Annotated in this window: 50 protein-coding genes and 2 riboswitches (1 of these 52 running past the window's edge); of the genes, 24 read left to right on the forward strand and 26 right to left on the reverse strand. The window is 72.1% G+C overall.

Annotation, left to right across the window (positions count from 1 at the left end; all coding sequences use genetic code 11):
* Positions 1–487 precede the first annotated feature (487 nt).
* The gene (locus NE234_RS07705) at positions 488–919 is read left to right on the forward strand and encodes a nuclear transport factor 2 family protein (protein WP_252778181.1); all 432 of its coding nucleotides are present in this window, start codon (positions 488–490) and stop codon (positions 917–919) included.
* 17 nt (positions 920–936) lie between these two features.
* Here NE234_RS07705 and NE234_RS07710 read toward each other — a convergent pair whose 3' ends face one another.
* Both NE234_RS07710 and NE234_RS07715 read right to left on the reverse strand, forming a co-directional pair.
* Positions 937–1512: a Uma2 family endonuclease gene (locus tag NE234_RS07710; protein WP_252778182.1), complete on the reverse strand. Its 576-nt coding sequence runs from the start codon at positions 1510–1512 to the stop codon at positions 937–939.
* A gap of 130 nt (positions 1513–1642) precedes the next feature.
* Positions 1643–2269 (reverse strand): TetR/AcrR family transcriptional regulator, encoded by a 627-nt coding sequence (locus tag NE234_RS07715; RefSeq protein WP_252778183.1) that lies wholly within the window; start codon positions 2267–2269, stop codon positions 1643–1645.
* Positions 2270–2366: 97 nt separating this feature from the next.
* Here NE234_RS07715 and NE234_RS07720 point away from each other — a divergent pair, with 97 nt between their 5' ends.
* Positions 2367–3818: a flavin-containing monooxygenase gene (locus NE234_RS07720; protein WP_308206860.1), complete on the forward strand. Its 1452-nt coding sequence runs from the start codon at positions 2367–2369 to the stop codon at positions 3816–3818.
* A 64-nt stretch (positions 3819–3882) separates the two neighbouring features.
* Here NE234_RS07720 and NE234_RS07725 read toward each other — a convergent pair whose 3' ends face one another.
* Complete coding sequence (locus NE234_RS07725) at positions 3883–5169, reverse strand: alkaline phosphatase family protein (protein WP_252778184.1); 1287 nt, start codon at positions 5167–5169, stop codon at positions 3883–3885.
* Between the two features lie 304 nt (positions 5170–5473).
* Between NE234_RS07725 and NE234_RS07730 the strand changes: the two genes are divergently transcribed.
* Positions 5474–7165, forward strand: a complete 1692-nt coding sequence (locus tag NE234_RS07730; RefSeq protein WP_252778185.1) for a cholesterol oxidase substrate-binding domain-containing protein — start codon at positions 5474–5476, stop codon at positions 7163–7165.
* A 53-nt stretch (positions 7166–7218) separates the two neighbouring features.
* Here NE234_RS07730 and NE234_RS07735 read toward each other — a convergent pair whose 3' ends face one another.
* The 5 genes from NE234_RS07735 to NE234_RS07755 all read right to left on the reverse strand — a co-directional run bounded on the left by NE234_RS07735 (position 7219) and on the right by NE234_RS07755 (position 12019).
* Positions 7219–7878, reverse strand: coding sequence for an HAD family hydrolase (locus tag NE234_RS07735; protein WP_252778186.1), 660 nt, complete (start codon positions 7876–7878; stop codon positions 7219–7221).
* A 21-nt stretch (positions 7879–7899) separates the two neighbouring features.
* Positions 7900–8988, reverse strand: coding sequence for a baeRF2 domain-containing protein (locus tag NE234_RS07740; RefSeq protein ID WP_252778187.1), 1089 nt, complete (start codon positions 8986–8988; stop codon positions 7900–7902).
* Between the two features lie 182 nt (positions 8989–9170).
* A complete protein-coding gene (locus tag NE234_RS07745) occupies positions 9171–9680 on the reverse strand; it encodes a DUF1360 domain-containing protein (protein ID WP_252778188.1) in 510 nt (169 codons plus the stop codon).
* A 98-nt stretch (positions 9681–9778) separates the two neighbouring features.
* Positions 9779–11137 carry a vWA domain-containing protein gene (locus NE234_RS07750; RefSeq protein WP_406566976.1) on the reverse strand — a complete coding sequence of 453 codons (1359 nt, stop codon included), beginning with the start codon at positions 11135–11137 and terminating at the stop codon, positions 9779–9781.
* A 12-nt stretch (positions 11138–11149) separates the two neighbouring features.
* On the reverse strand, positions 11150–12019 hold the full coding sequence (locus NE234_RS07755; protein ID WP_252778190.1) for an AAA family ATPase: 870 nt from the start codon (positions 12017–12019) through the stop codon (positions 11150–11152).
* Positions 12020–12157: 138 nt separating this feature from the next.
* Between NE234_RS07755 and NE234_RS07760 the strand changes: the two genes are divergently transcribed.
* On the forward strand, positions 12158–13030 hold the full coding sequence (locus NE234_RS07760; RefSeq protein ID WP_252778191.1) for a patatin-like phospholipase family protein: 873 nt from the start codon (positions 12158–12160) through the stop codon (positions 13028–13030).
* A 117-nt stretch (positions 13031–13147) separates the two neighbouring features.
* Here NE234_RS07760 and NE234_RS07765 read toward each other — a convergent pair whose 3' ends face one another.
* From NE234_RS07765 to NE234_RS07780, 4 genes are all read right to left on the reverse strand, one after another.
* A complete protein-coding gene (locus tag NE234_RS07765; RefSeq protein WP_252778192.1) occupies positions 13148–13801 on the reverse strand; it encodes a hypothetical protein in 654 nt (217 codons plus the stop codon).
* Between the two features lie 109 nt (positions 13802–13910).
* Entirely contained in the window at positions 13911–14891 is a 981-nt protein-coding gene (locus NE234_RS07770; RefSeq protein WP_252778193.1) for an NAD(P)-dependent alcohol dehydrogenase, read from the reverse strand.
* Between the two features lie 194 nt (positions 14892–15085).
* Positions 15086–15802 (reverse strand): TetR/AcrR family transcriptional regulator, encoded by a 717-nt coding sequence (locus NE234_RS07775; protein ID WP_252778194.1) that lies wholly within the window; start codon positions 15800–15802, stop codon positions 15086–15088.
* A gap of 135 nt (positions 15803–15937) precedes the next feature.
* Positions 15938–17062 (reverse strand): FAD-dependent oxidoreductase, encoded by a 1125-nt coding sequence (locus NE234_RS07780; RefSeq protein WP_252778195.1) that lies wholly within the window; start codon positions 17060–17062, stop codon positions 15938–15940.
* A gap of 141 nt (positions 17063–17203) precedes the next feature.
* On the opposite strand from NE234_RS07780, the gene NE234_RS07785 reads away from it, so the two are divergent.
* A complete protein-coding gene (locus NE234_RS07785) occupies positions 17204–17914 on the forward strand; it encodes a TetR/AcrR family transcriptional regulator (protein ID WP_252778196.1) in 711 nt (236 codons plus the stop codon).
* A 65-nt stretch (positions 17915–17979) separates the two neighbouring features.
* On the opposite strand, the gene NE234_RS07790 is transcribed toward NE234_RS07785, so the two are convergent.
* Positions 17980–18594 (reverse strand): TetR/AcrR family transcriptional regulator, encoded by a 615-nt coding sequence (locus NE234_RS07790; protein ID WP_252778197.1) that lies wholly within the window; start codon positions 18592–18594, stop codon positions 17980–17982.
* A gap of 86 nt (positions 18595–18680) precedes the next feature.
* Between NE234_RS07790 and NE234_RS07795 the strand changes: the two genes are divergently transcribed.
* On the forward strand, positions 18681–20207 hold the full coding sequence (locus NE234_RS07795) for an FAD-dependent oxidoreductase (protein WP_252778198.1): 1527 nt from the start codon (positions 18681–18683) through the stop codon (positions 20205–20207).
* A gap of 66 nt (positions 20208–20273) precedes the next feature.
* On the opposite strand, the gene NE234_RS07800 is transcribed toward NE234_RS07795, so the two are convergent.
* Positions 20274–20780: a DinB family protein gene (locus NE234_RS07800; RefSeq protein WP_252778199.1), complete on the reverse strand. Its 507-nt coding sequence runs from the start codon at positions 20778–20780 to the stop codon at positions 20274–20276.
* Between the two features lie 43 nt (positions 20781–20823).
* Here NE234_RS07800 and NE234_RS07805 point away from each other — a divergent pair, with 43 nt between their 5' ends.
* Positions 20824–21402, forward strand: coding sequence for a GNAT family N-acetyltransferase (locus NE234_RS07805; protein ID WP_252778200.1), 579 nt, complete (start codon positions 20824–20826; stop codon positions 21400–21402).
* Positions 21403–21417: 15 nt separating this feature from the next.
* Here NE234_RS07805 and NE234_RS07810 read toward each other — a convergent pair whose 3' ends face one another.
* On the reverse strand, positions 21418–22344 hold the full coding sequence (locus NE234_RS07810; RefSeq protein ID WP_252778201.1) for a LysR family transcriptional regulator: 927 nt from the start codon (positions 22342–22344) through the stop codon (positions 21418–21420).
* A gap of 217 nt (positions 22345–22561) precedes the next feature.
* On the opposite strand from NE234_RS07810, the gene NE234_RS07815 reads away from it, so the two are divergent.
* Together NE234_RS07815 and NE234_RS07820 are read left to right on the forward strand one after the other, a co-directional pair.
* Positions 22562–23422, forward strand: a complete 861-nt coding sequence (locus NE234_RS07815; RefSeq protein ID WP_252778202.1) for an aldo/keto reductase — start codon at positions 22562–22564, stop codon at positions 23420–23422.
* A 106-nt stretch (positions 23423–23528) separates the two neighbouring features.
* A complete protein-coding gene (locus tag NE234_RS07820; protein WP_252778203.1) occupies positions 23529–24050 on the forward strand; it encodes a GNAT family N-acetyltransferase in 522 nt (173 codons plus the stop codon).
* A 70-nt stretch (positions 24051–24120) separates the two neighbouring features.
* On the opposite strand, the gene NE234_RS07825 is transcribed toward NE234_RS07820, so the two are convergent.
* From NE234_RS07825 to NE234_RS07860, 8 genes are all read right to left on the reverse strand, one after another.
* The gene (locus tag NE234_RS07825; protein WP_252778204.1) at positions 24121–24708 is read right to left on the reverse strand and encodes a gamma carbonic anhydrase family protein; all 588 of its coding nucleotides are present in this window, start codon (positions 24706–24708) and stop codon (positions 24121–24123) included.
* Between the two features lie 172 nt (positions 24709–24880).
* On the reverse strand, positions 24881–26311 hold the full coding sequence (locus NE234_RS07830; protein ID WP_252778205.1) for a gamma-aminobutyraldehyde dehydrogenase: 1431 nt from the start codon (positions 26309–26311) through the stop codon (positions 24881–24883).
* A 49-nt stretch (positions 26312–26360) separates the two neighbouring features.
* Positions 26361–27167, reverse strand: a complete 807-nt coding sequence (locus NE234_RS07835; protein ID WP_252778206.1) for an ABC transporter permease — start codon at positions 27165–27167, stop codon at positions 26361–26363.
* A gap of 19 nt (positions 27168–27186) precedes the next feature.
* A complete protein-coding gene (locus tag NE234_RS07840) occupies positions 27187–28077 on the reverse strand; it encodes an ABC transporter permease (protein WP_252778207.1) in 891 nt (296 codons plus the stop codon).
* Positions 28077–29282, reverse strand: coding sequence for an ABC transporter substrate-binding protein (locus NE234_RS07845; RefSeq protein ID WP_252778208.1), 1206 nt, complete (start codon positions 29280–29282; stop codon positions 28077–28079). Before NE234_RS07845 ends, NE234_RS07840 begins: the two co-directional genes overlap by 1 nt.
* Positions 29283–29370: 88 nt before the next feature.
* The gene (locus NE234_RS07850) at positions 29371–30426 is read right to left on the reverse strand and encodes an ABC transporter ATP-binding protein (RefSeq protein ID WP_252778209.1); all 1056 of its coding nucleotides are present in this window, start codon (positions 30424–30426) and stop codon (positions 29371–29373) included.
* A 9-nt stretch (positions 30427–30435) separates the two neighbouring features.
* A complete protein-coding gene (locus tag NE234_RS07855; protein WP_252778210.1) occupies positions 30436–31671 on the reverse strand; it encodes an ABC transporter substrate-binding protein in 1236 nt (411 codons plus the stop codon).
* Positions 31668–32480, reverse strand: coding sequence for a sirohydrochlorin chelatase (locus tag NE234_RS07860; RefSeq protein WP_252778211.1), 813 nt, complete (start codon positions 32478–32480; stop codon positions 31668–31670). Before NE234_RS07860 ends, NE234_RS07855 begins: the two co-directional genes overlap by 4 nt.
* 395 nt (positions 32481–32875) lie before the next feature.
* On the opposite strand from NE234_RS07860, the gene NE234_RS07865 reads away from it, so the two are divergent.
* The 12 genes from NE234_RS07865 to NE234_RS07920 all read left to right on the forward strand — a co-directional run bounded on the left by NE234_RS07865 (position 32876) and on the right by NE234_RS07920 (position 49348).
* A complete protein-coding gene (locus NE234_RS07865; RefSeq protein ID WP_252778212.1) occupies positions 32876–35731 on the forward strand; it encodes a nitrate- and nitrite sensing domain-containing protein in 2856 nt (951 codons plus the stop codon).
* Positions 35731–36135, forward strand: a complete 405-nt coding sequence (locus NE234_RS07870; RefSeq protein WP_252778213.1) for a roadblock/LC7 domain-containing protein — start codon at positions 35731–35733, stop codon at positions 36133–36135. Before NE234_RS07865 ends, NE234_RS07870 begins: the two co-directional genes overlap by 1 nt.
* A gap of 84 nt (positions 36136–36219) precedes the next feature.
* On the forward strand, positions 36220–36582 hold the full coding sequence (locus tag NE234_RS07875) for a DUF742 domain-containing protein (RefSeq protein WP_252778214.1): 363 nt from the start codon (positions 36220–36222) through the stop codon (positions 36580–36582).
* Positions 36563–37180: a GTP-binding protein gene (locus NE234_RS07880; RefSeq protein WP_252778215.1), complete on the forward strand. Its 618-nt coding sequence runs from the start codon at positions 36563–36565 to the stop codon at positions 37178–37180. The genes NE234_RS07875 and NE234_RS07880 overlap by 20 nt, the downstream gene beginning before the upstream one ends.
* Before the next feature lie 230 nt (positions 37181–37410).
* A complete protein-coding gene (locus tag NE234_RS07885) occupies positions 37411–38166 on the forward strand; it encodes a nucleotide exchange factor GrpE (RefSeq protein WP_252778216.1) in 756 nt (251 codons plus the stop codon).
* A gap of 1 nt (position 38167) precedes the next feature.
* Complete coding sequence (locus tag NE234_RS07890; protein ID WP_252778217.1) at positions 38168–39787, forward strand: Hsp70 family protein; 1620 nt, start codon at positions 38168–38170, stop codon at positions 39785–39787.
* The gene (locus NE234_RS07895; protein WP_252778218.1) at positions 39787–42321 is read left to right on the forward strand and encodes a hypothetical protein; all 2535 of its coding nucleotides are present in this window, start codon (positions 39787–39789) and stop codon (positions 42319–42321) included. The genes NE234_RS07890 and NE234_RS07895 overlap by 1 nt, the downstream gene beginning before the upstream one ends.
* Positions 42321–43478: a TRAFAC clade GTPase domain-containing protein gene (locus NE234_RS07900; RefSeq protein WP_252778219.1), complete on the forward strand. Its 1158-nt coding sequence runs from the start codon at positions 42321–42323 to the stop codon at positions 43476–43478. The genes NE234_RS07895 and NE234_RS07900 overlap by 1 nt, the downstream gene beginning before the upstream one ends.
* Complete coding sequence (locus NE234_RS07905; RefSeq protein ID WP_252778220.1) at positions 43475–45814, forward strand: GAP1-N2 domain-containing protein; 2340 nt, start codon at positions 43475–43477, stop codon at positions 45812–45814. Before NE234_RS07900 ends, NE234_RS07905 begins: the two co-directional genes overlap by 4 nt.
* 4 nt (positions 45815–45818) lie before the next feature.
* Positions 45819–47642, forward strand: a complete 1824-nt coding sequence (locus NE234_RS45035; protein ID WP_308206861.1) for a TRAFAC clade GTPase domain-containing protein — start codon at positions 45819–45821, stop codon at positions 47640–47642.
* Between the two features lie 68 nt (positions 47643–47710).
* Positions 47711–48637 (forward strand): NADP-dependent oxidoreductase, encoded by a 927-nt coding sequence (locus NE234_RS07915; protein ID WP_252778221.1) that lies wholly within the window; start codon positions 47711–47713, stop codon positions 48635–48637.
* A 51-nt stretch (positions 48638–48688) separates the two neighbouring features.
* On the forward strand, positions 48689–49348 hold the full coding sequence (locus tag NE234_RS07920; RefSeq protein ID WP_252778222.1) for an SDR family oxidoreductase: 660 nt from the start codon (positions 48689–48691) through the stop codon (positions 49346–49348).
* Between the two features lie 184 nt (positions 49349–49532).
* Here NE234_RS07920 and NE234_RS07925 read toward each other — a convergent pair whose 3' ends face one another.
* The gene (locus tag NE234_RS07925) at positions 49533–50210 is read right to left on the reverse strand and encodes a FadR/GntR family transcriptional regulator (RefSeq protein ID WP_252778223.1); all 678 of its coding nucleotides are present in this window, start codon (positions 50208–50210) and stop codon (positions 49533–49535) included.
* A 483-nt stretch (positions 50211–50693) separates the two neighbouring features.
* Positions 50694–51881: a beta-1,3-glucanase family protein gene (locus tag NE234_RS07930; RefSeq protein WP_252778819.1), complete on the reverse strand. Its 1188-nt coding sequence runs from the start codon at positions 51879–51881 to the stop codon at positions 50694–50696.
* 560 nt (positions 51882–52441) lie between these two features.
* A riboswitch (cyclic di-AMP (ydaO/yuaA leader) is annotated at positions 52442–52589 on the forward strand.
* On the opposite strand from NE234_RS07930, the gene NE234_RS07935 reads away from it, so the two are divergent.
* A complete protein-coding gene (locus NE234_RS07935) occupies positions 52590–53603 on the forward strand; it encodes a CHAP domain-containing protein (protein ID WP_252778224.1) in 1014 nt (337 codons plus the stop codon). It abuts the riboswitch before it with no gap.
* A gap of 291 nt (positions 53604–53894) precedes the next feature.
* A riboswitch (cyclic di-AMP (ydaO/yuaA leader) is annotated at positions 53895–54077 on the forward strand.
* A gap of 5 nt (positions 54078–54082) precedes the next feature.
* Entirely contained in the window at positions 54083–55099 is a 1017-nt protein-coding gene (locus NE234_RS07940; protein WP_252778225.1) for an NlpC/P60 family protein, read from the forward strand.
* A 165-nt stretch (positions 55100–55264) separates the two neighbouring features.
* Here NE234_RS07940 and NE234_RS07945 read toward each other — a convergent pair whose 3' ends face one another.
* Positions 55265–56596, reverse strand: coding sequence for a class II 3-deoxy-7-phosphoheptulonate synthase (locus tag NE234_RS07945; RefSeq protein ID WP_454923395.1), 1332 nt, complete (start codon positions 56594–56596; stop codon positions 55265–55267).
* 188 nt (positions 56597–56784) lie between these two features.
* Between NE234_RS07945 and NE234_RS07950 the strand changes: the two genes are divergently transcribed.
* Positions 56785–57419, forward strand: partial view of a tetratricopeptide repeat protein gene (locus NE234_RS07950; RefSeq protein ID WP_252778227.1) — the 5' end (the start) only. Its footprint extends 694 nt past the window's final position; 635 of the gene's 1329 nt are visible here — the first part of the coding sequence; it begins with the start codon at positions 56785–56787; its stop codon lies beyond the right edge, outside the window.

A 57419-nucleotide genomic window follows, 5' to 3' on the forward strand; every position in this document is an offset into this window, starting at 1 on the left:
TGGTTCCGCCGCCTGCGCATCCGCTGGGAGATCCGCGACGACATCCACGAGGCGTTCATGACCCTGGCCGCAGCCATCATCTGCTGGCGACGCCTCGTCCGCTGATCATTCTGTTAGAAGCTCTAAGTGCGCCTGCCAGGGCAGCGCCGCCATCTCCCCGACGACGGCGCCCTCCCCCGCGCCCGCCGGCCGCGCCTCGTCCCCAACCTGCCGCGCCCGTTCGTCTCCGACCCGTGCGTCTCCGGCGTGCCCGTCGCCGACACCCCCGTCGCGGGGCCGCTCGTTCCCGCCCCGCTCCGCACCTGCCCGGTCGTCCCCGTCCCGTTCGCTCCCCGCCCGTCCGTTCCCGGTCCGCGTGGTCGAACCGCGTCGCATCGCGCCTCCCCCAGTGGCAGCCGACCGCAGTGTCCCTCCGTTCGCGAGTGATCACCGCTCGTAGCACCGTTCGGGTATTGATCGTCCGTTTGGCGAGACGGATGATCCGGAGATGGACGTTCAGGAGATCTCCGACCGGCTCGCGCTCGGTGAGCTGCTCGCCCGCTATGTCCGGGCCGTCGACGGCGGCGACTGGGCGCTCCTCGACTCCGTCTTCACCGCCGACGCGATCATCGACTTCTCGGCGTCCGGTGGCGTGCGGGGCGACCGTGAGGCGGTCAAGCGCTGGCTCGCCGAGGTGCTGGCGGCCTGGCCGGGCCGGCAGCATCTGATCGGGGCGGTGACGATGACGGTCGATGGCGAGGAGGCGCAGCTCAGCGCGTCGTTCGCCGACACGCTCGCCCCGTCACGGTCGACGGTCGCCGCGACGGAGCCCGGATTCGTCCGCGGCGGCGGCTGGTATCACCACCGGCTCGTCCGTACGCCCGACGGCTGGCGCAGCCGCGAACTCGTCCAGGAGCAGTGCTGGCGCACGATCGGCTGATCGCTCGCCGGAGCCGGTCACTCCGCGAGCGCGGCGGTGTCGATGGTGAGCTTCCAAGGCTCCGGCAGATCGAGCGGGCGACCGAGAGCGACGTCCGTCTCCTGCTCGTAGCCGTCGGGCCCCGGCTGGGACAGGAGCCGGACCTTCCGCGTGAAGACGTCGACCACCAGGCAGAGCGGCACACCACCTGCCGCGTACTGACGCGGTTTCACGTCATGGTCGTCGGTCACGCTGCTCGCCGAGACCACCTCGACAACGAGGAGCACCTGGTCGCCGTGGACATGATCCTTCGCCCACATCTTCGGCTCGGCCGGTACCACGGTCAGATCCGGCCGGTAGCGATCCCGCTGCGGCCCGAGGAAGAGCGTGATGTCATTCCAGATTTGCCATCCTTGGCCCTGTACTACGGCGAGAAGCTGCAGGAGCAGCTGATAAACGATGCGGTTGTGTTCTCCGGTCGGCACCGGATTCACCACGATCCGGCCGTTGACGAGCTCGACCCGATGCCGCGGCAGGGCGCCGCACATCTCGCGGAACACACTCTGAATGTCGTCGTTGCGAGCCACGGGCACCTCAAGGGCTTGAACGGCCATAGGTGCATCATTCCCTCCGAGGGGCGAGGACACAAGGTGACGGAGACGGGACCCACCGTAGTCGAAAATCCTGTCGAGTCAACTCAGCGTCATCAATCGACCACTCTCGGTTCAGAGGCGCGTCGAGGCTTCAGGCGACACCGCCTGACGAGTTGAGGGTCGCCAGGCCGGTCCAGGTGAGGTCCATGAGGTGGTCGGCGGCCTCCTCGGGGGTGACCTCCGGGTTGCGCGCCCGCCACAGGGCCATCCGCTCGCAGGCGCCGATGACACTCTCGGCGTAGGCCTCCAGGGCGCGGCGCGGCCGGTCCGGCAGGTGCGCGGCGAGCAGCCCGACCATCATCTCGCTCTGCTGACGGCGGATCCCCTCGATCTCCTCGGCCGCGCTGCGCACCAGCACCGGCTCCTGGAGGAGGACGAGCCAGGCGCGGTGGTGGGCCTCGCCGAACCGGAAGTAGGCGATGTAGCCGCGACGCAGCATCTCCTCGGGGGTTCCGCCCGCCTCGACCGCGCGCTCGGTGACCTCGCGCAGCTCTCCCCGCGCCCGCCGGATAACGCCGAGCAGGAGGCCCTCCTTCGACCCGAAGTACTCGTACAGCATCGGCTTGGACAGCCCGACGAGCTCGGCGATCTCCTCCATGGAGACGGCGCCGTAGCCGCGCTCGGCGAACACCTCCTCGGCGACGTCGAGCATCTGCCGCTCACGGTCGGCGCGGGACATCCGGGTGCGGCGCGGCTTCACGGAGTCGTTGCGGATCACCTGTGAACTCTATCTCACCACCTACCGGCGGTAACCTACCGCTGGTAAGTTACTAGTGGTAACTCCGCACGAAAGCGACGGCCGCCCGGGAGGCGCAGTGAAGATCGCGATCATCGGCTCCGGATTCGGCGGCCTCGGCATGGCCATCCAGCTGAAGCGGACGGGCTTCCACGACTTCGTCATCCTGGAGAAGTCCGACGACCTCGGCGGCACCTGGCGCGACAACCGGTACCCCGGGTGCGCGTGCGACGTGCCGTCGCACATGTACTCCTTCTCCTTCGAGCTGAACCCGGACTGGTCGCGGATGTTCGCCCCGCAGCCGGAGATCTGGGACTACCTGCGCCACTGCGTGGACAAGTACGACCTGGGCCCGCACCTGCGCTTCGGCTGCACCGTCGAGGCGATGGAGTGGGAGGAGACGGCCCGCCACTGGCGGGTCACCCTGGCGTCCGGCGAGGTGCTCACGCCCAAGGCCGTCGTCTCCGCGATCGGCGCCCTGCACGTGCCGTCCATTCCCGACATCCCCGGCGCCGAGCGGTTCCAGGGAACGGCCTTCCACTCGGCCCAGTGGGACTCCTCGGCCGACCTGTCCGGGAAGAGGGCCGCCGTCATCGGCACCGGAGCGTCGGCGATCCAGTTCATTCCGCGGGTCGCCGACGAGGCGGGCCGGCTGCACGTCTTCCAGCGCACGCCGCCGTGGGTCCAGGGGAAGCCGGACTTCCTGCTGTCCGAGCGGGTGCGGCGCGTCTTCCGGCACGTTCCGGGGGCGCAGCGCGCCTTCCGTGACGCGATCTACTGGGGTCTGGAGGCCCGCGCGGTCGGCTTCGCCCTGGACCCGCGGCTCATGGCGCCGATGGAACGGCGGGCCCGCCGCCACATCGAGCGGCAGATCGACGATCCGGAGCTGCGTGCGAAGGTCACCCCCGACTACACGATCGGGTGCAAGCGCATCCTGCTGTCCTCGGACTACTACCCGGCGCTGACCCGCCCGCACGTCGGCGTGGTCACGGAGCCGATCAAGGAGATCACCGAGACCGGACTGGTGACCGCGGACGACACCGCGTACGACGTGGACGTCATCATCTACGGCACCGGGTTCAAGGTCACCGAGGCGCTGTCCGAGCAGCACATCGTCGGACGGGACGGGCTGAAGATCCAGGAGGCCTGGGCCGACGGGATCGAGGCCCACCACGGCGTGACGGTGGCGGGCTTCCCGAACCTCTTCCTGCTCCTGGGGCCCAACACCGGGCTCGCCCACACCTCGGTGGTGTTCATGATCGAGTCGCAGGTGCAGCACGTGCTGAGCTGCCTGCGCATGCTCTCGCAGGAGAACGCCGAGACGATCGAGGTACGGCCCGAGGCCCAGCGGCGGTACAACGACCGTCTGCAGAAGAGGCTGCGCCGGGCGGTCTGGAACGAAGGCGGCTGCAAGAGCTGGTACCTCGACGAGCACGGCGTCAACCGCACGCTGTGGCCCGGTTTCACCTTCGAGTACTGGGCCCGTACGCGGCGCGCCCACCGGGAGGACTACGTCCTGACCCCCGCCTGAACGCCCCCGCCCTCGGTCCGGGCCGTCGGGGCGTCACACGCCGGCCCCGGCCGGGAACGGCCCGTCAGGGCGTGGCGAAGCGGCGGTGCCGGGCGAGTTCGGCGAGGTCCGGCCAGTCCTCGCCGGAATGGGCGTGATCGGGAAGGATGCAGCCGAAGGTCAGCGGACGCGGCACGTCGTACCTCGGAACCTTGAGCCGGGGCCGCTGCGTGAAGTCGAGGACCTCGGCCAGGTTGCGCGCCGCCGCGTCGCGTACGGTCAGCGGAGCCAGGCCGAACCGCCACTCGATCATCTTCAGGATCGACGTGTGGTCGTAGAGGTGGTGCGCCACGTGGCCGGGCCGGGCCCACGGTGAGATGACCACGCAGGGCACCCGGAAGCCGCGCAGGCCCGCGCCGAGGTCGGGGTTGGGGTCCGGGCCGGCGGGCGGCGCGACGTGGTCGAAGAACCCGCCCCACTCGTCGTACGTGACGACCAGCACCGTCCTGGACCAGTTCGGCCCGGAGACGACCGCGTCGTGCACCTTGCCCAGGAAGTGCTGGCCGAGACGGATGTCGGCGAGGGGGTGCTCGTCCTCGGACAGGCCGGGCACCGCCTCGCCGAGGAAGCCCGGCTCGACGAACGAGACTGCGGGGAGCGTCCCGGTCGCGGCCGCGGCGTAGAACTCCGCGATCGGGTGGCTGATCCCGAGGTAGCGCGTGCCCCAGAGCGCGGTGTACGGCACGTCGCTGTAGTAGTAGCGGCCCTTGACGCCCTTCGCGGCCAGGCTGTCCCAGATCGTCGGCATGGTGGCGAGCTTGTCCACCGACGTCGTGCGCCGGTCGGTCTGCGCCGCGTGCAGGAAGAACCGGTTGGGGAACGTCGGGGCCATCATGGCGGCGAAGTAGCGGTCGCAGACCGTCCAGTCCCGCGCCGCCCGGCCGTAGAACCCCAGGTCGGCGGCCTCGAAGTAGCCGATGGAGAGCAGGTCGTTGTCGCCCGCGCGCAGCCAGCCGTCGCAGGCGCCCGCGTTGAACTCGACCCGGCCGCCCTCGTAGGAGTGGTCGGGGTCGTTGAACCCGCAGCCGTGCGGCACGGTCAGGTGGTGCGTCTCGCGCGGGACGCCGTCGCGGTCGGTGTACGTCAGCCCGGCCTGCCGGCCGTCCGCGCCCGGGAGCCAGCCGAGATAGTGGTCGAAGGAGCGGTTCTCCATCATCACGACGACGATGTGGTCGATGCCCGATCGCTGCGGCGCGGGCAGGCGTGCGGCCGCCTCCGCCCGGCCCTCCGTGAGGGCCTCGCCCGCGACGACGCCCGCCGCCACCGCCCCGGCCGTCCCGGCGATGAACCCGCGTCGGCTGACCTCGCCCACCGTCGCCTCCCAGGGTGATGATCGGATGCCGAGCCGAGTATGACGGCTGCGCCCGGCGAGGAGCGGCCGATCCCAAGGCCGGTTCCGGACATGGCACGCCGGGACACGCGCTACCAAGCAAGTGCTTGACCAAATGCTCGGGCCGCCGTATAACCGGCGCAAGCGTCGACGCTCACGCGCTCTGACGGCTCGGTCCCCTCCACGGCCGAGCCACCCGGCGGGACGCTCAGGCCGGCACCCGCCGTCTTCTCGCTGCATTCCGGCGGTCCGCCGTCCCGGACCGCCGCTCCCCCCGGGAGCGCCCATGGACTCCTCCTTCCACCTGTCCCGCCGTGGCCTGCTCGCGGCCGCGGGCGCGGCCGCCCTCACCGCCTGGATCCCCGCCTTCCGCGTGCCCGCCCGGGCCGACGCGCCCGGCTTCCCCCTGCCGCTGTACCGGCAGGCCTACCAGAACTGGTCCGAAGAGATCACCATCGAGAACGCCCTGACCTGCGCGCCGACCACCCCGGCCGACGTCGTGGCCGCCGCGAACTGGGCCCAGCAGAACGGCTACCGCCTCCGGCCGAAGGGAATGGGGCACAACTGGTCGCCGATCCTCCTGCCGAACGGCGCCGACACCGGCAAGGTCATCCTCGTCGACACGACGCAGCACCTGACGGCGGTCGGCATCGACTCCTCCACCGTCACCGCCCAGACCGGCGTCACGATGGACGCCCTGCTCGCCGCGCTCGAGACGGCCGGTCTGGGGTTCGCGGCCATCCCGGCGCCGGGGGACATCACCCTGGGCGGCGCGCTGGCGATCAACGCGCACGGATCGGCGATCCCCGCCCAGGGTGAGAGCCGGCTCCCCGGAACCGGCTACGGCTCGCTGAGCAACCTGATCCGGTCCCTGACCGCGGTCGTCTGGAGCGGGAACGCGTTCACGCTGAAGACGTTCACCCGGACCGATCCCGCGATGAAGGCGTTCCTGACCCACCTGGGCCGGGCGTTCGTCACCGAGGTGACCCTCGAGGTCGGCGTCAACCAGCGCCTGCGCTGCCAGAGCCGGTACGACATCCAGGTCACCGACGTCTTCGCCGCACCGTCCGCCGCGGGGTCGAACTCGTTCGCGAGCCTGCTGAACGCCTGCGGGCGGATCGAGGTGATCTGGTTCCCGTTCACAACCGTCCCGTGGATCAAGCTCTGGACGGTCAGCCCGTCCAGGCCCCTGCTGTCGAAGCAGGTCACCGCCCCGTACAACTACACCTTCGCGAACTTCATCGACCAGCAGCAGTCCGACTACATCGAGCAGATCGTCGCCGGTGACGTGTCGGTCACCCCGGCGTTCGAGAACCTCGAGATGTCGATCGTCGGCTCCGGGCTCATCACCACCGGCACGTGGGACGTCTGGGGCTGGTCGAAGAACACCCTGCTGTACGTCCAGCCGACCACGCTGCGGATCGTCGAGGCCGGGTACGCCGTCCTCACCGCGCGGGCGAACATCCAGCGCGTCGTCAGCGAGTTCTACACCCGGTACGTCTCCCGGATCAACGCCTACCGGGCCCAGGGCCGCTATCCGATGAACGGCCCGGTCGAGATCCGGGTGACCGGCCTGGACCAGCCGTCCGAGACCGGAGTCGGCGGCGCGGTCACGCCACAGCTCTCGTCGGTACGGCCGCGCCCCGACCACCCGGAGTGGGACGTCTGCGTCTGGCTCGACATGGGGACCATTCCGGGCACGCCGCAGTGCAACGCGTTCTACCGGGAGATGGAGCAGTGGATCTTCGCCAACTACACCGGTGCGTACGCGGCCGTACGCCCCGAGTGGTCCAAGGCGTGGGCGATCACGAACGACGCGGCATGGGCCGACACCACCGTGCTCACCTCGACCGTCCGCAGCGCCGTGAACGCGGGACAGGCCGCCGGCGACGGCTTCGACGCGGCGCGGACCACGCTGAACACGTATGACCCGTATCGCGTCTTCAGTAACACGTTCCTGGACGTGCTCCTGCCGTGAGCGGCTCCGATCCGGGGCGCCCGCCTCGTCGTCCGCGAGGCGGGCGCCCCGGGTCACTCGGCGATCGGGCTGCGGTCGAGCTCCGCGAGCAGGTGCGCCGGTCCGTCATAGACGGCGACGGCACCGGCCTCCCGAACCTCGTCCGCGCCGATGCCGCCGGTCAGCACGGCGATGCACGGCAGGCCGGCCTTCTGGCAGGCCCGTACGTCCCAGACGGTGTCGCCGACGAAGATCGCCCGGTCGGCCGGTACGCCGGCCCGTTCCAGGGCCACCTGGACGATGTCGGGAGCCGGTTTGCTCTCCTCGGCGTCGGCCGAGGACGTCGCGGCGGTGATGGCGTCGTCCGCGTCGAGCGCGGCGCGCAGCGCCTCCATCTCGTCGCCCTCCGCGGAACTGGCCAGGACGACCTTCAGGCCAAGCGCCGCACAGGCACGCAGCAGGTCCGCGGCTCCGTCGAAGGCGCGCAGCCGTTTCCAGAACAGGCGGTACAGGGTCTTGTGGGCCGCGCGGATCGCGTCGTCCTCATCGCGGTCGCGGTCGTCCGGCAGCAGCTGATCGAGCAGCTTGTCGGATCCCATGCCGATCGCCCGGTGGACGGCGGCCATGTCGACGCCGTGGCCGTACTGCCGGAACGCCTCCCACCACGTCACGGCGTGCAGGTAGTTGGTGTCGACGAGCGTGCCGTCGACATCGAAGATCACCGCTTCGGTCATCGGTCGTGACTCCCCGGCCGCTCAGTCCACATACCGCAGCAACGCCCCGACCCCTGCCTCCGCCCGGAACGACTCCGCCGGCAGCAGCCGCAGCTCCCCATCCGTGCTCGCCAGCGCCCGGATCAGCGCGGCGTCGGCGCGCTCCTCGACGGGGTCGGCGACGCCCAGTTCGCGCAGGAGCTCGGCCGAGGTGCCCACGTCGGTCGGGTGCGGGCCGACCCACAGCGTGGCCGGCGAGTCCGGCCGGTCCTCCAGGAACAGGGTCGCGACCTGGCCCTTGCGCAGCGCGTCCGTCACCCCGGCCAGGCCCTCGACCGCGCGCCCCTTCTTGGTGAGCTGCTCGTCGAACTGGTCGAGCAGCGCCGCACGCTGTTCCTCGCGCTTGTGCTCGACGGCCCGGGCGATCTCGTCCTCCAGGGACGGGCCGACGCCGCCGGCGTCGACCAGGCGCGCCAGCACCACCTCGGGCAGCTCACCCTCGACGGCCTTGCGGGCGCGGATGTCACCCGCCAGCACGACGAGGTCGGCCCCGCAGTCGTCGACGGCCACGGCGATCTCGTGGGCGACCTTCTTCGCGTTGATCCGCCAGACCTCCTCGGCGGCCCGCTGCTGCTTGTCCGTGCGGAAGCTGTCGCCGGCCTTGGTCTTGCGGACGGGGAAGTCCTCCTCCGGCTTGACGCCGATCACGCGGCGATGGCCGTCCCGGGACACGCAGGTGAGCTCGCCGCCGAGCCGGTCGACCGTGACGGCCACGTAGGCCATCGGCTCCCCGCGCTGGACGAGCAGCGGCTTGACGTGGGGAAGTCGCGAGTAGAGTGCCACTTCGACGGGCGGCGGCCCCTGCAGCACCTCATGGTGGACGACCTCGCCGTCCGCCGCGAACATCGCGAGGGTGCCGGACTCCCGCCGGCCGTTCTCCTCGTCGACGAGCCGCGCCATCGCCTCGATCATCGCGGGCGGGGCTCCCTGGTCGGCCAGTTCCCGCTGCCGGGCCTTGCGGCGCAGTTCGATGGCCTTCGGAGCGTCCTCCGTGATCCGCCTGATGTCCAGGTAGACGGAGGCGAACGGGCCCGAACTGTCGTACAGCGACTTGAGGAAGCTAAGGTCCATGCTGGCCGCCTACCCGCCGAGACTGTCCCAAACCCACGATTGGCACCGCCGAAGCGAACGGCTCTCCGGAACCCGCCGCAGCCGTCCGTGCACGCGCCGCACCCGGCCACGCGCCGGCTCCCGGCGCACCGCGGCCTCCGGGCACACCGCGGCCCACCACGCTTCCCGGCCCGCCGGCCGTCTCAGCCCTCCGCGGCCTTCTGGAGTCGCGCGTAGGCGAGCTGAAGCCAGTCGGCGCCCGCCACGGCCGTCATCGTCGCCCCGGCCAGCCGGGTCGCGTCCGGCGCGAAGGTCATCCCGACCGCGTAGGCGGTGCCGATCCACTGCGCCATGCAGAACGGGCACGTGATCAACTCACCGATCGCGTGCTTGACGCCCTTGCCCCGGACCTCCTCGGCGAGCTCGGCGGGGCCGGCGGTCCCCTTGTACCGGGTGAAGGGGGCCCGCAGCGGACTGGTCACCGAGTCCTTGGCGAGCGTGCGGGACGCCTTGTGGGTGGTGACGGCCATCAGCGCGACGTCCCACAATCCCAGGCGGGGGGCCCGGCGCCCGGTCAACCGGGCGACCAGCGCGGTGCCGCCGACGGCCATGCCGTAGACGGCGAGCGTCCCGGCGTAGGACCGCAGCGGCCGCTGCTCGCCCTGGCTGTACTCGCGTTCGTTCTCCTTGACGGTGTCGATCACCGAATTCACCGAAGCTCCCCTTACGTGCGGCGTTGCCTCGTCCGACAGGCGAAGGAGCTACCCGGAGAACCCGCCCCGAACCTCCTTCGCCCCCGAAGACCGGGAGGTCATGCCAGGGACTCGACGAAGTCCGCGAGCTGGGTGAGGTTGCGGCACTCGCGCATCGGCACCACCGCCCCGTACGCCGAGGCCGCCGAGTCACCGGTGTCCCAGTCCCGTACGGGCTCGGGGTTGAGCCAGTAGGCGTGCCGTGCCCGCCCCGCGAGCCGCTCGACCGTCTCCAGATTCAGCGATCCGTAGTTGCTCCGGGCGTCCCCGAGGATCAGCAGGGACGTCTTGGGCGTGACGGCGTCCGCGTACCGGTCCTCGAAGACGCCGAAGGCACGCCCGTAGTCGCTGTGCCCGCTGATCCAGACCAGCCGCGCCTCCCGGGTCATCCGGGTCATCGCCTCCACGACGTCGGCGCCCGGCGCGAAGAACCGCGTGATCTCGTCCAGGTCGTCGATGAACGCGAACGCCCGGACCCGGGCGAACTGCTCGCGCAGCGCGTACGTCAGCAGCAGCGTGAAGTGGGCGAACGAGGAGACCGAGTCACTGGCGTCACAGAGGACGACGAGCTCGGGCTTGTGCGGGCGCGGCGGCCGGTGGTGCGTGGTCAGCGGAACTCCGCCGGTCGACAGCGACGCGCGTACGGTCCTGCGGAAGTCCAGCCGCCCGCGCCTGCCGTGCCTGCGGCGGTGGGCGAGGCGGGCGGCGAGCCGCCGGGCCAGCGGATGGATCTCCCGCCGGATCGCGGCCAGGTCCGCGCGCGTCGCCCGGAGGAAGTCGACCTCGTCCAGCGGCCGCCGCACGGCGCCGCGGGCGGCCTTCTCGGCGCCGCCGTCCTCGGCGATCCGCCGCCGTACGTCCTCGGCGACGAACCTCTCGAAGCGCTCGATGCGGCGCGTGAACGTGCGGCGGGCGACCTTCTCGTCGAGGCCGCCGCGCTCGGTCAGCACGGCGGTCAGCAGCCCGGCCATCAGCGTCTCCGGGGACAGCGTCCGCAGCACCTGGTAGGAGAACCACCGGCTCTCGCCGGCTCCTCCGCCGGACCCGCGGCCGTACGCGCCGACGGCCTGGCGGGCGAAGGCGCGCAGGAGGTCGTCGTCGCCCTCCAGCAGGAGGCGGCTCAGCTCGTCACGGAGCCGCCGCACCTCCGGGTCGCCGTACGCCGGGCGCTCCCGTGCCTCCTCGGGACTGCCCGTCACCGGCGGGAACCACAGGTCGAACAGCGTGTCGAACGCCTCCCGGTGCGCCTGCCGCTTGACGAGCGTGGCCGCGTACGCCGCGCGGAGCGACTCGCGCTCGGCCAGGTCGATCGCGGCCAGGGCGTGAACGGCGTCCAGTCCCTCGGCGAGCGAGACGGGCAGGCCCGCCTCCCGCAGCGCCGCGACGAACCCGAGGTGGCGGTCCAGCAGGGCCATCAGGACCCCCGGATCTCATCGAGCCGCGGCATCGCCGGCGACGACCTCCTTGCGCGCGCGTTCCTGGTCGGAGTGGTGTTTCAGGACGACGCCGAGGGTCGCGGCGATCGCCTCCCCGTCGAGGCGGTCGAGGCCGAGCGCCAGCAGGGTACGCGCCCAGTCGACGGTCTCGGCGATGCTCGGGGGCTTCTTCAGCTCCAGCTCGCGCAGGACCGCGACGACCTGGGCGAGCCGGGCCGCCAGGGTCTCGTCGATGCCGGGCACCCGCGCCCGTACGATGTCGCGCTCGCGCTCCGGGGACGGGTAGTCCAGGTGCAGGTAGAGGCAACGCCGTTTGAGCGCCTCGGACAGCTCGCGGGTCGCGTTGGAGGTGAGCACGACGATCGGCCGGCGCGCCGCGGTGATCGTCCCCAGTTCGGGGATGGTCACCTGGAAGTCCGACAGCACCTCCAGGAGCAGTCCCTCGACCTCGACGTCCGCCTTGTCGATCTCGTCGATCAGCAGGACCGTCGGATCGGTGCGCCGGATGGCGGTCAGCAGCGGCCGCTCCAGCAGGAACTCCTCGCTGAAGATGTCGTCGTGCGTGGCGCTCCACGACTGGTCACCGGCCGCCTGGATGCGCAGGAGCTGCTTCTTGTAGTTCCACTCGTACAGGGCGCGCGCCTCGTCGAGGCCCTCGTAGCACTGGAGCCGTACGAGCCGGGCGTCGGTGATCGAGGCGACGGCCTTGGCCAGCTCCGTCTTGCCGACCCCGGCGGGGCCCTCGACCAGGAGCGGCTTGCCGAGCGCGGCGGCGAGGTAGACGGTCGTCGCGATCGCGTCGTCGGCCAGGTAGTCGACGGCCGCGAGACGCTCACGGACGTCGGCGGGCGAGCTGAGGGTCATCTGCGCTCCAGGGAACGAACCGAACCGCGTTCGAACCTACCCCACGCCGCAGGCCGGGCGAATTCCCCGCGCACACCGTGAGAACGATCACCACGCACGCGAAAGCGCCCCGCCGGGCCGGACCGCCAGGATGGGGACATGACCGTACGAAGCGCATTGGTCCTCGGGGGTGGCGGCGTCGCGGGGATCGCCTGGGAGACCGGGGTCCTCGTGGGGCTGGCGGACGCCGGCGCCGACGTACTCGGCGCCGATCTGATCGTCGGCACGTCGGCCGGATCGGCCGTCACCGCCCAGGTGAGCAGTGGCCTGCCGCTGGAGGAGCTGTTCCGGCGGCAGACCGACCCGGCGCTGCAGGCGCGTGAGATCCCCGCCGAGCTGGACCTGCCCGCCTATGCCACGACGATCGCGAAGGTCATGGCAGGGGCGGAGGACGCACTGGAGATGCGCCGCCGCATCGGCGCGTGGGCGCGAGAGGCCCGTACGGTCCCGGAGAAGGAGCGGCGGGAGGCCATCGCCTCACGTCTGCCGTCGTTCGGCTGGCCGGAACGCCCGATCGCCATCGTCGCCGTCGACGCGGAGACGGGCGAGCGGCGGATCTTCGACCCCGCGTCCGGCGTCGACCTGGTGGACGCGGTGGCGGCCAGTTGCGCCGTTCCCGGGATCTGGCCTCCGGCCTCCATCGACGGCCGCCCTTACGTCGACGGCGGTGCCTACTCCAACGAGAACGCCGACCTCGCCCTGGGATACGACCGCGTCCTGATCCTGTCCCCCATCCCCGCCGACGCCCCGGTCCCGCCCTGGGGCGGCCCGCTCGACGAGATCGTCGAACAGCTGCGCCGCCGGGGTTCCACCGTCACGGTCATCCACCCCGACGAGGCGTCCCTCGCCGCGATGGGCCCCAACCCCCTCGACCCATCGGTCCGGGAGGCCGCGGCACACGCGGGCCGCGCCCAGGGCCGCCGCGAGGCCGACGCCGTCCGTCACCTGATACCCGGCGCGTCGAAACCGTAGACCGTCGCCATGAACGGGCCCGGCGGGCGCCTTCTCCAGCGTGAGGAGGAACAGGGTCGCGGCGTTGGCGGTGGACGGCGGGCCATCGGTTGGCACCGTCGCCGATGTGCGCTCGTTCTACGCCGGGCCACCCGGATGGCGGGTCCAGGGTCCTCCGACGTAGGTTCGGCTTGCACGGTGGCCGGGCGCCAGATCCAGGACATCGACCAGCGTCGGATCCTCATCGACGGCGTGGTGGAGATGCCCGATCTTGCCGCTGCCGTCGTCGGCGTCCGTGGCGCCGATCAGCTGCCAGAGGCCGTCATCGGCGATGAGGAGGACGGGCTCACGACGTTCGAAGACCTCGATGGTCTGGATGCAGCGGGTGCCCAAAAGCCAGTGCCGCATCCACCACGCGCGCCGATCACGCTCCATGACATGGTCCGCGACCCACCACACGAACGGCAGATCCTCGTGGGCGCGCGCCTGGTCCGCCGTCAGGTCCGGTCCGCCCTGTGGAACCTGCTCGAACGGCTCGTCGACGAGCGAGAACGCGTGGCCGTCCTCGTGCTCGAACACAACAGCGTGGAACGTACCGCCACCGGGATTACCGACACCGATCCCGATCGACAGCCGAGCGACGTGCGGATCCGCACCCGTCGTCCAGCCGAACGCATACGAGGCCAGCTCACCCCGAGGACCGACGAACTCGCCGAACGCGCGGCGATCCACGCCGCTTGCCTCGGAAGTCGGACCCTCGACCAACCGCCCTTCCAGAACCCGAATATCCACGCGGCAAACCTAGCCGTACCCATCGGCGGATACGGCAGGATCACCAAACCGCCGGCGCACGGCCGTACGGTCCGGGGTGAACGCCGGGCGACGCGGATCCGGCAGGCGGTCAGACAGTGATGGCGACTTTGCCTCGGGCGTGGCCGCGCTCGATGTAGCGCAGCGCCTCGGGGATTTCGGCGAACGGGTAGGTCCGGTCGATGACGGGGGCGATCTGTTCCCTCTCCATGAGCTCCGCCAGGAACCGAAGGTCCGTGGAGTTGGGCTTCCAGCTGACGGTGACGATGCGGTGGCTGACGAAGGGAGAGGCCAGGGCCCCGCGGAGCACCTGCGCCGCCGGGCCGAGCAGTCCGCCGCGAGCCGAGGCGACGCCACCCACGATCACGAGTGTGCCGCGGGAGGTCAGGGGGCGCCGCAGCTCCGCCAGCGACCGGTCGCCCACGATGTCCATGAGCAGGTCGTATCGCCCCTGCCGTTCGGTGAAGTCCTCGCGGGTGTAGTCCACGACGTCGTCCGCGCCCAGGGAACGTACCAGTTCGATGTTGCGAGTGCTGCACACGCCGGTGACCTCGGCTCCTAACGTCTTGGCGAGCTGGACGGCGAAGGTGCCGACGCCGCCGGAGGCCCCGTTGATGAGGACTCGCTGCCCGGCGGAGATCTTGCCTGCGTCCCGCAGCCCTTGCAGCGCGGTGTGCGCGGCCATCGACACCGACGCCGCCTGTTCGAAGGTGAGGCGGGCGGGCTTGACGGCAAGCCTGTGGTGCGGAACGGCGACGGTCTCGGCGAACGAGCCCAGCCGGACCTCCCCGAAAACCTCGTCGCCGGGATGCAGTCCGGTCACCTCCTCGCCCACCCGCTCGACGACGCCGGCGAGGTCGGCGCCGAGGATCAGGCCCGGTTTCGGCCGCCGCAGGCCGATGCTCAGCCGTGCCAGCTTCGGGTCGGCCCGCACGTGACGCCAGTCGTAGGGGTTGACCGACGCCGCCCGCACCCGCACGAGCACTTCGTCCCTGGCGATGCCGGGTTCGTCGACCTCCTTGAGAGTCAGTACGTCGGGTGGGCCGTAACGGTCCCAGCTCCAGGCTTTCATGGCGTCTTCCTTTCGGCGGGTGTTCACACCCGGGTGGGGGATGGGTCGCATCGTCCTCGTCGTACGATGTAAGGCTGTCGTACGACGTAAGGTAATCGTACGACGTAAGAGAGTCAAGGGTCACAGCGCAAGGAACTCAGCCGGTAACCGAAGGTGAGGGCACGTCCGGCGCACTCAGTCGCGTCCGAAAGGGGTCACGAACCGGCGGCGCGGCGCCGTTCCAACCCTTCCAGGATCAGGTCGAGCGCGAACTCGAACTCGAACTGGTCGTCGCAGAAGCCCAGGGTGCCGGCCGGGTCTTCGTGGACGCCGTCCGCCAGCATCCCGACGATGTTCGGGAACCGGTCGGCCATCTGCTCCATCATCCCGGCGGCCGCGGCATCCGCGCTCTGGGCGCCGTCGGGCTGGAACAACTCCTGAGTGAACCCGAGGGCGCGGCTGCCCAGGACGTGCAGTGCGCGGTGGGCCAGATCGAAGGAGAACCCGCCCGCCCGGAGGATGGCCACGATCTGGTCGATGTAAGCGACGACGACAGGGCTCGTCGTGCTGCGGGTTTCGAGCACCTGCGGGGCCCAGGGGTGGCGCAGGAAGACCTCCCGGGCGGTGAGGATCCGCGCCCGCAACGCCGCCTGCCAGTCCTCTTGCGGGGACGGAGCCTCGACCTTGCCCACCGCCACGAGGATCTCCTCGAGGATCACCTCGACGACGCCGTCGAAGACGGCCTCCTTATTGGCGACGTGGTGGTAGAGCGACATCGCCTCGGCCCCGACCTCCTGAGCGAGCCGGCGCATGGTGAGCGAGTCGAGACCGTCCCGATCGATGAGCCCCACGGCGGCACGCAGCACCCGCCTCCGGCTCAGCGGGATCCGGGGCTGCTCGGTCAGCTCGTCGGCGTCGGTCCGTGGGGTCATGGATCTTCCTCCCGACGCACTCTACCCGTACACGGTAAGTCTGCCCGGTCCAAGTCGGGCGCACGTGACCGAAGTCGACCCGGCACGGCTGCACCGGGGGCCCGGGACGGCTCGCCCGGATCCCGGGTGGTCGGGCTATTCGTGCCCGGTGAACATGTCGATCAGGCCGTGGGGCGCGTCATCGCCGTACATGAGCTCCTGGAGGTGGGCGGCGTCGGCGGCCTCCGCGGCGCTGCGGGGGAACAGGGCCTGCTCGTACTCGGTGAGCGCGGCCTCGACGTCGTCGGGGTGCGCGGCGAGGGCCTTGCCGAGTTCGGCGCCGTCGTACATGGCCAGGTTGGCGCCTTCGCCGGACGGGGGCATGAGGTGGGCGGCGTCGCCGAGCAGGGTCACCCCCGGCACCCGATCCCATCGGTGCGCGCTGGGCAGGGTGTTGAGGGGGCGCAGGACCGGCGTGGTGTCACAGTCGGTGATCAGCGCGGTGAGCTCCGGCGCCCAGCCGTCGAACTCCTGCGCGATCCGCGCGGTGGCCGCGGCGCGATCGGTGAGATCGACGCGGGCGAACCAGTCCTGCGGCTTGCGGAGCGCCACGTATGTGTGGAGGGTCCCGCCGACCTCCCGGTGAGCCTGGATCGCCTTCCCCGGCGCGAGCGCGTACATCGCCCCGCCGCCGACCGCCCTGGCGGCGGCCGGGTGCCGGATGTCGACCTCGAACAGGTAGGTCTCGATGAACGACATGCCGACGTACTCGGGTACGGCGTCGGAGAGCAGCGGCCGGACCCGTGACCAGGCGCCGTCCGCGCCGACCAGCAGGCTCGTGACGACGGAGGTGCCGTCGGCGAAGGTCACCTCGTGGCGGCCCTCGCCGAGGGCACGAACGCCGGCGGCCTTGTGGCCCCACCGGACGGTGCCGGCCGGGAGCGAGTCGAGCAGCATCCGCCGAAGCTCACCGCGCATCACCTCGGGGCGTCCACCCGTGCCGTCGTCGTGTTCCTCGAGCAGAACGGTCCCGTCCGGGGCGAGGGCCCGTGACGCCTGGTGGCCCTCCAGGACGAGGCCGCGGAACTCCTCGATCAGGCCCGCCGCACGAAGGGCCGGTTGGCCGTTGTGGTGGTGGATGTCGAGCATGCCGCCCTGCGCGCGCGCCGCCGGGGAGGGCTCCGCCTCGTAGACGGTGGCCGGAATCCCGTGGACGTGCAGGACCCGGGCGAGCGTGAGGCCGCCGAGTCCGGCGCCGATGATCGCGACGTGACCGGTCATGGTGATCTCCTCCTGATCGTGGACCGCCGGTGGACACCCGGCGGGTCATGCCTGGAACGCCGTTCCAGGGATCGCAGTCTGGAACTGCGTTCCAGGGATTGTCAAGCTGGAATGGTGTTCCAGGAGACCTAGAATGAGCGCATGGCAAGCAGGACGCGTCGTCCGGAACGACGGCAGGAACCGCTCTCGCGGGAGCGCATCGTCAGCGCCGCCGTCGAGCTGCTCGACACGGCGGGTGAGAGCGGTCTCACCTTCCGCGCGCTGGCCGAGCGCCTCGCGACCGGCCCCGGGGCGATCTACTGGCACGTCACGGGCAAGGCCGAGCTTCTCGCCGCCGCCACCGACGCCGTCGTCGCCGCCGCGGTGGCCGTCGAGCCCACCGAGTCTCCGGGCTCGCCGCAGGACGGGATCCGTGCCGTCGCCCTCGGCCTGTTCGACGCGATCGACGAACACCCGTGGCTCGCCACGCAGCTCGCAACCCAGCTCTCCCGCAGCCCCGGGGGGACGGTGGCGCCGCGGATCTTCGAAGGCATCGGCCGGCAGGTCCGCGCGCTGGGCGTGCCCGAGAGCAGTTGGTTCACGGCGACCTCGGCGCTGATGCACTACATCCTCGGCGCCGCCGGCCAGAACGCCGCGAACACCGCGGGCGCCGGCACTCTCGGGTCCGACGTGGACCGCACCGAGTTCCTCGACGCCGTATCGACGGCATGGGAACGGCTCGACCCCGACGACTACCCGTTCACCCGGGCCGTCGCGGACCAGGTGCGCGGGCACGACGACCGCGAGCAGTTCCTCGCCGGGATCGCTCTCATCCTCGCCGGCATCACCGCGATCCACCCGCTCACGCCGTAGGCCGTGCCGCTGAACGCGGCGTGCGGGCGCTCACGGCCCGGCCACGGCGGAAGTCGCGCGTCGATCTAGTCGCGCAGGGCCTTCCGCACGAGGGGCAGGAAGAGCTCGTCGACGATCGACTGGATGCGCGCGGGCTTCGGGGGTTCGAGGTCCATGAGCAGGTCGTGGCGCACCAGGTCGAACGGCATGTCGAGCACCGCGTCGGGGATGCGCTCCACGTCGATCTCGCCGCGCTGGTGGGCGCGCTGGTAGATGGCCCGCCCGCGCGGGAACGGCTGGTCGCCCATGACCTTGTCGCGGACCTGGGCGGGGGTCAGGCCGGTGTCGGCCAGCAGTCCCGAGAAGGCGGTGGCCGCGGCGACGGCGAAGAAGGGGGCGAGGGCCTCGCTCACGGCCGTCAGCTGGGCGAGCAGGTCGCTGCGCAGGGCGCCGGTGTCGGGGAGTGCGACCGGGTTGGCGTTCCGGTGATGCTCGATCGCGGCGAGCACCAGCTGGTCCTTGTTGGCCCACCGGCGGTAGAGCACCGCCTCGCTGGTCCGAGCGCGCACGGCGATCGACTCCATCGTCAGGCGGGCGTATCCGACCTCGACCAGCTCGTCCCATCCGGCGGTGAGCAGTGCGGACTCGAGCTGCTTGCCGTGCCGGCGACGGCGGACGGGTTCGGACGCCTCGGTGACCACCACCCCACGATAGAAAGCCTTGCCTTTCTTAGCAACCGATCCTACGGTTGCTAGATAGGGATTCCTTTCTAACATTGGGAGGGCCGATGACCGAGACGCCCAGAACGAAGCCGCAGGCACGGAACACGCCGACGGTGCTGATCGTCGGCGCCGGCCCGACCGGGCTGACGCTGGCCTGCGAGCTCGCCCGCAGCGGCGTCTCGTTCCGCTTGATCGAGGCCGCCCCCGGTCCGCAGCCCGGCTCGCGCGGCAAGGGCGTCCAGCCGCGCACCCTCGAGGTGTTCGACGATCTCGGCATCGTCGATCGCGTGATCGCCAACGGCCGGATGGCGATGCCGATCCGGTCGACCGCGCTCGACGGCCGGGTGACGCTGAGCGGCACCGAGACGCTCGGGGAACACCCCGACATTCCCTATCCGGCGAGCCTGGTCACGCCCGAATGGCGGATCGAGGAGGCGCTGCGCCTGCGGCTGGCGGAGCTCGGCGGCGCGGTCGAGTTCGGCACCGCGCTCAGTGGCTTCGAGCAGTCGGACGAGAGCGTTTCGGCGGTCGTCGTGAAGGGCGGCGAGGCCGAGACGGTCACCGCGCGCTGGCTGGTCGGTTGCGACGGCGGCCACAGCATCGTCCGCAAAGAGGCCGGTATCGCCTTCGCAGGCGAGACCCGCGAGGAGGTGCGGATGATCGTCGCCGATGTCCGGGTCGACGGCCTCGATCGCGACTCCTGGCACATGTGGCGGCACGAGGAGGGCCTCCTCGGCCTCTGCCCGCTGCCCTCGACCGACGTCTTCCAGTACCAGGCCGGCATCGCGCCGGGGCAGGACCCCGAGCCCGGCCTCGCGAACATGCAGGAGATCCTCGAACGGCGGAGCGGCCGCACCGGCATCCGCCTCCACGCGCCGGAGTGGTCGTCACTGTGGCGCGCCAACGTCCGCCTCGCCGACCGCTACCGCGAGGGTCGCGTGTTCCTCGCCGGCGACGCGGCGCACATCCACTCCCCCGCCGGCGGCCAGGGGATGAACACCGGCATCCAGGACGCGCACAACCTCGGCTGGAAGCTCGCGGCGGTCGCGAAGGGCGCCTCGCCGGCGCTGCTCGACAGCTACGAGGCCGAGCGGCGACCGGTCGCGGCCGGCGTGCTCGCCCTCTCGAACGCGCGGCTCGAGCAGGCACTCGAGGAGAAGGGCATCCCCACTCACCGCGACGCGAGCACCACGCAGCTCAACGTGAGTCATCGCGGCTCCGCCCTGGCGCGCGACGACCGCGACGAGAGCGCCCGGCTCCGCGCCGGCGACCGCGCCCCCGACGCGACCCGGCTGACGACGGTGGAGGGCGAACGCCGGCTGTTCGAACTGACGCGCGGCGGGCGCTTCACGCTGCTGAATTTCGGGGTACCGACCGCGGTCGCAGTCCCTCCATCCGGCCTCCGGACTCTCCACGTCGTCGGACGGCCGACCGGCCCGGACGACGTCGCCGACACCGAGGGCCATCTCGCCGGCGCCTACGGCGCGGCCGACCGCGCCCTCGTGCTGATCCGTCCCGACGGCCATATCGGGCTGATCTCCGACGCCGGCGACGCCTCGGCGGTATCGGACTATCTCGCCGCGATCGGCTGAGCCGTTACCCCGCTATCGCCAGGTGGCAGGGGGCCGTCGCCGGGCGCAGGATCCGGGAAGCCCGGATCAGACGCCGACGGTGCCGTCGATGGCCTCGCGGATGAGGTCGGCGTGGCCGTTGTGGCGGGCGTACTCGTGGATCAGGTGGAGCATCACCAGGCGGAGCGAGACGTCCTCACCCCACCGGGGCTGATGACCGGTGACGTCCAGGGACTCGGCGGACTCCTCGATGCGGCGGGCGTGCTCGACCTCCGCCTGCCAGGCCGCGAAGGCCTCCGACCGCGTCGAGGTGCTCGCGTCGTACGCCACCTGGTAGTCCCGCTCGTCCGACCACACGAGAGGGATGTCCTCGGCGTTCATCACGATGCGGAACCAGGTCCGCTCGACCTCGGCCATGTGGCGTACGAGGCCGAGCAGGGACAGCGCCGAGGACGGCACCGCCGCGCGGCGCAGGTCGTCGTCGGACAGCCCCTCGCACTTCATCGCGAGCGTCGCACGGTGGTAGTCGAGGAAGGCGCGCAGCATCTCGCGCTCTCCTCCGATGAGCGGCGGTTCGATCCGGTCGATGGCCATGACGGGATTCTGCCGTAAGGCGCCGCCTGGCAGGATCGGGGCCATGGAGCAACGCCCCGTGTCGCTGGACAGGATCGAGCCCGCCGACTGGGAGGCCGTGCACTCCTGGGCCTCCCAGGCCGCGGTCTGCCGCTTCCAGCTCTGGGGGCCGAACACCGAGGAGCAGACGCGGGAGTTCGTGGCGGCCGCGGTCGAGGCATGGTCGCACGTGCCCCAGAAGAGATTCGCCTACGTGGCCCGTGCCGGGGAGGACGTGGTCGGCATGGGCGAACTGCACGTCCGGAGCTTCGAGCAGCGCCGAGGCGAGATCGCCTATGTCGTGCACCCGCGAGCCTGGGGTCAGGGCGTGGGCACGGCCATCGGGCGCCGGCTGCTCTCCCACGGCTTCGAGCGGCTGGGACTGCACCGGATCTTCGCCACCTGTGATCCGCGGAATCTCGCGTCGGCGCGGGTGCTGGCCAAGCTGGGCATGACCTGGGAGGGACGGCATCGTCACGTCGCGCTGATCCGGGACGGATGGCGCGACTCCGAGGTGTTCGGCATCCTCGAGGACGAGTGGCGCGCGGGCACGCGCCCTCCCGCCCCGCGCGTGGCCGCCGGCGGCCGGCGCACCGCCCCCTGAGCCTTCCGGGCGAGGTCAGGTCGTGGTGGGCTCCGGGAGCGCGGGCTCACCGGCCGGCGGGGCGAGGCATTCGCCGAGGATGTCGAGCAGCGCCCGGGATGCCGGGTTGTTCGCCGGCCCGTCCGTGGGCAGCGCGACCGACACGCGCCATGACGGCGGCGTATCCCGCAGCGGCAGGACGCGCACGTTCTTGTGCTCCTTGTACGCGATCGGCCGGGGCACCAGGGCCACGCCCAGATCGGCTCCGACGAAGTCGAGCAGGCTGTGCACGTCGTTGACCTCCAGGGCGACGCGGCGGCGGAGGCCGGCCGCCTCGAAGGCCCGGTCGGTGACCTGGCGCGCTCCCCAGTCGGCGTGGAAGTCGACGAAGGACTCGCCTTCCAGCTGCGACCAGTCGACCGCGTCGCGGGCGGTGAGCCGGTGGCCCGGATGGCAGACCAGCATCATCGGCTCCGTCGCGAGCGGGGTGAGGGCGACGCCCACCGGCGGCTCCGCCGCGGTCGCCACGAACGCGAGGTCGAGGCGCGCCGCCCGTACCTCCTCGACGAGGTGGGCGGAGCCGGTCTGGCGCAGCCGGATCTCGACGCCGGGGTGCACGGACCGGAACCGGGACAGCAGCGCGGGAAGGTCCACGACGCACAGGCACTGCTCCGCGCCGATGCGGAGAGTGCCGCGCAGGAGACCCTGGACGGCGGCGACGGCGTTACGGGCGGCCGCGACGCCGGCGAGGGCGCGCCGGGCCTCGGGCAGCAGGGCGCGGCCCGCCTCGGTCAGCTCGACCCGGCGGGTGCTCCGGACGAAGAGCGGCGCGCCGAGTTCGCGTTCGAGCGCGCGGATCGACGCGGACAGGCCGGACTGGGCCAGGTGCAGGCGTTCGGCGGCGCGGGTGAAGTGCGCCTCCTCGGCCACCGCCAGGAAGTACTCGAGATGCCGCAGTTCCACGGTCGAGCACTCTAATTGAGCACTCCGGCTGCTGAATCTCATCGCTTTCTTCTGTTGGACAGACACTGCCCTCGGCGAGCAGGCTTGACGAGGTCGCCCGGCCCCGGAGGATGCCGCCCGTTCGCGGGTAGGGGTCCGGGGTCGCCGGTCGCGCCACCGCCTGGTGCCGCGCGAGGCGACGACCGTTTCTCGTGCAGGATGTCTCGGAGGTTGCTTCATGCGTACTCGCCGGATCGGCGATGTCCAGGTCAGCGCGATCGGGCTCGGGGGAATGCCCATGTCCATCGAGGGACGGCCGGAGGAGAGCCGTTCCATCGCCACCATCCATGCGGCCCTCGACGCGGGAGTGACCCTCATCGACACGGCCGACGCGTACAGCCTGGGCGCGGACGATGTGGGGCACAACGAGTCGCTCATCGCCGGCGCCCTGGCCTCGTACGGCGGTGACACCTCGGACGTGCTGGTCGCGACGAAGGGCGGTCACACCCGGCCCGGCGGCGCGAGCTGGGCGCTCGACGGCTCGCCCGAGCACCTGCGCCGGGCGTGTGAGGCGTCGCTCAAGCGGCTCGGAGTCGATGCGATCGGCCTCTACCAGTTCCACCGGCCGGACCCCTCCGTCCCGTACGCCGAGTCCATCGGGGCGATCCGCGACCTGCTCGACGAGGGCAAGATCCGGATGGCCGGCATCTCGAACGCGAACCCGGACCAGATCCGTCAGGCGCGGGAGATCCTCGGCGGCCGCCTGGCCTCCGTGCAGAACGAGTTCTCGCCGAGGTTCCGCAGCAGCGAGCCCGAACTGCGGCTCTGCGACGAGCTGGGGGTCGCCTTCCTGCCCTGGAGCCCGCTCGGCGGCATCTCCAAGGCCGGTGACCTGGGAGCCGCCCACTCCGCCTTCGAACGGGTCGCGCGGGCGCACGGGGTGAGCCCGCAGCAGGTCTGCCTGGCCTGGATGCTGGCGAAGTCGCCGGTCGTGATCCCGATCCCGGGGTCGAGCCGCCCGGAGACGATCCGTGACTCGGCCGCCGCGGCCGACCTGGAGCTCACACCGGAGGAGGTCGCGGAGCTGGACGCGGCCTGACCGGCCGGTGGCCCCCCGGGACCCGCGCCCGTACGAGGCCGGGCGACGGGAGCCGGGGGGCTCACCCGATTGTTGGCGCTCGGCGGCGACCCTAAGCTTTGCCGCCATGGGCGATGACGAGCTGCGGTTGCGGCCTGCGGACCGGGATGATCTCGCGGTGATCGAGAGGCTGACGGGCGATCCGGAGGCGACCGGGGAGCACGGCTGGCTCGGCTGGTTCGAACAGTGGCGTTTCCGCAGGCGCTGGGAGGAGAACGGCCTGATCGACGACGACCAGGGCGTCCTCATGGTGGTGCGCGGCGACGAGCGGCTGGGGCTGGTCTCGTGGCGTAAGCAGCCCACGTCGCTCAGGTCGTACTGCTGGAACATCGGTGTCGCCATGCGGCCGGAGGTCCGCGGTCTCGGGTACGGCACCGAGGCGCAGCGACTGCTCGTCCGGTACCTGTTCGCGCACACGCAGGTCAACCGGATCGAGGCGATCACCGAGGTCACGAACACGGCCGAGCAGTGGGCGCTACAGAAGGCCGGATTCACCCATGAGGGCGTGCTGCGCGGCTACGGCTTCCGCGACGGCGCCTGGCGGGACGTCATGGTGTACAGCGTGCTGCGCCAGGAGCTCAACGCCTGAGAGGCCAAGGGCTCAACGCCTGAGAGCGGCCGCCTTTACGTTGTAGATCATCAATTCGCGCGGCCGCCGGTCAGCCGACCACCTCGTCGTCGGCATGCGCGCCGAACTGCGCGGACCGGACCTCGGCCACACGCTCGTAGCGGGCGATCCGGTCCTCCCAGTCCATCTCCACCCCGAAGGCCACCGCCGCGAACCCGACCTCCTTGATCGCCTGGGGCAGCTCCGGATCGCCCGGGGCGTACACGCGACCGCCGACGAAGACGGTGTTCGGCGGGACGAAGAACTCCTCGGGGAGCCGGCCCCGGGCGTGCACCGCCGCGCCGATCGCCACGACCGAGCCGGGTCCCAGCACGGCCTCCTGGAGCACGGTCGCGCCGGTCGCCAGATACGCGCAACGGGACACCGCGCAGCCGAGCAGTGTCGCCCGTGGACCGACGAAGACGTGGTCGTCGAGCGTCACGGCGCCGCGCAGCACGGCGTTCTCGCAGATGATCGAGCATTCGCCGACCTCGATCCGGCCGTCCTCGGCGTCCAGCACGGCGCCGTACATCACGCGCGCCCGCGGCCCGACCGAGACGTCCCCGGCGAGCACGGCGGTGGGCGCGACGTACGCGGTCGGGTCGACGACCGGCCGCCGTTCACGATGACGTATCAGCATGGGCGTCATCATCCCCGCCGCGTCGCCCGGTCAGGGCCGGATCGGAGCGTGACGTCGGATTCCGGCCAACGCCGGCAGGGCGACCGAGGTACCGCCCGCGCGGTGACGCGCACGCGCCGGCCGCGGCATGGGCGTTCGCCATGCCACGGCCGGCGCGGAGGTACGGGAGCGGTCAGGCCTCGATGTTGGACATCACGTGCTTGACGCGGGTGTAGTCCTCGAAGCCGTACATCGACAGGTCCTTGCCGTACCCGGAGTGCTTGAACCCGCCGTGCGGCATCTCGGCGACGAGCGGGATGTGCGTGTTGATCCAGACGCAGCCGAAGTCCAGCCGCCGCGAGACGCGCATCGCCCGGCCGTGGTCGCGGGTCCACACCGAGGAGGCCAGGCCGTACTTCACGCCGTTGGCCCAGCGAACGGCCTCGTCCTCGTCGGAGAACCGCTGCACGGTGATGACCGGGCCGAAGATCTCCTGCTGCACCGCCTCGTCGTCCTGGCGCAGCCCGGAGACGACGGTCGGCTCGTAGAAGAAGCCCTGCTCGCGCGTACGGGAGCCGCCGGCGGTCACGGACGCGTGGTCGGGCAGCCGGTCGATGAAGCCGGCGACCCGGTCGAGCTGCACGGCGTTGTTCAGCGGGCCGTACAGGACGTCCTCGTCGTCGGGCAGGCCGGTACGGGTCTGGGCGGCCTGCTCGGTCAGCGCGGCGACGAAGTCGTCGTGGACGCCCGGGGCGGCCAGCACGCGGGTCGCGGCCGTGCAGTCCTGGCCGGCGTTGAAGTAGCCGGCGACGGCGATCGCCTCGGCCGCGGCCTCGATGTCGGCGTCGTCGAAGACGATGACCGGCGCCTTGCCGCCCAGCTCCAGGTGGACCCGCTTCAGGTCGGCGGCGGCCGACTGGGCGACCTCGGTCCCGGCGCGCACGGACCCGGTGATCGAGACCATCTGCGGCACGGGGTGCTCTACGAGGAGCCGTCCGGTGTCGCGGTCACCGCAGACGACGTTGAAGACGCCCGGCGGCAGGAACTCGGCGGCGATCTCGGCGAGCAGCGCCGTCGTCGCGGGGGTGGTGTCGGACGGCTTGAGCACGACCGTGTTGCCCGCGGCGATGGCCGGCGCGAACTTCCACACCGCCATCATCATCGGGTAGTTCCACGGCGTGACCTGCGCGCACACGCCGATCGGCTCGCGCCGGATCCAGGAGGTGTGGCCGGCCATGTACTCCCCGGCGGAGCGGCCCTCCAGGATCCGCGCCGCGCCGGCGAAGAACCGGATCTGGTCGACCATCGGCGGGATCTCCTCCGACGCCGTCAGGCCGATCGGCTTGCCGGTGTTCTCCGACTCCAGCGCGATCAGCTCCTCGGCGCGGGCCTCGATGGCGTCCGCGATGCGCAGCAGCGCGAGCTGCCGCTCGGAGGGCGTGGTGTCGCGCCAGGTCTCGAACGCGCGCGACGCCGCGTCGAACGCCGCGTCGACCTCGGCCTGCCCCGAGATCGGGGCCGTGCCGAAGGCCTCGCCGGTGACGGGGCTGATCAGGTCCGCGGTGCGGCCGTCGGCGGCGTCGACCGCCGAGCCGTTCACGAAGTTACGGACGGTGCGCTTCATTGCGAGCGGTCCTTCCTGGATTCATGGCGTCGTCCCGGCACACCCGGGGCTAGAGGCCGCGGGTGTCCCCGGAGACGCGCTGAGCGAGGTAAACCGGAACGACGGACAGCACGATCAGGGCGGCGGCCACGACGTTGACGATGGGTGCCTGGTTCGGCCGGAACAGGTTGTTGAAGATCCAGATCGGCAGCGTCTGCACCCCCGCCCCGGCCGTGAACGTCGTCACGATGATCTCGTCGAACGACAGCGCGAACGACAGCAGCCCGCCGGCCAGCAGCGCGGAACGCAGTAGCGGAAAAGTAACGTACCGGAATGTCTGGAAGGTGTCAGCGCCCAGATCGGCCGACGCCTCCTCGACGCGCGTGCCGAGCCGGCGCAGCCGGGCCAGCACGTTGTTGAAGATGGTGACGACGCAGAACGTCGCGTGACCGACGACGACGGTGAACAGGCCGAGCTGGATCCCCAGCGGCGACAGCACCGTACGGAAGGCGTTGTTCAGCGCGATGCCCGTGACGATGCCGGGCAGCGCGATCGGCAGGATGACCAGCAGCGACACCGTGTCGCGGCCGAAGAACCGGTACCGCTGCACGGCGAACGCCGCCATGGTGCCCAGCACCAGCGCGACCGCGGTGGCCCCGAGCCCGGCCTTCACCGACGTCCACAGCGCCGTGCGCACGCCGCCGTTGCCCCACGCCGTCGACCACCAGTGCCCGGTCAGGTGCGACGGCGGCCAGGCGAACGCCTTGTCGGCGTTGAACGAGTTGACGAGCACGACGAACAGCGGCACGTAGATGACGGCCAGGCCGATGATCATCCCGACCCGGAGCGCGACGCGCGCCCCTCGTGACAGTGTCATTGCAGGTCTCCCCCGGCGGTCAGAGGTTGTCCAGCGCGCCGGTGCGGCGTACGGCGACCAGGTAGATCACCATGATCACCACCGGGATCGTCGCGACGGCCGCGGCGAACGGCAGGTTGTCGGCGGCGCCGATGTTGTCATAGACGACGTTGCCGATGAGCTGGCTCTTGCCACCGACGATCTTCACCGTGATGTAGTCGCCGAGCGAGAGCGAGAACGTGAAGATCGATCCCGCGATCACCGCGGGGACGGCCACCGGCCAGATGACGGTACGGAACGTCCGGAAGGTGCGGGCGCCGAGGTCGCCCGCGGCGTCCAGCAGGGAGTTCGGCAGCCGCTCCAGGCCCGCGTAGATCGGCAGGATCATGTACGGCAGCCAGAGGTAGGCCAGGGTCACGATCGTGGCCGGCAGGCCGTATCCGGGCCCGTGGATCCCGAAGGGGTCCAGAATCCAGCTGAGCACGCCGGACCCGGAGAACATGATCCGCCAGGCGTACGCCTTGACCAGGTAGCTCGCCCACAGCGGCGTCAGCACCGCGATCACCAGCCAGCGCTGCGCGCGCGGTGAGGCGATCTTGGCCATGTAGAAGGCCATGGGGAAGGCGACCGCGGTGTCGATGACGGTGACCGCGGCGGCCACGCCGACGCTCCGCAGCGTGATCGTCCGGTAGACGCTCTGGTCCCACAGCTCCTGGAAGTTGCCCAGGTTGAACTGCTTGACCACCTGGCCGGTGAAGTCGTCCGTGGTCCAGAACGCCGCGGCGAACAGGGCCGCGAGGGACCCGAGGTAGGCCACGACGAGCCAGAGCAGCGGCGCGGACAGCAGCGCGGCCAGGCGGAGGTACGGCCTGCGGTGAAGCAGCCCGGCGAACCGGCGAACCGGTCCACCGGGCGTGACAGTGGTGCTCATCAGCCCTTGATCTGCGTCCAGGCCTGCGTCCACTTGGCGTAGTCCACGCACTTCACGTCCTTGCGCCCGTCGAGGCACTGCGTGATCGGCGTGTTCCAGTAGTGGACCTTCGTCCAGTACGGCGCGTCGGCGGCGTGGTAGGTGGTGCAGAAGTTCTTGTCCTGAGTCAGGTCGCAGGCCTTGCTGTTGGCCGGCGCCTCGCCCCAGCTCTCGGCGATCTGCGCGTTCACCTGTGGGGAGACGACCCAGTTGAGCCACTTGTAGGCGCAGTTCGGGTGCTGGGCCTTGGCCGCGACCATCCAGGTGTCGGACCACCCGGTCGCGCCCTCCTTGGGCAGGACCGTCTGGACCGGGGTCTTGTCGGCCGACAGCCCGTTCGCGATGACCTGCCAGGTGGTGCCGAGGACGGTGTCACCGGCCTTGAACGACTGCTGGATCTTGGTGGCGTCCGACCAGTACTCGCCGACGATCTGCTTCTGCTCCTTGAGCAGGTTCACCGCCGCGTCGAACTGCCTCTGGTCCAGCGCGTACGGGTCCTTGATCTCCAGCGCGGGCTGGGTGGACATGAGGTACAGCGCGGCGTCGGCGATGTAGATCGGCGAGTCGTACGCGGTGATCTTGCCCTTGTACGGGGAGTTCGGGTCGAAGACCACGCTCCAGGAGTCGGGCGCGGGGTTGACCTTGTCCGTCCGCCACATCAGCATGTTCGCGCCACGGCCGTGCGGGATGCCGTACATCTTGCCGTTCACGGAGTTCCACGGCTTGTTCTTCAGATCCGGGAAGATGTCGGCGTAGTTCGGGACCAGGCTCGTGTTGACCGGAGCGACGGTGCCCCCGGCGATCAACCGCAGCGAGGCGTCGCCCGAGGCGGAGACCGCGTCGTACTGACCGCTCTTCATCAGGCTGACCATCTCGTCCGACGTGCCGGCCACCGTGTTGTGCACCTTGCAGCCGGTCTGCTTCTCGAACGGGTGGACCCAGTCGCGGTCCTTGTAGTTCGAGCCGTCCTCCACGTAGCCGGCCCAGGAGACCAGGTTGACCTGGCCCTCGCCCTGGCCGAGCGACTGCAGCGCGGGGATGTTCGGGGGCGTGAACCCTCCGGCACCGATCCCGCCGTGATGGGACCCGCCGCTGTTGCCGCCGCAGCCCGCGGCGAGAAGGGACACGGCGGCCACCGCGACGAGCGCGAGGCGCGTGGCGCGCATGGGAACTCCGATCAGATGAGGGGTTTCTCGGGGAAGACCGCGGCTCACGCCGCGGCGAGACGGCCGGTCGGGCGGTGACCGGCCGGCATCACGTCGGACCGGGGATGGCGAACTCGTGCTCACGACGCCACGCGAGCCTGACCCGGGCTTCGCGCAGCTTCAGCACGTCCATCGACGAGGACTGCAGGTTCTGCTGCAGTGCCACCAACCGGCCCCCGGCGTCGAGGTCGACGACGAACCGGGTTGCCGCCCCCGCGTAGACGACCTCCGCGACCGTGCCGGTCGCGGAGTGCTCGCCTTCGGGCAGTTCCGCGTCGAGGTCCGTGTCGACGCGGAGCTTCTCCGGCCGGACGCTGTACACGCCCGGCCGGCCGAGTATCGACTGGGCCGCCTCGCCCTCGATGAGGTTCGAGGTGCCGACGAACCCGGCCACGAACGCCGTCGCCGGCTCCTCGTACACGTCGGCGGGAGTTCCGACCTGCTCGATCCGGCCCGCATTGAACACCGCGACCCGGTCGGCCATGGTCAGCGCCTCCTCCTGGTCGTGTGTCACGAACAGGAAGGTGATGCCGACCTCCCGCTGGATGGCCTTCAGCTCGACCTGCATCTCCTCGCGCAGCTTCAGGTCGAGGGCGCCCAGCGGCTCGTCGAGCAGCAGCACCTTGGGGCGGTTGACGAGCGCGCGGGCCAGCGCCACGCGCTGCCGCTGCCCGCCGGACAACTGGCCCGGCTTACGCGTCTCGAACCCCTCGAGACGGACGGACGCCAGCGCCTGCAGGGCGCGCTCACGGCGCTCGGCCTTCGGGACCTTCTTCACCTTGAGGCCGTACTCGACGTTCGCCAGGACGTTCATGTGGGGGAACAGCGCGTAGTCCTGGAAGACGGTGTTGACGTCGCGCTCGAAGGGCGGCAGCTTCGTCACGTCGCGGCCGCCGAGGCTGATCGACCCGGCGGTCGGCGTCTCGAACCCGGCGATCATGCGCAGCACCGTCGTCTTGCCCGACCCGGAGGGGCCCAGCATGGCGAAGAACTCCCCGTCGCCGATCTCCAGGTCGACGCCGTCGACGGCGGTGACCTCGCCGAAGGTCTTGCGCACCGCGCGGAGTTCGACCGCGGCGGAGACGCCGGGCTCTTCGGTGTTCATCTGAATCATCTATCCCTTGATCTGCGTCCAGAGTTCCGTCCACTTCGAGTAGTCGACGCAACTCGTTCCGCGAGAATCACCACAGTCTGCGACCGGAGTCTTCCAGAACGCCAGACGCTTGTAGAAGTCGACGTCGCCCACGCGGAACTGCGTGCAGAAGCCCTTGGCGGCGTATTTGCAGGCCTTCGGGTTGGCCGGGGCCTCGCCGAACCATTGCGCCACCGCCGCCTGCACCTTGGGCGACTCGATCCAGTTCATCCACTTGTACATGCAGTTCGGGTGCTCGGCGTGGGCCGCGATCATCCAGGTGTCCGACCACCCGGTGGCGCCCTCCGACGGGATGGTGGTGGCGATCGGCGCCTTCTCCGTCTTGGCGAGGTTCGCGGTCACCTGCCAGGCCGTGCCCGCGTAGTTGTCGCCGGCCTTGAACGCCTCGACCTCGTCGAGGTAGTTCGACCAGTACTGGTTGACGTTCGGGCGCTGCTGCTTGAGCAGGTCGACGGCCGCGTCGAACTGCTTCTGGGACAGCTCGTACACGTCGGTGATCTTCAGGTCCGGACGGTGCGCCTTCAGGTAGAGCGCGGCGTCGGCGATGTAGATCGGCGAGTCGTACGCGACGACGTGGTCCGCGGCGGCGCTGCCCTTGTCCCAGACGATGCTCCAGGACGCGGGCGTGTTCTGGATCTTGTCCGTGCGGTACGTCAGGTAGTTCGCGCCGTAGCCGTGCGGCGCGCCGTACATCTGGCCCTTGATCGAGTTGTACGGCTGGTTCTTCAGGTACGACGGGATGTCGCGGTAGTTCTTCAACAGGTTGGTGTTGACCGGCGCGACCAGGCCGCCGTAGATGAGCCGCAGCGACGAGTCGCCGGAGGCCGAGACGCCGTCGTACTGCCCGGTCTTCATCAGGGCGTACATCGAGTCGGACGTGTCGGCGACCTTCGCGTTGACCCGGCAGCCGGTCTTCTTCTGGAAGGCGTGCACCCAGTCGACGTGCCTGTCGGTGGAGCCGTCCTCGGCGTACCCGGCCCAGATCACCAGGTTGAGCCGGCCCTCGGAGGCCCCGATCTCCTGCTGCACGGGCAGGTGCGGCACCGCCGGGGCCTTGGCGCCGCCCGAACCGCCGCCGCATCCGGCCGCGGCCAGGACGACCGCCGCCGCGCAGGCGAGCCTGGTGAAGGACTTCGCCTTCGGAACGAACCTCATGGACCCGCGGGCCGTACGGCCCCGCGCTCCGGTGAACCTCATGACAACTCCTCGTCCAGGGCGACCTCGTAGCGCAGGTTGACGAGGCGCACCACCGAGGAGTGGGCGCCCAGCGGCTCGGCGCAGCCGAGGCCGGCGTCGCTCGCGAGCTTGGCGAGGCGCTCGAAGTCGATCTCCGGTCCGATGACGAACGGGGCGATGGCGATGCGCTGACCGCCGGACTCGCGCAGCCGTGAGACGGCGTCGGACACCGTCGGACGGCCGTCGATGGACGCCGCGACGACGGGGACGGCGAGCCGCGCGGCGAGGAGGACGGCGGTCATGTCGGCCTCACGGACGGCCGGGTCGCCGCCGACCGTGGCGACGACGACGCCGTCGACGGACGCGCCGATGCTGAACTGCCGGATCCGGTCGGCGCGCGCCAGGCCGCTGTCCGCGAGCCGCACGTGCAGCGCCTCGGCCAGCAGCGGATGGGGGCCGAGCGGATCGGTGACGGTCACCCGCGCGCCGGTCTCCACGACCACCGTGTTGATGGCCTGGTAGATCTGCGGGTGCGGGCCGGTGACCAGGGGGACCACGACCGCCGACCGGCCCTCGGGCAGGCCGCGCAGGACCTCCGCGAACGCGGGACCGGCGATGGCTGCGACCCGGATGTCGATGTCGGTACGGGACGTGCGGATGAACCGCGCGATCTCGTCGCCGGTGTCCGGCGCCGTTCCGGGTACCGCCAGAACGAGGACCGGTGCGTCGGGGGGAAGATCACCGCTGCCCGGCCGGCGGTGACGTCCGCCGGGTAGCGGCGAGCGTCCACGTACGGGGAGCGTCTCCGGGGGCTGGTCGTCATGGATCACGATCGCGGATTCTAGGGGTGTCCGGCGGAGGATGCGGAGTCCTTGTCACCGATCGTCCGAAATCCGGTTCTGGGACCGACCCGAGACGCTTAGTGCGATAAGTGCGCTTCTACCTGCAGTTATTCGTCCCGAAAGGCGCACTGTTCACCCTCGCGCGCCGAGGAGTTTGATGCCCGATATTTACAGAGGCGGCCAGTGTGCGCCGTGATGTCTAGTAGAGTTCCGCGCGTTCACACGGTGTTTCCCCCGCCTCACTGAAAGTCGAGCCTGTCGCGGTGCAATCTAAGGACCGACGCGTGGGATCAGATGTCAGTCGGCGGTCGTCCCGGTCCAGGGTCGGCCGCGTCTTCAGGTCAGTCCGCTTCAAGATAGTTCTGCTGCTCATCGTCCCCTTGGTGTCACTCAGCACCTTGTGGGTGTTCGCGGCGAGCATCACCCTGGGCGACGGCCTGAACCTGCGACATGTCAACACGATCCAGGATCATCTGAACTACCCCTCCGGGGGTCTGGGCAGCGCCTTGGAGCAGGAGCGCCGCTTGTCGGTGGTCTTCCTGGCCACCAAGTCGGCGGGTGACCGGGCGTCGATGGAGTCCGGCCGCCTCGTCACCGACCGGCAGGCCGACCTGTTCCGGCGGCTGGCCACCGACCCAGGCGCGCAGAAGGACGCGAACGCCCAGGCGCGGCAGTGGACGCACGAGGTGCTCGTGCACCTCGACAGTCTGCAGACCAAGCGCCGGGCGATCGACAGCGGCAAGGAAAGCCGCATGCAGGCGTTCAACGACTACACCGACACGATCGCCGACGTCACCTCCCTGCAGTCGTCTCTGTCGACCCTGAGCGACCCGGACGTCACCAAGGACGCCAAGAACGAGGTCGCCCTGGCGCGGGCGCGCGAGGTCCTCTCCCAGGAGGACGCGCTGCTGGCCGGCGCGCTGGCCACCGGCCGCCTGACGTTCTCCGAGCACGTGGAGTTCACCAAGCTCGTCGGGACCCAGCGCGAGCTCTACAACCAGATCATCCCCGACCTGCGGCCCGCCGACCGCGCCTACTACCAGCGGATCGTCTCGACGCCCGAGTACACCGGCCTGCAGGCGCTGGAGGACCAGTTCACCGACAACATGCCGCAGCAGCCCCACGCGGGCATGGCCGGGATGGCCGGCAAGGCCGCCCCGAAGCCGCTGGCCGGCATGGACATCAAGTGGAAGATCAAGGTCAGCTCCATCATCACGCGGCTGCGCGGCCTCGAGCTGTCGTCCACGGCGAGCGCCGCCGAGCGCGCCAAGCCGGTCTCGGACGGCATCATCCGGAACGTCGCGCTGGCCGGCGCCCTCGGTCTCGTCGCGGTCATCGCCTCGCTCATCCTGTCGCTGTGGGTCGGCCGCTCGGTCGTCCGTGACCTGACCGGCCTGCGCCGCGCCGCCCTCGACCTGGCCAACGAGCGGCTGCCCAGCGTCATCCGCCGGCTGCGCCGCGGTGACGACGTCGACGTCGCCGCCGAGGCTCCGCCGCTGTCCTTCGGCACCCAGGAGATCGACCAGGTCGGCCAGGCGTTCAACGCCGCCCGCCGTACCGCGATCCAGGGCGCGGTCGAGGAGGCCGGGCTGCGCCGCAGCATCAGCGAGGTCTTCCTCAACCTGGCCCGCCGCAACCAAGCGCTGCTGCACCGGCAGCTCAGCCTGCTGGACTCCATGGAGCGCCGGGTCACCGAGCCGGACGAGCTGGACGACCTGTTCCGCCTCGACCACCTCGCGACCCGCATGCGCCGCCACGCGGAAGGCCTCATCATCCTGTCCGGGCAGGCGCCCGGCCGCGGCTGGCGCAACCCGGTCCCGGTCGTCGACGTCGCCCGCGCCGCCGCCGCCGAGGTGGAGGACTACGCACGGGTCACCGTGGCGGCCATGCCCCGCGTGGCCGTCCCCGGCCCCGCCGTCGCCGACCTCATCCACCTGCTCGCCGAGCTCATCGAGAACGCCACGCTCTACTCCCCGCCGGACACGACCGTCCAGGTCACCGGTCAGATCGTGGCCCACGGCTTCGCCTTCGAGGTGGAGGACCGCGGCCTGAGCATGGACCAGGCCAGCCTCGACCGCGCCAACGAGCGGCTGACGAACCCGCCGGACTTCGACCTGTCCAACAGCGCCCAGCTCGGCCTGTTCGTCGTCGGCCGGCTGGCCCAGCGGCACCAGGTCCAGGTCACGCTCCGCACCTCGCCGTACGGCGGGACCACGGCGATCGTCCTGCTGCCCGACACGGTCGTCGCCCGCGGCGACGAGCGGCCCGAGCTGGAGGCCGGCCCGCCCGCCACCACCCGGCGCGGCGAGGAGGCACTGGTCCCGATCGGCGCCATCGGCGGCCCGGCCCCCACGGACGGCGGCCCGATCACGGGCCCGATCACCGGCCCCATCCAGGCGATCCGGGGCGACCGGCCGCCGCTCCCCCAGCGTCGTTCCGACACCGGCGGGCAGGCCGCCTACAGCACCGGCCCGTACGACGCGAAGCCGTACGGCACCGGCTCGCGGTCCCAGGACTCCACGGGCCAGGAGGCGGGAGCCGGCACGGGGTCGTTCCCCACCGCCGGATCCGACACGGGCTCGTTCCCGGCCGCCGGATACGAGCCGGGAACGTACTCCACGGGCCTCGGCGGCTACGACGCCGTCCCCTCGGCGTACGGCGAGGAGCCGCAGGACACCGACGACAACGAGATCGGGAGCGGCTACTCGTCCGGAACGGGCGGGTACTCCCCCGGCGCGTCGTCCTACGACGGCGGCGGCACGGGCCTGGGCGGTACGCGGACGGACACGCCGAGCGGCCAGTGGCCGTTGCCCGGCGAGGGCTCCGGCAGTGACCGGCCGCCGCTGCCGACCCGCCGCGGCGGGTCCTCCGAGGAGCGGCCGCCGCTCCCGAGCCGGTTCGGCGGGGCGCCGTCACCGGGCCGTTCCCTGTTCGACCCGGCCGAGGAGCCCGCGGACACCGCCTCTCCCGAGACCACCGCGTCGCCCGGCGCGACCTCCGGATCCGCGACCGCGGGGTCCGGGACCTCCGGGACCAGGCCGGCCCTGCCGCGTCGGGTCCGGCAGGCGAACCTGGCCCCCCAGCTTCGCGAAGAGGTCGAGCCCGTGAACAATGCGACCAGCAATGAGCGTTCGCCGGAGGAGCTCCGCACCATGCTGAGCTCGATTCAGAAGGGATGGCTGCGCGGCCGCTCGGACGCCGAGCAGACCGCCACCCATCACGAAGAGGAGGACATCTGATGTCAGCGGGTTCTGCGGGGGAACTCAACTGGCTGCTGGACAGCCTCGTCAACCGCGTCGCCCAGGTGCGGCAGGCGGTGGTGCTCTCCAGCGACGGCCTGCTGGTCGGCGCATCCGCCGGCCTCACCCGGGAGGACGCCGAGCACCTCTCGGCGGTCGCGGCGAGCTTCCAGAGCCTCGCCCGCAGCGCCGGACGCCAGTTCGGCGGCGGCGGCGTGCGCCAGACGATCGTCGAGATGGACAACGCGTTCCTGTTCGTCACGGCGGCCGGCTCGGGCGCCTGCCTCGCGGTGCTGGCGGGAGCCGACGCCGACGTCGGTATGATCGCCTACGAGATGGCGATGCTGGTCAAGCGTGTCGGCCAGCACATGTCGACTCTGCCTCGCTCAGCCGTGGAATCGTGAGGCCGAGTGATCGTGCGAGGACAACACAACGGACACCCGGCGATGTCGCCCTCCCCACGACGGCCCACGAGGCGGGACGGCTGAATGAGCGAATGGCTCGACGACGAGGCCGGCCCGGTGGTCCGGCCCTACGCTCTCACGCGAGGCCGGACCAGGGCCTCGCGTGAGGGTTTCGACCTGATCGCGATCATCGCGACGGCGGCGACGTCGACGTTCGCTCCGCCGAACGCCGGCCCGGAGCACGTCGCCATCCTCGACCTGTGCGTGCGCCCGCTCTCGGTGGCGGAGATCTCGGCGAAGCTGAAACTCCCCCTGGGCGTCGTGCGGGTCCTGCTGGGAGACCTGCTCGATCTCGGGCTGATCGTCGTACGCCGTCCTGAAACAGAGAACCGTCTTCCCAACGAACGGGTTTTGAAGGAAGTGCTCAATGGACTCCAGGCGCTCTGACCCCTCACGGGGCGCTGCCGCCATGCCGCTCGCCGTGAAGATCCTCGTCGCGGGCGGATTCGGCGTGGGAAAGACGACCCTGGTGGGCGCCGTCAGCGAGATCAAGCCGCTGCGGACCGAGGAACAACTGACGGACCGCAGCGTCGGCATCGACGACACCTCCGGCGTGGAGCGCAAGACCACGACCACCGTGGCGATGGACTTCGGCCGCATCACCATCCGGGACGGCCTCGTCCTGTACCTGTTCGGCACTCCCGGCCAGGACCGGTTCTGGTTCATGTGGGACGAGCTCGCCCTCGGCGCCCTCGGCGCGGTCGTCCTCGCCGACACCCGCCGCCTCGCCGACTCCTTCCCCTCCATCGACTACTTCGAGCGGCGGCGGCTGCCGTTCATCGTGGGCGTCAACTGCTTCGATGGCGCGATCCAGTACGACACCGAGGAGATCCGGGCCGCGCTGGACCTGGACCCCCGGGTCCCGATCATCCTGTGCGACGTACGCCGGCGCGAGTCCGGCAAGCAGGTCTTGATCGCCCTGGTCGAGCACGTTCTGTCCGTGATGGCGGAGCGTCAGCGCCAGGCCGGCGCGGTCATCCGCTGACGGCGTCGGGCGCGCCGTACGGAACATGCCCGAATTCGAGGTGTACGTCGTTCATCGGGCTATTTATCACTCTCTGTGACTAAAGCCAGGTCTGGGGGTTAATGCCGGGTCGACGGGCGCGGAAAAGTGACGGGCGGAGACATCGAACTGCCCAGAAGGGTGGTGCCCGCTTCCGGTGATGGAGACAATGGGCTGACGTCCCTGCTCACTCAGAGTTATGGTGCGAGCCCATGCCCGTTGACCCCGAGCCCCCCCACGGCGGGAGCGGCTCCCCGCCGGCCGGCGACCCGGGCCGGTCCGCCGGGGTGCCGAACGACCCTCCCGCCGAGGAGGCCGGCCCTCCGCCGCCCGCCCCCGGGCACTCCAGCGCGCCCCGGCGCCGACGCCCCGGACGCGCGCCGGCGGCGGACACGTCCCCGGCCGGTGAACCGCCGACGGATGAGCCGGCGGCGGACGAGTCGCCGGCGGACGAGCCCGGCCGGCGCGTCGCGGTGTCGCTCGAGGAGATCCGGTCGCTGCTGGCCGGCCTGACCGAGACCGTCGGCAGGGAGCACGAGCGGGCGGCGCACCGGGAGCGCGTCATCGACCGGCTGCACGAGGACAACCAGCGGCTGCGCCACGGTGAGCTGCAGACCGCGTTCGAGCCGGTGCGCGCGGCGCTGTACCGCCTGTACGACCTGGTCCGGCGGGAGGCCGAGCGGGAGACGGTGGACCCGGCCCACACGCCGGTGCTGCTCGCGGCGATCGCCGAAGAGCTGGCCGAGATCCTCGCGCGCACCGGCGTCGAGCCGATGCCCGTGGAGACCGGTGAGGCGTTCGACCCGGCGCGGCACCGCCCGGCCGGCACCCAGGACGTGGACGACGCGGAGCTCGACGGCACGGTGGCCAGGGTGCAACGGGCCGGCTTCGTCCGCGGTGACCGGATCGCGCGACGCGCCGAGGTGATCGTCGCCCGGATGGCGGCCGAACCCGTCGGAGGAGAATGAGATGGCTGTCTACGGTATCGACCTGGGCACGACCCACTCGTGCATCGCGCGCGTCGACGACGTCGGCCGCCCGGCCGTGCTGCGCAACATGGAGGGCACCGACACGACGCCGTCGGTCGTCTACTTCGAGTCCGCCGACAACGTCGTCGTCGGCGCGCCGGCGAAGGACACCGCGGTGCTGTTCCCCGACCTGGTGGTCAGCCTGATCAAACGGGACATGGGCCACGAGGTGCCGCGCGAGCTGCACGAGCGGGACTACTCCCCCGAGGAGATCTCCGCGTTCGTCCTGCGCAAGCTGGTAGCCGACGCGACCGCCACGACGGGCGAGGAGGTTCGCGACGTCGTCATCACGGTGCCGGCCTACTTCGGGGCCGCCGAGCGGGACGCCACCCGCAAGGCGGGCCGCATCGCCGGGCTGAACGTCATCGACATCATCTCCGAGCCGATCGCCGCCGCCATCACGTACGGGGTGCTCAACCCCGCGACGGCGGCCGACGAGGAGAAGGACGGCGCCGGGTCCGCGGACCGCACGATCCTGGTGTACGACCTCGGCGGCGGCACCTTCGACACGACCGTCATCACCCTGCGCGGCGGCGACATCTCCGTCGTCTGCACCGACGGCGACCACGAGCTCGGCGGCGCCGACTGGGACGCCCGGCTCGTCGAGTACCTCGCCGGTCGGTTCGCCCAGGAGCACCCCGACGTCGGCGACCCCCTCGACGACAAGCACACCGAGCAGCAGCTGCGGCACGACGCGGAGGAGGCCAAGAAGGCCCTGTCCCTGCGCACCCGGCACGTCGTCCGCGTCATGCACGAGGGCCGGGTCGCCACCGTCGAGCTGACCCGGGAGAAGTTCGAGGAGATCACCAAGGACCTGCTCGACCGGACCATCGAGATCACCGGCCGTACGCTCGCCACCGCGGCCGGGAAGGGCGTGTCCGACTACGACGACCTCGTGCTCGTCGGCGGCTCCACGAAGATGCCCGCCGTGCAGCGGCGGCTGGCCGACGAGCTGGCGCTGAGCCCCCGGCTGCAGGACCCCGACCTGGCGGTCGCCAAGGGCGCCGCGCTGTACGCCTTCGAGGAGACCTACCGGCAGCTCCTGGCCAAGGGCGAGACGGACAAGGCGCTGGACCTGGCGACCCGGGCCGGCCTGTCCGAGAGCGAGCAGGAGCGGATGGCGGCCCGGCAGATCACGACCGTGGCCTCCCGCGCGTTCGGCGTCATCGCGCTCGACCCGGACACCGAGCAGGAGCACGTCGTCCACCTGGTGCACGCCAACGACGCGCTCCCCCGCGGCAAGACCCGCGAGTTCGGGACGATCGAGGAGGACCAGACGATCGTGAAGATCATCGTGGTCGAGCAGGCGGGCAGCGCGGAGTCGACCGAGGTCGCCCACAACACGCCGATCGCCGACGGCGAGCTGAAGATCCCGCCTGGCAAGCCCGCCGGCTGGCCCATCGAGGTGACGTTCGCCCTCGACACCTCCGGCCTGCTGCACGTCACGGCCGTGGAGAAGGAGACCGCCGAGGAGCTGACGCTGGAGGTGCGGGTCGGCGGGATGTCCGAGGAAGAGGTGCACCAGTCGCGCACCGACCTGGCCGGCATACGCGTCGACTAGTGGTCTTTGACGAACGGCGCTACGTCCGTGAGGTGCTGGAGCCCGCCCGCGCGGCCGGGGACCAGCCGCCCGACGACCTGCGCCTGCGCTACGCCCTGCCGGACCCGCTCGTCCCCCGCGAGGTGGCCGACCGGGTCAAGCAGGTGCGCACCTGCTGGCGCAAGGCGCGGGGCCGGCTGCGGTTCCGCCGGCTGGTCGACCGCCTGGAGGGCGAGCACCTGAGGCTCGCGCCGCTGTTCGAGCGGGCGGCGGCGGGCGACCTGGCCCCGTTGCGCGCCGAGATCGACGCGGCGGGCGACCGGGCCGCGCGCCGCCGCGCCGAGCTGCGGGACCGGCTGCTCGACGCCGCCGGGGACCTGCGCATGCTGTCGCCCGCCGACCTGCGGGAGATCGGCGGTGAGGCCGCGGACGTCGCCCGCGCCGCGGGCGTCGAGATCCGGGAGCCGGACCCGCTGCCGGCCGCACCGCCCTACGCCGGGTACGCACGGGCCCGTGACGCGCTGGACGCCCTCGGCCCTCGCCATCTGCGCGAGTTCCTGACCGGTGAGCCGCGCGCCGGGCGCGTCCTCGGGGACATCCCCGACCTGCGGCCCGCGGCACGGCGGGTCGGCGAGCAGTGGAGCCGGCGCCCGCACGACGGCAACCGCACGAACGCCGACACGGTCCTGGTCGCCGTGCGCCAGGTCGGCGCCCGGCTGGCGGAGCTCGTGCGCTACGACGTGGTGGCGCGGCTGCGCGAACGGCACCAGCAGCGGGCCTCGGAGGGCGCGCTGCTGCGGTACGCCGTCGAGGAGCTCGGGGTGGACCGCGACGACGCGCGCCGGCTCGTCTTCGCGATCCGGCGGGAGACCGCTCCCACGGGCGGCCTCACCGCGCGGCTGCGCGACCTCATCGACGCCGGCGAGGTCCAGGCGGCCGCCGAGCTGGCGGAGGTGGCCGGGCAGGCGGGCGAGCCGGAGGGCGACGCGCGGGTCCTCGCGGACGAGGCGCGCCGCCGGGTGGCGGCGGCGACGGCGCTGCGCCAGGAGGCGGCGTCCCTGCTGCTGTCCGATCCCGACGGGGCGTGGCTGCGGCTGGCCGACGCGCTGCGGCTGGTCGGCGACCTGCCGGGCGCCGCCGAGCTGCAGGCCGGGCTGCCGCCCCAGGCGCCCGGGCGGCTCGAGGCGGCCGTCGACGGCGCCGCGGTCGCGCTGTCCTGGTCGCCGTCGCCGTCACGCGTCGGCGAGATCGGGTACGTCGTGCTGCGCTGCCTGGGGCGGGTCCCCCGGCATCCCGGTGACGGGGAGCGGCTCGCGGCGGAGGCCGCCCACGCCCGTGACCCCGCGCCCCCGCTGAACGCCCCCGTTTACTACGCGGTGTTCGCCGTACGCGGCTCGGCGGCGTCGGCGCCCGCGGTCGCCGGGCCGGTCCTCGTGCGGCCGGAGCCGGCGGACGTCATCGTGACCGCCGCGGACCGCGTGGTCGCGGGCCGCTGGTCCTGTCCGCCCGAGGCCGTCCGCGTCATCGTGACCCGGGACGGCACACCCGTCCCGGCGGCGCGCACCGGCTTCCGCGACGAGACCGTGCGCAACGGGACGACCTACCACTACCGCATCGCCGCCGCGTACCTCGGCGCCGACGGCCGGGAGACCGTGACGGCCGGGGTGCACGCCGCCGCGACTCCCGCCGCCCGTCCCGCTCCCGTGACCGGACTCGGCGTCGAGCACGACCCCGCCGGGCGGCTCATCGTCACCTTCGACCCGCCCGCCGAGGGCGAGGTGGAGCTCGTCGCGATGGACGGGCCGCCGCCCTGGCCGCCCGGCACGACGCTGCCGCTGGACGACGTCCGCCGCATCGGCCGGGTCCTGCCCGCGGCGCCCGCTCCGGGCGGCCTCACCGTGCGGACCGGCCCGGGCGTGCTGCTGGCCGTGTCCGTCGCCGGGGACCTCGCCACGATCGGCGACCACCGTGAGCACGTGAGTCTCACGCCGCCGCGCGAGCTGGTCGCCCAGCGGCGCGGCGAGGTGATCATCCTGGGGTTCGACTGGCCGCCGGACGTCACCGAGGTCGACGTGGCCTGGCGGTCCGACACCGGCGACGAGCGCCGCCTGCCCGTCGGGCGCGCCGGCTACGACGCCCACGGCGGCGTGCGCCTCCCGGCTCCGCCGGACGAGACGGTCACGATCGAGGTCGCCGCGGCGGGGACGGCGCAGGGACGGCGGGTCACCGGCGCGCCCGTGACCACGGTGGTGCCGGGCCGCACGACCGTCGGCTACGAGGTGCGGCGCCCCCGCCTGCGCGGCCCGCTCACCGTCACCCTGTCCGCCGCCGCCCCCGTACGCCTGCGGCGGCTCGTCCTCGTGACCCGGTCGGGGCCCATGCCGCAGCGGCCCGGTGACGGCCGGACCGTGATGTCCTGGGACGACGTGGAGGTGCCCGCGCGCCTGGAGGTCGCGCTGCCGCGCCTGCCCCGGCCGTTCTGGCTGCGCTGCTTCGCCGAAGACGACACAATCGACCTGCGCGACCCACCGGTCCGCCACCTGAAAGTGGGCTGATGCCGTCGATCACCTGTCCCTACTGTTTCGCGAGAGTGGAGCGCGACCGGATCGCGTTCCGGTGCGCGGGCAGTCCTGGACGCGGTCCCGGCTGTGCGCCGCGGCTCGACGAGCGGCTGGCCGCCTACACCGGGTCCGCGGCGGCCGCGTCGCTGCCTCCCGTGTTCGGCCCGCCGGAGCCGACGGCGCGGCTGCGGGTCGGCCGGGCCCCGGCCCGCCGCGCCGTCTGCCCCGAGTGCGGGCAGACCACGGCGCGCCGCGCGTGCCCGGAGTGTCACAACCCGCTGCCCGCGGCGTACTGCGAGACGCCCGGGAAGATCGTCGCCCTGGTCGGCGCGAAGAACTCCGGGAAGAGCACGTACATCGCGGTGCTGCTGCACGAGCTGTCGCACCGGATCGGCGCGGAGCTCGGCACCTCGCTCGTCGCCTGTGACGACCGCACGATCGAGCGCTACAAGCGCGACTTCCACCGGCCGCTGTTCGGGGAGCGGCGGCTGCTGCCCGCGACCGCCAGCGCCGTCACGACCCCGCGCGATCCGCTGGTGTACCTCCTCACCCGGACCCGGCGCCGCCGCCTCCGGCAGCGGGACATGTCCCTCACACTGGTGCTGTTCGACACGGCGGGCGAGGACCTGCGCAGCCGTGACGTCACCGACCTGCATCTGCGCTACCTCGCGGCGGCCGACGCCATCATCTTCCTCGTCGATCCCATCGAGCTGAAGACGGGTAACGGCGACCCGGACGGTGACCCCGTCAACGTCATCGCCCGGGTCACCGAACTCCTGCGCGCCGGCCGGGACGTCCCGCACGGCAGGCGGCTGCCGGTCCCCGCCGCCGTGGCCCTCACCAAGATCGACGCCTTGCCGCTCGACGGAGCGCTGCAGCGCCACCCCGAGCGATCCGACGTCCTCGACCTGGACGACCGGGAGGCCGTGCACGAGCAGGTGCGCGCGCTGCTGCACGACTGGCAGGCCGGCGAGCTCGACCGCTACCTGGGGCACGAGTACGCCGAGTACGGCCTGTTCGGGGTGTCCGCCCTCGGCGGCGTGCCCCGCGACGGCGCCGTCGGCACCGGGGGGATCCGCCCGTACCGCGTCGAGGATCCGCTGCTGTGGCTGCTGTACCGGTTCGGGATGCTCGACGAGGCCCGCGGATGATCTGGCGGCTGACCTACACTTCGGCCGAGCGCGGCCCGACGGGCCGGTCCGGCTTCCAGTTCGTCGGCATGACCCCGGGCACGCCGCCCGGCGTGGTCGGCGCGGTGACGCCGTACATGGCGTACCGGCCGCCGCCGGGGGCACCGTCCGCGCCCGGTCCCGAGGAGCTGGCGGGCTTCCCCACCGCGCTGACCTACGGCCGCGCGGACGGGTACGTCGTGCTGGCCCGCTGCCGCTACACCGGCCGCGACTACTCGGGCCGGTACGGCAACTTCCTCGGGCAGGCGATCGTGGCCACGCCGGAGGAGATGGAGGGCCTGCGGCCGATCGAGTTCTGGGACTCCCCCCTGTGGGACTTCCCCGTCGCGGACGATCCGGCGGCGGCCGACGATCCAGGAGCGACGGACGGTCCGGCCCCGGCGGATGACGCGGCGCCGGCCGTCCTGGCGCCCGGCACGGCGTTCGACCCGGACTCGCTCCTCGATCGGCTCGGGGGCGAACGGGCGCACCAGCGGCTCGCCGCGCTCCTCGACGCCGTGGCCGCGGTGGTGGACGCCGGGCATGGCCGGGTGGTCCTCGTCGCCGAGGACGCCGAGGTCGTCGCCCGGTGGATCGCCGTCGTGTCGTACTCACTGCCCGCGGCGCTCGCGGCCGACCTGTCGTTCACGACCTACGCGGCCGACCCGGACACGGTGCCGCACGTCATCGTCGGCACGGTCCCGTCCGCCTGTCCGGAGGGCGGGTTCCGCCTCGACGGGCCCTTCACCCCGGACGGCGTACGGCCGGGCCGGTTCGCCCGGGTGATCGCGGACTGCTGGCGGACCGGTGACCTGGACGGCATCGACGCCGTCGGTGAGCTGATCTCCGCGCCCGATGACGCGGCGGCACCGGACCCCGCTCGCCCCGGCCCGGTGCCGGACGGCGACGTCTCGGGGGGCGTGGCGCCGGGCTCCCATGCGCCGGGCGGCGAGGTCTCCGGAGGGACGGCGGCGGACTCTCGTCGTCCCGCTCGGGTGCCGGACGGCGACGTCTCCCCCCTCGACGGCGCGGCGGCGCTGCTCGCGCTGTGCCGGGGGGACGCGTCCGTCTCCGCCGGGGAGCAGGCGGTGTCCGCCGCGCTGATCCGCGCCCGCGGAGTGCCCGGCTGGGTCTGGCCGTCGTTGCGCCCCACCCTGCCCGCGGTCGGCTTCGACCTGGCGGCGGCACTGGCGGACGCGGTGCCGGAAGCCGCCGAGCGCTGCGTCCGCCTCGCCCTGGCCGACCCGGCGGTACGGCCGCGGCTGACCCGGACACGGCTGCGCGACGGGCTCCCGGAGGACTTCCGCACGGCGATGAGCGAGGCGCCGGACCTGCGCGCGCTCGCCGGGCTCGTCGATCTGGCGGTCCGCGTTGACGGCGCGGTCGACGCCGAGTGCGTGGCCGCCGCGGCGGCCGCCTGCGCGCGGCGGGGCGACGGCGACGTGGCCGCGGCGGTCGAGGCGACTCCGCCGCTCTGGCGGAAGGCCCTGATCCAGGGGCTGGTGTCCGGGCTGGAGGCGAGCGTCCCGGCGGTCCGGCGGGCGATGCTCACGCCGGAGGCGTGCGCCGCGCTCGGCGACCAGGACTGGACGCTCGCCCCGCGCACCGGAGGCCTGGTCCTGTCCGCGCGCGCCGACCGCCTCACGGCCACCGCCGCGCTGGTCGAACTCGAACCCCACGGCCTGCCCGACATCGAGGACCTGCTCGGCGTGCTGTGGGCCGAGGCGCCGACGGTGCCGGAGTGCCGGTGGCTGGTCGAGCGGCTGGGCCCGGTGATGCGGCGGTTCGCCGTCCTGCGCGCCCTGCCGCGTCGGGTCTTCGACGGCGTGCCGCTGGACGCCGAGGAGGGCGTACGGCTCGCGCGGCTGATCCATGACCGGCTGCCCACGCTGGCCGGCCCCGCGCGTACGGTCCTGACCTTCGAGCGGACGCTGCGGGCCGGCTCCGAAGAGGACATGGCCCGGTTCCTCACCACGCTGCGGCGGGGAGACCCGCTGCACGAACGCGCGATGGCCGGCGTCGCGCGGTTCCTCGCCGGACGCTCGCCCGCGGCGCGGGCACGCGTTCTCGCCGCGGTGCCGGACATCGTGCGCGACGGCCTGCTGGAGCCATGGCTGGCCGCCGGCCTGGACCGGCGCGGCCGCGCGGACCTGGCGGAGGTCGGGGCGCGTCTCGCGGAGGCCGGCGTGACCGTCGCGGCGCTCGACGTGTGGGCGGACGGGCTGGGCAGGTTCGCCCGGCGGCAGGTCGAGTCGGCGCTCACCGACCGCGACCCGCGACTGGCCGCGGCGTGGCGGCGCGCCCGGCGGGGGGCGTGACGCGGTGCCCGTCGTCTACGCCCTGTTGTTCTTCCTCTGGGTCGGCCTGGTGTGGGTCGAGTTCGTGTTCGTCGTCCCGTTCGCCGTGCCCGTCGCCCTGGTGGTGGCCACGGGCGCCGGGATCGGCCGGTTCCTTCTCGTCGCGTGGCGGACCCTGACGGCCACCGGGCTGGAAGGGCCCTCCGCCGTGCCGCGCCCGGCCGCCGACGCGGCGGACCCGGCCTACCCGCAGTACCTCCTCGACCAGGTATGGCGGGACGTCCGGACGCTGACGCGCCGTACGATCCCCTGGTGCCTGGCGGAGGCGCGCCGGGCCGTCACCACGCTGACGGCGCGGATGCTCCGCCTCCCGCAGGGGCTCGCCGTCTTCCCGATCTGGCTGGCTCTGTGCGCGGGGATCCTGCTGGCCGCCCTGCCGCTGGCCGCCGCCGCCCTGGCCTTCGCCGTGGTGACCGTGGCGGTGGCGGGCGCCGGCCTCGTCGCCTGGTCGGTCTGCGTCCTGGTGCTCGGGACGGTCGAGCGGCTCTGGGCGGCGTACCGCAGGATCCTGCTGGCCTGCCCGCATCCGGGCTGCTACGAGCGGCTGGCGTTGCCCGCGTACGCCTGCCCGAACTGCGACGCACGGCACCGCCACCTGGTGCCGAACCGGCTGGGCGCGTTCCGGCACGTCTGCCGCTGCGGTGCCCGGCTGCCCACGACGATCCTGCTCGGCCGGTTCCGGCTCAGCGCGTACTGCCCGCACTGCGGGCGCCCCCTGCCCGCGCGGATCGGCCGGGCGCGGGTCGAGCCCCTGCCGTTCGTCGGCGGCCCCGCCGCCGGCAAGACGACGCTGATGTTCCTGGCGGTACGGGCGCTGCGCGCCGGCGCCGACGCGGCCGGCGGGCGGGCGGAGTTCGTCGAGGCACGGGACGCCCGCGGGTACGCCGACGCCCTGGCCGAGCTGGGCGCGGGCGGGCGCCTCGCCAAGACCGGTCCCGAACTGCCCGCCGCCACGATGCTGGACGTGACCCTGCCGGCGGGCCACCGGATCCTCTACCTGTTCGACCCGGCCGGTGAACTGCACACCGGCGCGACACGGGTCGAGCGGCTGCGCTACCTCGACCACGGCGAGGCGCTGCTGTTCGTCATCGACCCGTTCGCCCTGCCGGAGCTGCGCCCCGCGCTGTCCCGGGAGGAACGGCTGCTGGTGGAGGCCACCGCGACGTCCGAGGAGGACCCCGCCGACACGCTGCAGCGGCTGCTCGCCGACCTGCGCTCCCGCGACGACCAGGGCCGGCACCGTCGCATCGCCGTGGTCGTCACCAAGGCCGACGTCCTGCGCCGGACGTCGATCGGCCGGGGCGTCGAGGAGGACGCGCGCGGCTGGCTGGAGGGCGTCGGCCTCGGCAACACCATCCGCACGCTCGAACGTACCGCCGGGCAGGTGCGCTATCTCGCCTCCGGTCTCGACACCCCGCCGGCCGCCCTCGCCGACCTGTTCGGCTGGGCGGCCGGGCTGCCGCTCGCCGGACGGGAGCCCACGCCGGCGGACTCCCCGGACCGCGAGCCGTACTCCCTGGACCACGGGCCGGAGTCCCCGCGCCGGGAGGCGGACTCGCCCGGCCGGGAGGCGGACTCCGCGCGCCGGGAGGCGGACTCGCCCGGCCGGGGGATCGACGACCGGGCCGGCGCGGCGGAACGCGTTCCGTGGCGCGCCCCGGGACGGCCCGAACGGCTCGTGCCCCTCGGGTACCAGCTCGGCCGTGGCGTCCTGCTCACCGCGCTGGTCGTGCTGGGCCCGGCGGCGCTCCTCCTGCTGGGACTCACCGGCTACACCCGGTTCCGCTGAACGTCGCACCGTGACGGGTCCGGCGATAGTCGAGGTGTGAGCGAGCGGGCGCTGGTAAGGCTGGATGTGTGAAAGCGATAACGATGCAGCGATACGGCGGCCCGGACGTACTCGAGCTCACCGACGTGCCCGAGCCGAAGGTCGGACCGGACTTCGTGCTCGTCCGTGTCAAGGCGGCCGGTGTGAACCCGGTCGACTGGAAGATCCGGGAGGGCAACCTCGACGGTCTGTTCGCCACGGACTTCCCCGTCATCCCCGGCTGGGACGTGGCGGGCGTGGTCGAGCGGGTCGGGCCGGCCGTCAGCGAGTTCTCCCCCGGGGACGAGGTCATGGGCTACGTCCGGGAGGACCACATCGGCCGTGGCACGTACGCCGAGCTGGTCTCGGCGCCGGTGCGCACGCTCGGCCGCAAGCCGAAGAGGCTGTCCTGGGCGGAGGCGGCGGGCATCCCGCTGGCCGGGCTGACCGCCTACCAGGCGCTCACGAAGGCCCTGGCCGTCACTCCCGACGACACGGTGCTCATTCACAACGCGTCGGGCGGCGTCGGCTCGTTCGCCGTGCAGATCGCGCGGGCCAAGGGCGCCCGCGTCATCGGCACGGCCGGCCCGCACAACCACGACTACCTGCGTGAGCTCGGCGCCGAGCCGGTGGCGTACGGGCCCGGGCTCGCGGACGAGGTCCGCCGCCTGGCCCCGACCGGGGTGAGCGCCGCGCTCGACCTCGTGGGCGGGGAGGCCATCGACGTTACGCCGGAGCTGCTGACCGACAAGGGACGCTGGGCGTCGATCGTCGACCCGTCCGTCCGGGACCGCGGGGGACGGTACGTCTTCGTCCGGCCGGATGCGACCGACCTCGCCGCGCTCGCGGGACTGGCCGACGACGGGCGGCTGAACGTCACCGTCGCCAGGACCTTCCCGCTCGGCGAGGCGGCCGAGGCGCAGCGGCTGAGCGCCGAAGGGCACACCCGCGGGAAGATCGTGCTGGAGATCGGGTGAGACCGGCGACACCGGGGAAGGTCGTCGCCGCATCGGCACGTTGAGGAACGCATGAGAATCGTGATCGCCGGAGGGCACGGCAAGATCGCCCTCCTCCTCGAAGAGCTGCTGGCGGCGCGCGGTGACGGCGTCGTCGGGCTGATCCGCAATCCGGACCACGCCGCCGACGTCGCGGGCACCGGCGCCGCCCCGGTGGTCTGCGACCTGGAGTCCGCGAGCCTGGAGGACGTCGCGGTGCACCTGGACCAGGCCGACGCGGTGGTGTTCGCGGCGGGCGCGGGGCCGGGCAGCGGCGCCACCCGCAAGGACACGGTGGACCGCGCCGCCTCGGTCCTGCTCGCGGACGCGGCCGAGCGGGCCGGTGTCCGCCGGTTCGTGCAGATCTCCTCGATGGGCGCCGGCCGGCCTCCGGAGCCCGGTCGCGACGAGGTCTGGGCCGCCTACATCGAGGCCAAGACGGCGGCCGAACAGGACCTGCGCAGGCGCGACCTGGACTGGACGATCCTGCGGCCGGGGCGGCTGACCGACGACCCGGCGACCGGCCGCGTACGGCTGGAGGATTCCGTGCCGCCGGGCGCGGTGACCCGTGCCGACGTGGCTCAGGTGATCGCCGCGCTGCTCGACACCCCCGGCACCGCCGGGCGGACACTGGAGCTCGTCGGCGGTGACACACCGATCGAGGACGCCGTCCGTGCCGGCACCCGTTCCTGAGGCCCCCGGCGGGAGCCCGAGGCCGCGCCGGCCGGGGAGTCCTGGTCCGTCCGCGACCGCCTGAGGTCACCGGCCGGGCCCGGGCCGGCGCCGGCCGAGGAGGCCGCCCGCGTCGCGCCTGAGCTCACCGGCCAGGCCGGGCTCGCGTCGGCCTGGCCGGGGAGATCGCTCGCGCCCGAGGTCGTCATGTCCGCACGCGTCGCGGGAGCAGCGCCCGCATGGCCTCCTCGGCGGCGTCGCCGTCGCCGGCCCGCACGGCCTCCAGGACCGCCCGGTGGCCCGGGACCGTGTCGGCGCCTCCGGCCGCTCCGTGCGTCAGCGCGTCGCGGCCGGCCAGGCCGGCGTTGATCATGACGTCCATCCGGATCAGCATCTCGTTGCCGGTGGCCAGGTGCAGCGCCCGGTGGAACTCGACGTCGGCGGCGGTGACCTCGGTGACGTCCCCGCGCGCCCGCTCCATCCGCTGCAGCGCCCGCTCCAGGGTGATCAGGTGGACCGCGTCGCGCCGGGAGGCGGCGAGCCCGGCGACGCTCGGCTCGATGATGGACCGGATCTCGTGCAGGTCGCGGAGGAAGGCGTCGTCCGGTCCGGCGGCGAACTTCCACCGGATGACGTCGCCGTCCAGGAGGTTCCAGTCCGAGCGGGGCCGGACGAACGTGCCGCGCTTGGGCCGGGCCAGGATGAGGCCCTTGGCCGTCAGCACCTTCAACGCCTCGCGCAGCGCGGTGGAGCTCACGCCGAGCCTCTCCTGGAGTGCGGCCACGTCGATGCCGTCGCCCTCCCGGAACTCCCCTGCGAAGATCATGTCGGCGACGGCCTCGACGGTCTGGCCGTGCAGCCCGCGGCCACCGTAGAACGCCACGGGTCACCCACCGTCCCGTTCGTCCGCACGGCGTCTCACGCGGAGTCCCGCGCGGCGCTCCGGCCGGTGGGGGCTCCCCCCGTCACCAGGCCGGCCCGCCCGCCTGACTTCCGGACGTCGTCTCGCTCATGACCGCGGCCTCCTCCGTCACCGGCGCCCCTCCATCTCCCGGGTCATGATTCAAACAGGAAGACGAACGGCCGCCGCTCGGCCGGAGACGCGTTCCGCCGTCCCGCCCGGCCGTACGGAGCACGAGGCGTCGCCGCGGAACCGGTCGGCCGCGGCGAGTCCCGTCCCGGCGGGACACGCCGCGGCCGGTGCCGGACCCGCGCCGGGACACCGCGCCTCACCTGGGCCGACACCGGACGCCCCGGGAACGGCCGGAGCGCCGTCCGCGACCGGCCGGAGCCGGACGGGCGCGGACGGGCGGCGTTTCGCCCCCTAGGTCCCTCAGTGACCGATTCCGGCCATCAGGGCGCCGGCTCAGAACGGCGTCAGCGTCACCGTCACCGACGTGGGCGCGCCGTCCTGGATGTAGGAGGCGTGGCCGGCCACGTCGTCGAAGGCGAAGCCGTACGCGGCGCCGTCCGCGGCGGCCTCGTGCATCGCCTTGGCGTAGTGGTTGGTCACGGCCTCCCGGTAGTACCGGGCGGGATCGGTGACCGGCTGAGACGCGTCCGAGAGGAGCGTCGAGCGGTTGAAGGCCGCGCCGAGGATCGCGGCGACCGGTCCGGTGACTCCGTCGTTCGGCGCCGCGAGCGCGCCGTCGCAGAACAGGACGTCGCGGGTCGACGGCCTGGCGACGGACGCGGGGGTCCGGGCGCCGCCGCTGAAGGTGAGGCGTTCCCCGGTGACCCTCCCGGTGTACGTGCCGGCGTCCGTCCGCACCGTCAGCGGCGTCCCCCGGTACCTGCTCCACACCGCGTCGATGTAGGAGTCGTAGTAGTCGGCCGGGAACAGGCCCGCCTCGATGCCGTGCCCGGGCGCGATGACCCGCAGCCGGTCCCCTACGACCAGCCGGGCGAAGTCCGGATGCGCCGCCACCGCGGCGAAGATCCGGTCACGGCCTCCGGGCACCAGGGTGCCGGTGGTCCGGGTGCGGGTTCCGGCGAGCCGGATCGCGAGCGGGACGCTGAACATGTCGACCGCGGTCGTGTTGCAGAACATCCCGGCGTCGTTGTAGGTGAACTCGATCCAGTCGTGCAGGATCCGGTAGTTCGGGTCCGTACCGACCCAGCCCGCCGGATACTGGAGGGCGGGCCTGCCGTTCCCGTCGGTGACGACCTTCAGGCGCAGCCGGTCGCCGATCGAGAAGTAGACCCGGCCCGACATCTTCGGCAGGACGACGGTCGCCTTGCCGGAGTCGCGGAACGGGATCGCGTAGTCGGCGAACCCGTCCGGTCCGTTGTCCGACGCCGCGCAGGGGACGAACGCGCCGTCCGCCGTCACGTGCCCCTGCGCGCCGGTCGCCGGGTCGACCCCGAGGACGTACATGTAGACCGGCGCGGCGGCATGCGCGCCGGTCCGGTTCACGGCGGTGAGCGGCAGGCCGCCCGCGGTCGCCGCCGTGCTCCGGGCCCGGGACGACGGGGCGCATCCCGTCGCTCCCCCGCCGAGGGCCAGGGCGCCGAGGGCGGCCGTCGACGCCAGGAACGACCTTCTGCCGATCATCCTGCTGTTCACGTGTTCCCCTTCTTCTTCATGCGACTTGAACGACTCCGTACGACCGCGTCAGGCGTTCAGCGAAGCGGCCGGGGAACCTCCGCGTAAGGGGCTTAAGGTGCGCTTCAGGATCGGTTAGGGCGCCGATGAACGAGCGCCGGTGAACGAGCGCCGGTGGCCTGCGGCACATCACGGGTCGCACGGCGAGAGGGTCCGCGCGTCACGGGTCGCACGGCGAGAGGGCCGACCCGCGACTCGCCGGCGTATGCGCCCGTGGGGGCCGGATGTTCGCCGAGAGGACCCTGCCGAATGCCGTGTTCGTCACTTTTTATGGGACGGTCCGCTGCTCGGCTCTGCTCCGCCCGAAACCGCCGCCGACTTCGCCCGGCGCGCTCCGCCGCACGTGAGAGCGCCTTTTCGTGCGTTACCCGGCCGGGCACCTCCACGCGCGGCTACGCTCGGTGAGCAATCGGTGTCAGACTTTCGTTTCCGAACGCGTTGCCGTTGTTGCGAGAGTTCGGCTAGATTTCGCCGAGATCGGGCTGTGACCAACCTCCAACCAGGGGGTTGCAGGCCGACCGCCGAGTCCCGGCGGCGCAACCAGCGTCGTGGGAGCCGGGGACCCATCAGTCCCTCGGGGTGAATCCGTCACGCACGGTAGGGCTACCTCTGGCCCGAACCCGTCAGCTAACCCGGTAGGCGGTAAAAGGGGAGCGAATGGATTCAGTAGGTCAAAAACTGCTAGAGGTCGCCAAGAGTCAGCTCGGCTATCACGAGAAAGCCAGCGGCTACACGAAATTCGGCGACTGGTACAGCACGCATGTCGACAAGGACCCGGTCTACAAGACGTCGGCCTGGTGTGACATGTTCCTCGCGTGGGCGGCCGACAAGGCCGGCGTCGAGGACTGGACCGGCCAGTTCGCCTACACCCCCGACCACGCCAAGTGGTTCAAGAAGCAGGGCGCCTGGGGCCACAAGGCCGAGCCCGGCGCGATCGTCTTCTTCTCGTGGTCGGGCGGCAAGAGCATCGGCGACATCGAGCACGTCGGCATCGTCGAGCGGGTCGACGGCCACACGCTGCACACCATCGAGGCCAACCACAACAACGCGCTGACGCGCGCCACCCGGGACATCAGCCAGGTGGTCGGGTTCGGCTATCCCTCGAAGGTCAAGGTCAAGGCGGCGCCGGCCGCCCCGCAGACGACCCAGGCCGACCAGAACTACGCTCCGAAGCACGCCGCGCCCCCGCCCGCCGTCAAGGAGATCGGCAAAGACGTCCAGGCGCAGGTCGACGCGCACACGACCGCGGCCCACGACTCGGCCGCCCCGTCGGCTCCCCTGCCGGACCAGCAGGCCGCCCTGACCGGGCTGCTGGCCGTCGTGCTGTTCGGGACGGTGGCCCTGGCCGTCGGCAAGTCGAAGGTCAAGGTGCCCGTCTCGGCGCCGAACGTCCGGGTCCGCAAGCGCGGCAAGCACCACCGCACGCCGGTCGAGCTGCCCGCCGAGGTCAGCGTGGCCGACCTGGACGCGGCCGACGCCAGCACCCAGCTCATGCCGGTCCTGTCCGCCGAGGCCGCCGCGAAGGCCGAGGACCAGGAGTTCTGGGGCAAGATCGCGGAGCTGGAGGAGGACGTCGAGCTGGCGTTCTGGAACACCCTGCACGCCGCGGTGTCGCAGAACGGCTCGCTCGAGACCGAGTCCGAGACGCAGTCCGAGTCCGTCCTGTCCTGAGGCCCTCACCCCGAGGTCCGTGGCCTGAGGGCGAGGGCACTGCGGCCCTCGTCCCGAGGTCCGTGGCCTGAGCCGCGGCGCCGAGCCGCTCGCAGCGCCGTCCGCGCGGTCCCCGTCTCCTCCCACCCGGAGGCAGGCGGGGACCGCGGCGTCTAGGCGCAAAGGACCAGCCGTACATCACCCGGAGTGACCATCCTGCGATCCCCCGGGCCATCTCCGCATGTTCGCGTTGGACGCCCCGTCACCATCCGTTAATCTCCAGCGAGTCGTCACCGGCCGAGAGACGGCCGGACCGCCGAATCGCCCGTCGCGCCGTGGCGCGCCGGGGAACCGGGGACCCACTCACGGAGGCACGGGGCGTTCCCTCGTCTTCGCACCGGGGTGAATCCGCGTCCGTCGCCGACGGCCCGCGGTAGGGCTCCTTCTCGTCCGAACCCGTCAGCTAACCCGGTAGGCGGCCTGAGGAGAGGAGCATCTGGATGGATCGATCCCGCGCCGCGGACACCCGCGACCCTCTTCATCCCGGGAAGGGCACGGCCCGCCGTACGGCGGTCGTGACCTTCGCCCTCGTCGTCGCCGGGCTCGCGCCGCCCGCACTGGCCGACACGGCACGCCCCGGCCCTCGCATCGACGCGCTCCGGCAGCGCGCCGGCCAACTGAGTGACCGGCTCGAACAGCTCACCGAGCAGTACAACGGCCTTAAGGTGCGCCTGGAGCAGGCTCAGCGGGCCGCCGCCGTCGCCGGCCAGACCTCGGCCCGCGCCGCCGTAACGCTGAAGGCCATCCAGCGCAAGGTCGGCCGGTTCGCCGCCATTCGTTACATGAACGGCACGGCCGACGACTCACCCGCCCTGCTCGCGTCCTCGGACCCGCGCGCGCTGCTGGACCGGGCCTCGACCCTGCACTACTTCACGCAGCAGGACGACACCGAGATCCGGCAGCTCACCGAGGCGATCCAGAACGCCCAGCGGACCGGCCAGGACGCCGGTGACCGCGCCGCGGAGGCGGCCGTCCTCAGAAGCCGGCTCGCCCGGCAGCGCGCCACCATCCGCGCCGAGCTGGAGAAGGTCCGTAAGCCGCTCCTGCAGGACGCCGTCGAGCGCGCCGGTAAGGGCGAGAAGGTGCCCGAGATCCCCGGCGGTCCCGGCAAGGCGGTCGGCGCCGTACGGGCCGCGCTGAGCCAGCTCGGCGTCCCGTACGTCTGGGGCGGCGCGACGCCCGGCCAGGGCTTCGACTGCTCGGGCCTGACCATGTGGGCCTACGAACAGGTCGGCATCAACCTGCCGCACTACGGCGGCGACCAGTGGAACGCCGGGGTGCACGTCTCCCGGGACCAGCTGGAGCCGGGAGACCTCGTCTTCTTCTACTCCGACATCCACCACATGGGGATGTACATCGGCGACGGGAAGTTCATCCACGCGCCGCACACCGGCGACCACGTCCGGATCGCCGACCTGTCGACCCGCCCCTTCGCGGGCGCGGTCCGCGTGGTCTGAGACCAGCAGACCCGGATCGCCCGCCCCGGCCCGTCTCTCCGCCGGCGTCGTCCGCGTGGTCGGAGACGAGCACACCCGGATCGCCCGCCGATCCGTTTCTCCGCCGGCGTCGTCCGCGTGGCATCAGACGGCCACGCGGACCCGCTCAGCGGCGAGAGCCGGGGATCACTTCCCGACGCGGTACATCTCCGCGACCATGAACGCCAGGTCGAGGGCCTGGCCGCGGTTGAGGCGGGGGTCGCAGGCCGTCTCGTACCGCTGGTGCAGGTCGTCCTCGACGATGTCGTGGCCGCCGCCGACGCACTCGGTGACGTCGTCGCCGGTGAACTCGATGTGCACGCCGCCCGGGTGGGTGCCGAGCGCCCGGTGCACCTCGAAGAAGCCGGCGACCTCGTCGAGCACGTCGTCGAACCGGCGCGTCTTGTACCCGCTCTCCGACTCGAAGGTGTTGCCGTGCATCGGGTCGCAGATCCACGCGACCTGGGCGCCGCTCGCGGTGACCTTCTCGACCAGGGATGGGAGGTGCTCGCGGATCCGCTTGGCGCCCATGCGGGTGACGAAGGTGAGCCGGCCCGGCTCGCGGTCGGGGTCGAGCCGCTCGATGAGCGCGAGAGCCTCCTCGGCGGTCGTAGTCGGCCCGAGCTTGACGCCGATGGGGTTGCGGATGTGGCGCATGAACTCCACGTGCGCGCCGTCGAGCTGCCGGGTGCGCTCACCGATCCACAGGTAGTGGCCCGAGACGTCGTACGGCAGGCCGGACCGCGAGTCGATGCGGGTCAGGGCCCGTTCGTAGTCCAGGAGGAGGGCCTCGTGGCTGGAGTAGACCTCGACCCGGTGGAACTCCTCGGGGTCCGCTCCGGCGGCGTGCATGAAGGCCAGCGCCCGGTCGATCTCCGCGGCCAGCCGTTCGTACCGGCGGCCGGCCGGGCTCTCGGCGACGAAGTCGTGGTTCCAGGCGTGCACCTGCCGCAGGTCGGCGTAGCCGCCCTGGGTGAAGGCGCGGGTGAGGTTCAGCGTGACCGCGGCGGCGTGGTAGGCCCGCAGCAGCCGCTCCGGGTCCGGCACGCGGCTCTCCGGCGTGAAGTCGAACCCGTTGACCATGTCGCCCCGGTAGGCGGGCAGCTCCACGCCGTCGCGCACCTCGGACGGCTTGGACCGCGGCTTGGCGAACTGCCCCGCCATCCGGCCGATCTTCACGACCGGGACACTCGCGGCGTAGGTCAGGACGACGGCCATCTGCAGAAGGGTCTTCAGCTTGTTGCGCACGTCCTCGGCGGTCGCGCCGGAGAACGTCTCGGCGCAGTCGCCGCCCTGCAGGACGAACGCCTCACCGCGCGCCACGGCGGCGAGGTGGGCCTTGAGCCGGTCGCACTCGCCGGCGAACACGAGCGGCGGAAGCTTGCGCAGCTGCGCGGCGACGTCTTGGAGCCGGGCCGGGTCGGGCCAGTCGGGCTGCTGCGCGGCCGGAAGGTCGCGCCAGGAATCGAGGAGGTCCACGAGACCCAAGGGTATCGACCGGGCCACAAGCCCGGGTCATGCAACCTGCGAAATCCCCCCTCCTTTCCACGATCCGCCCATCCCGCGGCGGTGAACCGGCGGTGAACGGGTCCCGCTTCGGCCGCCCGGAAACTCTGAGATGATGGGCCGACTCCCGCAGATCGCCGACGACGCATGAGGTTTCGACAATGAGCACGAGCAGCCGCGCCTATGACATCTGGCTCCGCAAGCCCGAGGAGGCCCAGCAGCTCCTCGAGTCCAAGCGGTCCGATCTCGACGGTGACGGCCTGTCGCTGCTGTCCTGGCTGGTCCTCACCAACGAGCGCGACGACCGGAAGGCCGAGCAGATCGCCCAGCAGGCGGTCGCGGCCGGTGGTGACACGCGGTTCGCCACGGCGGCGCTCGCCGAGGCGTACAAGTGGCGCGGCGACTACGGCCGCGCCGCCCAGATCGTCCGGCAGGCCCGTGAGAAGTACCCGACGATCCCGTGGTACGCCCTGACGCTGGCCGACGTCCTCAAGGACGGCGGGTGGGTCGACGACGCCGAGGCGATCCTCGAGTCGGTGGTGAACGACTCCCAGCTGCGCCGGCACGCGCTCAAGCGCCTGTCGAAGTGGGCGGTGGACCGGGGCGACAAGCCGCGCGCCCTGAAGTACCAGACCGAGCTGATCGCGCTGGCCCCCGACTACCTGGTGTACGCCTCGGACTACACGCTCCTCGCCGCGCTCCGGCTGGAGGCCGGCGACCCGGCGGGCGCCCGTGACATCCTCCAGCGCGGCGCGTCCATCTACCCGCGCAACAAGCAGATCAAGGAGATGCTGCA

This window comes from Actinoallomurus rhizosphaericola (assembly GCF_024055675.1).
Lineage (GTDB): Bacteria > Actinomycetota > Actinomycetes > Streptosporangiales > Streptosporangiaceae > Actinoallomurus > Actinoallomurus soli.

Bases quoted from the DNA above. Each gene is read 5' to 3' on its own strand.
- NE234_RS07935 (WP_252778224.1), top strand. From the start codon at position 52,590: ATGGATTCAGTAGGTCAAAAACTGCTAGAGGTCGCCAAGAGTCAGCTC.
- NE234_RS07905 (WP_252778220.1), top strand. From the start codon at position 43,475: ATGATCTGGCGGCTGACCTACACTTCGGCCGAGCGCGGCCCGACGGGC.
- NE234_RS07800 (WP_252778199.1), bottom strand. From the start codon at position 20,780: ATGGCCATCGACCGGATCGAACCGCCGCTCATCGGAGGAGAGCGCGAG.
- NE234_RS07710 (WP_252778182.1), bottom strand. From the start codon at position 1,512: ATGGCCGTTCAAGCCCTTGAGGTGCCCGTGGCTCGCAACGACGACATT.
- NE234_RS07835 (WP_252778206.1), bottom strand. From the start codon at position 27,167: ATGACACTGTCACGAGGGGCGCGCGTCGCGCTCCGGGTCGGGATGATC.
- NE234_RS07885 (WP_252778216.1), top strand. From the start codon at position 37,411: ATGCCCGTTGACCCCGAGCCCCCCCACGGCGGGAGCGGCTCCCCGCCG.
- NE234_RS07940 (WP_252778225.1), top strand. From the start codon at position 54,083: ATGGATCGATCCCGCGCCGCGGACACCCGCGACCCTCTTCATCCCGGG.
- NE234_RS07735 (WP_252778186.1), bottom strand. From the start codon at position 7,878: ATGACCGAAGCGGTGATCTTCGATGTCGACGGCACGCTCGTCGACACC.
- NE234_RS07785 (WP_252778196.1), top strand. From the start codon at position 17,204: ATGGCAAGCAGGACGCGTCGTCCGGAACGACGGCAGGAACCGCTCTCG.
- NE234_RS07840 (WP_252778207.1), bottom strand. From the start codon at position 28,077: ATGAGCACCACTGTCACGCCCGGTGGACCGGTTCGCCGGTTCGCCGGG.
- NE234_RS07900 (WP_252778219.1), top strand. From the start codon at position 42,321: ATGCCGTCGATCACCTGTCCCTACTGTTTCGCGAGAGTGGAGCGCGAC.
- NE234_RS07880 (WP_252778215.1), top strand. From the start codon at position 36,563: ATGGACTCCAGGCGCTCTGACCCCTCACGGGGCGCTGCCGCCATGCCG.
- NE234_RS07805 (WP_252778200.1), top strand. From the start codon at position 20,824: ATGGAGCAACGCCCCGTGTCGCTGGACAGGATCGAGCCCGCCGACTGG.
- NE234_RS07845 (WP_252778208.1), bottom strand. From the start codon at position 29,282: ATGCGCGCCACGCGCCTCGCGCTCGTCGCGGTGGCCGCCGTGTCCCTT.
- NE234_RS07855 (WP_252778210.1), bottom strand. From the start codon at position 31,671: ATGAGGTTCACCGGAGCGCGGGGCCGTACGGCCCGCGGGTCCATGAGG.
- NE234_RS07775 (WP_252778194.1), bottom strand. From the start codon at position 15,802: ATGACCCCACGGACCGACGCCGACGAGCTGACCGAGCAGCCCCGGATC.
- NE234_RS07930 (WP_252778819.1), bottom strand. From the start codon at position 51,881: ATGATCGGCAGAAGGTCGTTCCTGGCGTCGACGGCCGCCCTCGGCGCC.
- NE234_RS07760 (WP_252778191.1), top strand. From the start codon at position 12,158: ATGACCGTACGAAGCGCATTGGTCCTCGGGGGTGGCGGCGTCGCGGGG.
- NE234_RS07730 (WP_252778185.1), top strand. From the start codon at position 5,474: ATGGACTCCTCCTTCCACCTGTCCCGCCGTGGCCTGCTCGCGGCCGCG.
- NE234_RS07795 (WP_252778198.1), top strand. From the start codon at position 18,681: ATGACCGAGACGCCCAGAACGAAGCCGCAGGCACGGAACACGCCGACG.
- NE234_RS07815 (WP_252778202.1), top strand. From the start codon at position 22,562: ATGCGTACTCGCCGGATCGGCGATGTCCAGGTCAGCGCGATCGGGCTC.
- NE234_RS07820 (WP_252778203.1), top strand. From the start codon at position 23,529: ATGGGCGATGACGAGCTGCGGTTGCGGCCTGCGGACCGGGATGATCTC.
- NE234_RS07780 (WP_252778195.1), bottom strand. From the start codon at position 17,062: ATGACCGGTCACGTCGCGATCATCGGCGCCGGACTCGGCGGCCTCACG.
- NE234_RS07890 (WP_252778217.1), top strand. From the start codon at position 38,168: ATGGCTGTCTACGGTATCGACCTGGGCACGACCCACTCGTGCATCGCG.
- NE234_RS07920 (WP_252778222.1), top strand. From the start codon at position 48,689: ATGAGAATCGTGATCGCCGGAGGGCACGGCAAGATCGCCCTCCTCCTC.
- NE234_RS07830 (WP_252778205.1), bottom strand. From the start codon at position 26,311: ATGAAGCGCACCGTCCGTAACTTCGTGAACGGCTCGGCGGTCGACGCC.
- NE234_RS07740 (WP_252778187.1), bottom strand. From the start codon at position 8,988: ATGGACCTTAGCTTCCTCAAGTCGCTGTACGACAGTTCGGGCCCGTTC.
- NE234_RS07875 (WP_252778214.1), top strand. From the start codon at position 36,220: ATGAGCGAATGGCTCGACGACGAGGCCGGCCCGGTGGTCCGGCCCTAC.
- NE234_RS07755 (WP_252778190.1), bottom strand. From the start codon at position 12,019: ATGACCCTCAGCTCGCCCGCCGACGTCCGTGAGCGTCTCGCGGCCGTC.
- NE234_RS07770 (WP_252778193.1), bottom strand. From the start codon at position 14,891: ATGAAAGCCTGGAGCTGGGACCGTTACGGCCCACCCGACGTACTGACT.
- NE234_RS07850 (WP_252778209.1), bottom strand. From the start codon at position 30,426: ATGAACACCGAAGAGCCCGGCGTCTCCGCCGCGGTCGAACTCCGCGCG.
- NE234_RS07870 (WP_252778213.1), top strand. From the start codon at position 35,731: ATGTCAGCGGGTTCTGCGGGGGAACTCAACTGGCTGCTGGACAGCCTC.
- NE234_RS07825 (WP_252778204.1), bottom strand. From the start codon at position 24,708: ATGCTGATACGTCATCGTGAACGGCGGCCGGTCGTCGACCCGACCGCG.
- NE234_RS07705 (WP_252778181.1), top strand. From the start codon at position 488: ATGGACGTTCAGGAGATCTCCGACCGGCTCGCGCTCGGTGAGCTGCTC.